Here is a 40,559-nt window from a genome sequence, read left to right on the forward strand (position 1 = left end):
TCTTCAGCGCGTGGAATTTTCCGTAATAGAAGTTCAAATCGCGAACCTGAATCATCTTAGCGGAAGTATTAATCATTTTGCTCTCACTTAGTCCGCGCCGCCGCAGCCGCGCTGCTTAATTAATGTTTACTCTTGGCGAAAACTACGCGTGCCAGGATGTTAAGTAACAGTACGCACAGCGTAATAATCAACACACCCGCCCAGGCCAGGCTTTGCCATTCGGCAAACGGACTCATAGCGAACTTAAAGATGGTCACCGGCAGGTTCGCCAGCGGCTGCATCATGTCGGTACTCCAGAACTGGTTCGACAGCGATGTAAACAGCAGCGGAGCGGTTTCCCCGGCAATACGGGCAATCGCCAGCAGCACACCGGTCAGGATGCCGGAGATTGACGCTTTAAGCGTAATCGCCGAAATCATCTTCCACTTTGGCGTACCCAGCGCGTAGGACGCTTCACGCAGGCTGTCAGGAACCAGCTTGAGCATGTTTTCCGTCGTACGGATAACGATAGGGATCTGCAACAGCGCCAGCGCAACAACGCCAGCCCAGCCGGAGAAGTGCTGCATCTGCGCCACCACGATGGTGTAGACGAACAGGCCCACCACAATCGACGGTGCTGAGAGCAGGATATCGTTAATAAAGCGGATAATTTCAGCCAGCCAGGACTTACGGCCGTACTCGGCCAGATAAATCCCCGCCATAATGCCCAACGGTGTGCCGAACGCGGTTGACCAGAAAATCAACAGGCCGCTGCCCGCCAGGGCGTTAGCCAGGCCGCCACCCGCCGTGTTTGGCGGAGGGGTGTTTTCGGTAAACAGCGACAGAGACATGCCGTCGATACCGCGAGTCACGGTCGCGTACAGAATCCATACCAGCCAGAACAGACCAAAAGCCATGGTCAGCAGCGACAGGGTGAGGGCGATGCGGTTCTTCGTCCGACGCCAGGACTGCATTTTACGGCGCGACGCTTCCAGTTCAGCGCGAGACTGCATTTCCATCGTGGTCATGAGCGCGCTCCTTCACTTTTCGCCAGACGCATAATCATCATCTTGGAACAGGCCAGTACGATGAAGGTAATCACAAACAGAATCAGCCCCAGCTCCATCAGCGCAGCGGTATGCACGCCGGACTCGGCTTCAGCAAATTCGTTAGCCAGTGCGGAGGTAATACTGTTGCCCGGCATAAACAGCGAGGCGCTGTCGAGCTGGTAGGTGTTACCGATAATAAAGGTCACCGCCATCGTTTCGCCCAGCGCACGCCCCAGACCCAGCATCACGCCGCCGATCACACCATTTTTGGTGAACGGCAGGACGACGCGCCAGATCACTTCCCAGGTGGTGCAACCGATGCCGTAGGCGGACTCTTTCATCATCACCGGCGTCTGCTCGAAGACGTCGCGCATCACCGAGGCGATATATGGAATGATCATGATCGCCAGGATGATACCCGCCGCCAGGATACCGATACCGAATGCCGGGCCGGAGAACAGCGCACCCACAATCGGGATGTTGGACAGAACATCACCGACCGGCTGCTGGAAATATTTCGCGAACAGCGGCGCGAAAATAAACAGGCCCCACATGCCGTAAACGATACTTGGGATTGCCGCCAGGAGTTCAATTGCCACGCCAAGAGGGCGGCGCAGCCAGTTTGGAGCCAGCTCGGTCAGGAACAGTGCAATACCAAAGCTCACCGGAACAGCAATGATCAGGGCAATAACAGAGGTGACGATGGTGCCGTAAATCGGAACCAGCGCACCGAATTGTTCGTTAGGCGCATCCCACTCTTTGGTCCACAGGAAGGAGAAACCAAATTTATGGATGCTGGGCCAGGAGGAAAATATCAGGGAAACAATAATGCCACCGAGGAGGAGCAGAACAATCAGCGCGGACAGTTTTACCAGCGCACCGAAAATAATGTCACCCTGTTTGCCGGGGGCTTTGAATGTCGGCTTGGTTGCAGCCATAGTCTTCTCGATTTTGATACTGCGGATAAGTATCGGGTCAGGCGAACCTGACCCCTGGGATAGTCAGCCGAAGCTTAGTACAGAGCTTTACCGGAGCTGTCTTTCACGTTCGCTTTCCATGCTGCACGGATCTGCGTTACCACAGACTCAGGCAGGGAAGCGTAGTCCAGGCCAGCGGTGGTTTTGCTGCCGTTTTTGTAAGCCCAGTCGAAGAACTTCAGTACGGCTGCGCCTTTCTCAGCGTTAGCCTGCTCTTTGTGCACCAGGATAAAGGTGGTAGAGGTGATTGGCCACGCGTTGTCGCCTTTCTGGAAGGTCAGATCCTGAGCGAACGATTTGCTCCAGTCTGCGCCTTTAGCGGCATCGCTAAAGCTCTTCTCGCCTGGCTCGATTGCTTTACCATCCGCATCCACCAGCTTGGTGTACGCCAGGCTGTTTTGCTTAGCGTAAGCGTATTCTACGTAACCGATTGAACCCGGCAGACGCTGTACGAATGCAGCTACACCGTCGTTGCCTTTACCGCCCAGACCAACCGGCCAGTTAACGGTGCTGCCTTTACCGATTTTGCTGTTCCAGTCGCTGTTCACTTTAGACAGGTAGCTGGTGAACACGAAAGAGGTACCGGAACCGTCAGCGCGGCGTACCACGTTGATGTCAGAGTCCGGCAGTTTCACGCCCGGGTTCAGCTTGGTGATCGCCGCGTCGTTCCACTTTTTGATGTTGCCCAGGTAGATGTCGCCGACGGTTTTACCGTCAAGGATCAGCTGACCAGATTTGATACCAGGAATATTAACCGCCAGTACCACGCCGCCAATAACTGTCGGAAACTGGAACAGGCCGTTAGTCTGTAAATCTTCTTCTTTCATTGGCGCATCAGACGCACCGAAATCTACGGTTTTAGCGATGATCTGCTTAACGCCGCCGGAGGAACCGATCCCCTGATAGTTAACCTGAGTACCTGTTGCTGTGTTGTACTCAGCAGCCCACTTGTTATAAACCGGAGCCGGGAAAGTACCGCCAGCGCCAGTCAGGTTGGTGGCTGCCATGGCAGAAACCGCGCTCAGGGACAGGGTTACGGCGACGAATTGAGCCAGGGTTTTGTGCATCAGTGTCATGTTCCCTCCACGGGATTAAAAGTCAGGCCAGTGCTGTGTTTATCTGATTAATGTTTGCTGCTGGAGGCAAAATAGGACAGTTTGGTGACAGTAAAATGTACGAAATATGACACTTTTATGACGACCCACCCTGGACTGACTGGCGATTCTTCCACCGGCGTTGTTGGATTGTTGCGCACTGTTCGCGGAGATATCACGCGTGCAGGTTTTTAATCATAGATGCGACGATCTCTCCCCCTTAACGGATTTAACATTAACTGCGATTCGTAAGAACATGCATGTTACATTCTTTTATTCGGTGGTACGGTTACCTTGTTGATAGTTACATACGTTACTAAATACAAGGAACTGTTATGAACGTTACCGCTGCCGTTATCAATCAAACCAACGCCCCCTATCAGCTGGAAGAATTGCAGCTGAGCCCCCTCCAGCCGGATGAAGTCAAAGTGAAGGTCGTCGCTTCCGGGATTTGCCACTCGGATGAAGCCGTGCGCGTAGGGGATGGCCCCTACACGTTTCCCGCCGTGTTAGGACACGAAGGCGCGGGTATTGTTGAAGAGGTCGGCAGCGCGGTAAAAGGCGTTAAGCCGGGTGACCACGTGGTGATGTCCTATGCCTGGTGCGGGCACTGTCCACAATGTCGGCACGGGCATCCCTCCCTTTGCCATGACTGGATACCCCTGAACGAAGGCGGTTTTCGCCCGGACGGCAGCGCCATCTTCAGTAAAAAAGACGGTACGCCGGTAGCCAACTTCTTTTCACAGTCCTCCTTCGCCACCCATACCCTGACCAAATTTCATAACCTGATCGTACTCGATAAAAAAATGGATCTGCGCCTGGCTGCACCGCTCGGCTGTGGGCTGTTAACCGGGGCGGGTACGGTATTTAACGGCCTGAAACCGGCCGCAGGTTCAACCATCGCCATTTTTGGTACGGGGGCCGTCGGTCTTGGCGCGATGATGGCGGCGAAAATTGCCGGCTGTAGAACCATTGTTGCCGTGGATATCCATGATTCACGCCTTGAACTGGCCCGGTCACTCGGCGCAACTCATACCATCAATAGCAAACAGCAGGATGCGCTGGCCGTTATCAAATCCCTGACTCAGAATGACGGGGTCAGTGCATCCGTTGATACCACCGGCCAGTCAGCGGTAATGAAAACGGCACTGGATGTCCTTGCTATCGGCGGCACGCTGGCTCCGGTGGCGGTTACACGCCATGATATTTCCTTCAACACCATGCGCGATCTGGTGGCCTCCAGCCGGCGTATGATCGGCGTACTGATGGGGGATGCCGTTCCACAAACCTCAATCCCGCAGCTGATTGACTATCACCAACGCGGCCTGTTCCCGATCGAGAAACTGGTGAAATTTTATGACTTCAGCGATATCAATCAGGCCAGCCAGGATTCCGCCAGCGGCGCGACCATCAAGCCGGTACTGATTCTCGATAAGTCATATCGCCCCTGAACAGACCGTTATCAGCCCATTAAAAAATCAAGGAACGAACGTCATGGATAAGCAAACCCAGCATAAAATGAGTGCAGTTTTTGCCGAACAGAAAAAACTTTTTTTGTCCGGAGCCACCCAAAGCAATGCGTTTAAAAAAGCACAGCTGCTCAAATTGAAAGAGGCCGTTAATCATTACCGTACCGACCTTCGCCAGGCAATGGCGGTGGATTTAGGTCGCAGTGAAGAGGGCGTGGATAGCGGAGAAATTAAGCCGCTGCTTAATGAGATTGATTTTGCCCTGACCCATCTTGATGAGTGGACGCAGGAACAGTGCGTGCCCACACCCAGCGAACTCAGCCATACGCGGAGCTATATCAGTCGCGAAGGCTATGGCGTCGCCTATATTATTTCACCGTTTAACTATCCGGTTTATCTGACCGGTGGGCCGCTGGTGGGAGCGATCGTTGGCGGTAATACGGCAATCATTAAACCGTCAGAATCCACGCCAGAAACGTCAAAAGTCATTGAAAAAATAGTTAATAACACCTTCGACCCGACCTATGCTCACGTGTTCCAGGGCGCGCGCGAAGAGAATGAGTACCTGCTGTCGTTGCCGTTCGATCTGATCTTTTTCACCGGCAGCCCTCAGGTGGGCAAAATCGTCATGGCCGCAGCGGCTAAAAATCTGACGCCGGTTCTGTTGGAGCTGGGCGGAAAATGCCCGGCGATTGTGCTGGCGGATGCCGACCTGGACCAGGCCGTGCAGGAACTGGTGGGAGCTAAAATGTTCAACAGCGGGCAAACCTGCGTGGCGCCGGATTATATTTATGCCGATAAGCGCATTAAAGAGAGCCTGGTCAACAAGCTGATCGCGGCGCTGAAAGCGAATTATCATCAGGCGGGCAGCAACGGTAGAATCATCACCGAACAGGCCTGGAGCAGGCTGGAAAATATTGTCGCCACCAGCAAAGGCAAGGTGTTGCGCTGTGGTGATGCAGATAAAACGCAGCGTTATTTCAGCCCGATCGTCATTGATGATGCGAATTTCGATGACAGCTCAATGCAGGGCGAACTGTTCGGGCCGATTTTCCCGGTACTGACCTTTGAGGACGAAAGTGAAATCGCGACAAATGTGAATACCCGGCACCCGAAACCGCTGGCGGCCTATGTATTTACTGTCGATCCTGAGCATGGCCGCGAGCTGATTGACACAATCCCTTCCGGGGACGCCAGCATCAATACGCTGATGATGCACGCATCAACGCCATGGCTGCCGTTCGGCGGCGTTGGTCCATCAGGGATGGGCAGCTACCACGGTAAATACTCCTATGAAGCCTTTACCCATCAGAAATCAATACGCGTCAGAAAGGTTGTGAAACCGGCATAAGCAACGGGAGAGCAGGATATTCTGCTCTCCCTATATCTCTCTGCCCCACGGCGCTAAACGAATGACTAAACAGGGTGTTTAACGTGAGCACTCAATTCCTTCCATGGCCTGGCAGATAACATCGTCAAACTGGTGTGACTGCTGAAGTTTTTCCGGCCACTGATAGTAGGGCAGATTCGCCTGTCGCGACTGTTCCTTACTTAACGCCTGAAGTCGGGTAAGCAAAGGCTCCAGCGCCTCTCCGCCGGGCAGCGTGGTGGTGCGAAAGACCGGATTGCCGTCAAGATAGCGTACGGCCTCCAGTTCCGGCGATAGCGTGACCGTGCCGTATTTCTCCCTTGCCAGGCGCTGCCAGAAAGGCCAGGCGGAGTAGCGCAGGGCATAAAGTTCAGCGCCTTTCAGCGGCGGCCGCGCCTGCAGTTTTTTCGACATGACGATTTCGCCGTTATACGCAGATTCGATCCAGCGTGTCATCCCCTCCAGCAGCCAGCCGACTTTAAACTGGGTGTAGCCGTACTGATAGAGGTGAAACAGCTCGTGGGCCGGGGTGGGATTAAGCGGTTGATTGAGCTTAGAACTGATGCGGATGGTCAGGGCACAGGGCAGCCAGTTACCGTCCTCTCCCTTCACCCGCGTGACTTCGTCGAAGGCCATACCGTTGCCGCGCGGCAGGTCAAACAGATAAACATGGATGGCTTTTGCCAGCCGGTAACGCGGCTGTTCCAGCGGTGGAGTTAATCGCAGCATCTTTTGATAGTACTGATTGGCGGCCTGCAGCTGGATCGCCACGTTTTTGACGTAGTCCGGCGTGCCGCTGCCGGTGGTGTCCTCCAGCGGTGGTGCATTGTCGCCGCTGCGGGTGTAGAAAATAACAAAAGGCTCGGCACGCAGGGTTTCCGTCAGCGGATGCTGCTGCAGGAAGGCGCTGTCTCGGCATTCCCCGGGCGCATCCATTGCAGGCTGCGGTGGACGCGCTGCCTGTACGCCGCCGGAGAGGCCTAACAACCCGCCCAGCCCCATCAGTATCGCCATCAACTTTTTCAGTAACATGTCCTGCTCCTGCAACCCGTCCGAATAATCCCGCTGCCGAAAGATAAAAAAAATCCAGCCGGCTGAGGGTCAGCAGGCTGGATTATATTTTAGCCGGGATCTGCGAACAGATACGGCGGAACAGAAATTATTCTACGGTGACGGATTTCGCCAGGTTACGCGGCTGATCAACATCGGTGCCCTTAATCAAGGCCACGTGATAGGAGAGCAGCTGTAGCGGTACGGTGTAGAAGATCGGTGCAATCACCTCTTCAACGTGCGGCAGCGGAATAATCCGCATTCCTTCGCTGCTGGCAAACCCGGCATCAACATCGGCAAACACGTACAGCAGGCCGCCGCGCGCACGAACTTCTTCAATGTTCGACTTCAGCTTTTCCAGCAGTTCGTTGTTTGGCGCCACCACGATCACCGGCATGTCGGCGTCAATCAGCGCCAGCGGGCCGTGCTTCAGCTCGCCCGCCGCATAGGCTTCCGCATGAATGTAGGAGATCTCTTTCAGCTTGAGTGCCCCTTCCATGGCGATCGGGTACTGATCGCCACGGCCAAGGAACAGCGCATGCTGTTTGTCGGAGAAATCTTCCGCCAGCTCGGCAATCAGCTCATCCTGCGACAACATCTGCTCAATGCGGCTCGGCAGCGCCTGCAGGGCATGCACGATATCGTGCTCAACCTGCGGGTCGATACCTTTCAGGCGGCCCACACGCGCCACCAGCATCAGCAGCACGGTCAGCTGGGTGGTGAACGCTTTGGTAGAGGCCACGCCAATTTCAGTACCGGCTTTGGTCATCAGCGCCAGATCCGACTCGCGAACCAGTGAAGAACCCGCCACGTTGCAGATGGCCAGCGATCCCAGGTAGCCCAGCTCTTTTGACAGACGCAGCGCCGCCAGCGTATCGGCAGTTTCACCGGACTGTGAAAGAGTGATCAACAGGCTGTTTTTACGCACTGCGGATTTGCGGTAGCGGAACTCAGAGGCGATCTCCACGTCGCACGGCACGTTAGCCAGCGATTCAAACCAGTAGCGTGACACCATACCGGAGTTGTAGGAGGTACCGCAGGCCACAATCTGGATATGCTCAACGTTAGCCAGCAGAGCATCGGCATTTGGCCCCAGCTCGGAGAGATCCACCTCGCCGTGACTGAAACGCCCGCTCAGGGTGTTTTTAATCGCGACGGGCTGTTCATAAATTTCTTTCTGCATATAGTGTCGATAAATCCCTTTATCACCGGCGTCATATTGCACGTTGGATTCAATTTCCGCACGTTTCACCGTATTGCCGTCGCGATCGAGGATGATCACGTCACGGCGGGTGATTTCAGCAATATCGCCTTCTTCCAGATAAACAAAGCGGCGAGTGACCGGCAACAGCGCCAGCTGATCGGAGGCGATGAAGTTCTCACCCACACCGCGACCAATCACCAGCGGACTACCGGAGCGTGCCGCTACCAGCGTAGACGGATCGCGGCTGTCCATAATGACCATGCCGTAGGCACCGCGCAGCTGAGGAATGGTGCGCAGCACCACCTCACGCAGCGATCCGCCCTGTTTTTGCTCCCAGTGAACCAGATGGGCAACCACTTCGGTGTCGGTTTCGGAAGCAAATGAGTAACCGCGCTCGATCAACAGCTCGCGCAGCGGTTCGTGATTCTCGATAATGCCGTTGTGAACAATGATGATATGGTCGGAAATATGCGGATGCGCATTGGCCTCCGACGGCTCTCCGTGAGTTGCCCAGCGGGTATGAGCAATACCGGTTCCCCCCACCAGCGGCGTTTCTTCCGCCGCTTCGGCCAGGTTAACGACCTTGCCCAAACGACGCAGACGGGTGACATGTCCCTGCTGGTCAACAACGGCCAGACCGGCGGAGTCATAACCGCGATACTCCAGACGACGCAGGCCTTCAAGCAGGATTTCTGCAATATCACGCTGCGCTACAGCACCAACAATTCCACACATAGTAAATTTTCCTGACTTAATGGCATTTCATATGCCACCAGCGTTGTCTTCTGACCTGATTTTCCGGTATTTTCCGGTTCCCCGAGCCTTGTAGAGAGTGGGGATTATTTTTATGTTTACTGCTGTTTATCGCGGACCGGGGAGAACCCCAGCCCGTTAAAATACTATTTTTTCTTTACCGGGCGCTGCCAGCTGGCATTCAGCTGCTGCTCTTTCCGATTGTAGACCAGCCCGGCGGCGGGCACGTCTTTCATAATAGTCGTTCCGGCAGCGATAGTGACGCCGTCAGCCACTTTTACCGGGGCGATGAGCTGAGTATCCGAGCCGACAAACACATCATCGCCGATGATGGTTTTCGACTTATTTACGCCGTCGTAATTGCAGGTGATTGTACCTGCTCCAATATTTACGTTTGTACCAATCTCGGCATCACCCAGATAGCTCAGATGACCCGCCTTGGAGCCTTTGCCGAGGCGTGCTTTTTTCATCTCAACAAAGTTACCGACATGGGCACCTTCTGCCAGCTCACTTCCCGGACGCAGGCGGGCGAATGGCCCGACGGTGCAGGCTTCGGCCAGCTGCGCATCTTCAATGACGGTGTACGGGCTGATAATACTGTCGTCGGCGATAACGCTGTTTTTAATCACGCAGCCGCTGCCGATTTTTACCCGGTTACCCAGGGTGACGTGGCCCTCAATAATCACATTGGTATCAATCACCACATCGCGACCGTGCTCCAGCGTACCGCGCAGATCGAAGCGTGCCGGGTCCAGTAGCATCACCCCGGCCAGCAGCAGCTTTTCCGCCTGCTCGGCCTGATAAACGCGTTCCAGCGTAGCCAGCTGCAGGCGATTGTTGACGCCGTCGGTTTCCGTGGTGCGGGCAGGGTGCACCGCTTCAATATGGCGGCCTTCCTGATGCGCCAGCGCAATGATATCGGTGATGTAGTATTCACCCTGGGCGTTGTTATTGGTGAGCTTGCTCAGCCAGCGCTTGAGGTCGGCACCATTGGCGATCAGGATACCGGTGTTGATTTCGTTGATCTGCAGCTGTTCCGGCGCGGCATCTTTTTGTTCGATAATGCCAACCACATTGCCACCTTCCCGGATGATGCGGCCGTAGCCCGTTGGATTATCCAGGATTACCGTCAGCAGGCCAATGCCGCCTTCGGGTTTAGCCGACTGCAGGCGGCGCAGGGTATCCACTGAGATCAGCGGCACGTCGCCGTACAGCATCAGAATATCTTCATCATCGGCAAAATGAGGTGCAGCCTGCTGCATCGCGTGCCCGGTTCCCAGCTGCTCGGCCTGGAGCACCCAATTCAGAGAGGTATCATCCAGCGTGCTTTTCAGCAGATCGCCACCGTGACCGTAAACCAGATTAATCTGCTGCGCGTTTAACACCTTAGCGGCATCAATAACGTGCTGAACCATCGGTTTTCCGGCCAGCAGGTGCAGCACTTTTGGCAGGTCGGAGTACATGCGGGTTCCTTTGCCAGCGGCAAGGATCACTACGCTCATCGGGCTGGTAGACATAGACATCCTGATTCTTGTTTTGATGAGGAAAGTAAAGCGGTTTAGCGCTAAGAATACTACATTTTTCTTGGCCCGAAATTAGCTTTCAGAACGGTGGAAATCTCAAACGGCAGGCAAAAAAAATGCCAGTCAGTTTCCTGACTGGCATTCTGCAGCTTAAACCTGAGTTACATCGCTTTCTTGGTCAACTCAATGACGCGCAGCTTAGCAATGGCTTTCGCCAGTTCTGCCGACGCGATAGCGAAGTCAACATCGCCGTGAGAGCTGTTCATATGCTCTTCAGCTTTGCGTTTCGCTTCCAGCGCGCGCGCTTCATCAAGGTCGGTACCACGGATCGCGGTGTCAGCCAGCACGGTAACCGCGCCAGGCTGCACTTCCAGCACGCCGCCGGAGAGGTAAATCACCTCTTCGTCACCGTGCTGCTTAACGATGCGAACCATACCAGGCTTAATGGCAGTCAGGAGCGGGGCGTGGTTTGGGCGAATACCCAGCTCACCTTCGCTACCTGATACCTGGATGCTTTGTACCAGACCGGAGAACATTTGCAGTTCTGCGCTGACAACGTCCAGGTGAAAAGTCATAGCCATAATTAACCTCCTGAGAAACTAACCCGTCATACTTCAGGCCGCATTGCTGCAGCCTGAATGACTCAGGGTAAAAATTACAGTTTCTTCGCTTTTTCCACGGCTTCTTCGATGGAACCAACCATGTAGAAAGCCTGCTCTGGCAGATGGTCGAACTCGCCTTCCATAATGCCTTTAAAGCCACGGATGGTATCTTTCAGCGACACGTATTTACCCGGAGAACCGGTGAATACTTCTGCCACGAAGAATGGCTGGGACAGGAAACGCTGCATCTTACGAGAGCGTGCTACCACCAGTTTGTCTTCTTCTGACAGTTCGTCCATACCCAGGATGGCGATGATGTCTTTCAGTTCCTGATAACGCTGCAGCAGTGACTGAACGCCACGCGCAGTGTCATAGTGTTCCTGACCAACAACCAGTGGGTCCAGCTGACGGCTGGTAGAATCCAGTGGGTCAACCGCCGGGTAGATACCCAGGGAAGCGATCTGACGGCTCAGTACCACAGTTGCGTCAAGGTGCGCAAAGGTGGTGGCTGGTGATGGGTCAGTCAAGTCATCCGCAGGAACGTAAACGGCCTGTACGGAGGTGATTGAACCGGTCTTGGTAGAGGTGATACGTTCCTGCAGAACGCCCATCTCTTCCGCCAGCGTTGGCTGATAACCTACCGCAGAAGGCATACGACCCAGCAGTGCTGATACTTCAGTACCGGCCAGGGTATAACGGTAGATGTTATCGATGAACAGCAGTACGTCACGACCTTCGTCACGGAACTTCTCAGCCATGGTCAGACCGGTCAGCGCAACGCGCAGACGGTTTCCTGGTGGCTCGTTCATCTGGCCATAAACCAGTGATACTTTGTCGATAACGTTAGAGTCGGTCATCTCGTGGTAGAAGTCGTTACCCTCACGAGTACGCTCACCCACACCGGCAAATACGGAGAAACCTGAGTGCTCAGCCGCGATGTTACGGATCAGCTCCATCATGTTTACGGTTTTACCTACACCCGCACCACCGAACAGACCCACTTTACCGCCCTTAGCAAACGGACACATCAGGTCGATAACTTTGATACCGGTTTCCAGCAGCTCCTGAGAGTTTGACTGGTCTTCGTATGAAGGTGCTGCGCGGTGAATCGCCCAACGCTCTTCTTCGCCGATATCGCCTTTCATATCGATTGGCTCACCCAGCACGTTCATGATACGGCCAAGTGTTGCAGTACCTACTGGTACTTCGATCGGGTGCTCAAGGTCAACGGTTTCCAGACCACGCTTCAGGCCGTCTGAAGAACCCATAGCGATGGTACGAACCACGCCACCACCCAGCTGCTGCTGAACTTCCAGCACCAGACGAGCATCACCATTTTTAACCTCAAGGGCGCTGTACACTTGTGGTACTGCGTCCTGAGGGAATTCGACGTCAACTACGGCGCCGATTACCTGGACAATCTTTCCAGTAGCCATCTTGAATCCTCTACCTAATTCGTTTATACCCCACCGGTTCGAAACGCAGCAGGGTATACCTGGTTAAACCGCGGAGGCCCCCGAGACGATCTCGGTAAGTTCCTGGGTGATGCTGGCCTGACGAGCCTTGTTGTATACCAACTGCAGCTCTTTGATCAGGTTTCCGCCGTTGTCGGTTGCGGCTTTCATCGCCACCATTCGCGCGGCCTGCTCGCTGGCCAGGTTTTCTACAACACCCTGGTAAACCTGAGATTCGACATAGCGACGCAGTAACGTGTCCAGCAGCGCTTTCGGATCGGGCTCATACAGATAGTCCCAGGTGCTCTTCTTCACAACGCCTTCCGAATCATCGGCTGCAGGTAACGGCAGCAGCTGTTCGATCTGTGGAGACTGAGACATGGTGTTGATAAATTTGTTGCTGACAATAAACAGCTTGTCCAGGCGGCCTTCATCGTATGCTTGCAGCATCACTTTGACCGGGCCAATCAGGTCGGAGAGGGCAGGTTTGTCGCCCATTCCGGTTACCTGAGCAACCACGTTGCCACCGACAGAACTGAAGAATGACAGGCCTTTGGAACCGATAATGGCGAGATCGCTCTCAACGCCTTTATCCGCCCAGCCTTTCATATCCGCCAGCAATCTTTTGAACAGGTTAATGTTCAAACCACCACAAAGCCCGCGGTCGGTAGATACGACCAGATAGCCAACGCGTTTAACGTCGCGCTCTTCCAGGTAAGGGTGCTTGTATTCCAGATTACCTAACGCAATGTGACCAATCACTTTGCGCATGGTTTCTGCATAAGGACGGCTGGCCGCCATGCGTTCTTGCGATTTACGCATTTTGGAGGCGGCGACCATTTCCATCGCTTTGGTGATCTTCTGCGTGTTTTGCACGCTGCCGATCTTACTACGTATCTCTTTTGCGCCGGCCATAAGCTTCTCCTCAAAGCCTTGCGGCTTGCCCCCTAAGGGACAAGCCGCCAGACATTACCAGGACTGGGTTGCTTTAAACGTCTCGAGGAGGCCTTTCAGCTTCTCTTCGATTTCGCCGTTATAGTTACCAGACTGGTTGATATCAGCCATCAGCTCAGCGTGATCGCGATCCGCGAAGGCCAGCAGTGCCGCTTCGAAGCTACCGATTTTCGCCAGTTCGACGTCATTCAGGAAGCCGCGCTCGGCAGCAAACAGCACCAGACCCTGCTGCGCTACAGACATCGGCGCATACTGTTTCTGTTTCAGCAGCTCGGTCACTTTCTGACCGTGGCTCAGCTGTTTGCGGGTTGCTTCATCCAGATCGGATGCGAACTGAGAGAACGCAGCCAGTTCACGATACTGTGCCAGAGCGGTACGAATACCACCGGACAGTTTCTTGATGATCTTGGTTTGCGCTGCACCACCAACACGGGATACCGAGATACCCGGGTTAACCGCTGGACGAATACCAGAGTTAAACAGGTTGGTTTCCAGGAAGATCTGACCATCGGTAATCGAGATTACGTTGGTTGGAACGAACGCAGAAACGTCACCCGCCTGGGTTTCGATGATTGGCAGTGCGGTCAGAGAACCGGTTTTACCTTTCACTTCACCGTTGGTGAAACGCTCAACGTAGTCGGCGCTCACGCGGGAAGCACGCTCCAGCAGACGGGAGTGGAGGTAGAACACGTCGCCTGGGAATGCTTCACGGCCCGGTGGACGGCGCAGCAGCAGGGAAACCTGACGGTAAGCAACGGCCTGTTTAGACAGGTCATCGTATACGATCAGCGCGTCTTCACCGCGGTCACGGAAGTATTCGCCCATCGCACAACCGGCGTATGGCGCCAGGTATTGCAGAGCAGCAGACTCAGATGCGGTTGCAACCACAACGATGGTGTTAGCCAGCGCGTTGTGTTCTTCCAGCTTACGCACCACGTTAGCGATGGTAGAAGCTTTCTGACCGATAGCAACGTAAACGCATTTGATGCCGGAATCGCGCTGGTTGATGATCGCATCGATCGCCATTGCGGTTTTACCGGTCTGACGGTCACCGATGATCAGCTCACGCTGGCCACGGCCGATTGGAATCATCGCATCGACAGATTTGTAACCGGTCTGTACAGGCTGGTCAACGGACTGACGATCGATAACGCCAGGTGCAATCACTTCGATCGGCGAGAAGCCGTCGTTGTCGATAGCGCCTTTACCGTCGATTGGTGCACCCAGGGTGTTCACCACGCGGCCCAGCAGGCCACGGCCTACCGGAACTTCCAGGATACGGCCAGTACACTTAACCTTCATGCCTTCGGCGAGGTCAGCGTATGGGCCCATCACTACTGCACCAACGGAGTCGCGCTCCAGGTTCAGTGCGATAGCGTAACGGCTACCCGGCAGGGCAATCATCTCACCCTGCATCACATCGGCCAGGCCGTTGACGCGGATGATACCGTCACTTACAGAAACAATAGTACCTTCGTTGTGAGCTTCGCTCACTACATTGAACTGAGCAATGCGCTGCTTGATCAGTTCGCTGATTTCGGTGGAATTCAGTTGCATATGCTCCAGTCCCCTTAAGACTGCAAGACGTCGGTAAGGCGCTCAAGACGGCCGCGTACGCTGCCATCAATGACCATATCACCCGCACGGATGATTACGCCTGCCATTACAGACTTATCAATTTTGCAATTCAGCTTAACTTTGCGTGACAGACGTTTTTCCATCGCTGCGCTGATTTTGGTCAGCTGCGCGTCACTCAATGTAGAAGAAGAGATAACTTCAACCTCGGCGGTCGCATCATGTGCGGCACGCAGTTGGATGAACTGATCCAGTACATCGGCAAGTGCTGGCAAACGTTTGTTTTCAGCCATAACCTTAATCAGGTTCTGGCCGGCTTCGTCGAGTTGGTCACCACAGATTGCGATGAACGCGCCAGACAACGCTTCCGGCGCCAGAGCGCCGGAAAGAAGTTCTGATACCTGTTCATTGCCAGCCACTTCGGCGGCAAACGCCAGCATCTGCTGCCAGCGATCGACACTTTGATGCTCAACCGCAAAGTCAAAAGCGGCTTTAGCGTAGGGGCGAGCTACGGTAGTAAATTCAGACATCAGCCCCTCCCTTACAGTTCAGCGACCAGTTTATCTACGATGTCGCTGTTAGCAGCTTCATCCACGGAACGTTCAATGATTTTCTCGGCGCCGGCAACAGCCAGCATCGCGACCTGCTTACGCAACTCTTCACGTGCACGTTTACGCTCGGCGTCGATTTCAGCCTGCGCCTGGGTGACGATCTTGTTACGTTCCTGTTCAGCCTCGGCTTTCGCTTCGTCCAGGATCTGCGCACGGCGTTTGTTCGCCTGCTCAATGATTACCTGAGCGTCATCTTTCGCTTTCTTCAGCTGATCGGTCGCATTAGCCTGCGCGAGATCCAAATCTTTTTTGGCACGTTCAGCGGAAGCAAGGCCTTCAGCAACTTCTTTCTGGCGCTTTTCGATAGCGGCCATCAGCGGCGGCCATACGTACTTCATGCAGAACAGGACAAACAGGATGAACGCGATGGCCTGGCCGAGGATTGTTGCATTAATGTTCACAGCACAATGCCTCTTATTAAGTTAACTTTTTCTGCCGCCTTTACAGCGGCAGAAGCCGTTTATCGCTGACCTGCGCCGGCGATAAACAATCGGTTATTTACGCGACAGCAAACATCACGTACAGACCCAGACCAACGGCGATCATTGGGATTGCATCCACCAGACCCATTACAACAAAGAACTGCGTACGCAGCAGAGGAATCAGATCCGGTTGGCGCGCGGCGCCTTCCAGGAATTTGCCTCCGAGGATGCCGATACCGATCGCAGCACCGATTGCCGCCAGGCCCATCATCACAGCGGCAGCCATGTACAGCAGATCCATATTCAGGTTTTCCATGACAGTCTCCAGTTTGTTTCAGTTAAAACGCAGTAGTGTTGAGAAAAAAATCAGTGTTCTTCAGATGCCATCGACAGATAGACAATCGTTAAGACCATGAAAATGAAAGCTTGCAGCGAAATGATCAGGATGTGGAAAATGGCCCAAGGCACATTCAGAACCCACTGTGACCACCACGGCAGCAGGCCGGCAATCAGGATAAAAATCAATTCACCCGCGTACATGTTTCCGAACAGTCGCAGACCCAGAGAAACAGGCTTGGACAGCAGGCTCACACCTTCCAGAATCAGGTTGATCGGAATAAAGACGGGGTGGTTGAAGGGTTGCAGAGTCAGCTCTTTAGTAAAGCCGCCAATGCCTTTCATCTTGATGCTGTAGAACAGAATCAAAATAAATACGCCAAGCGCCATCGACAGCGTAACGTTCACGTCTGCGGAAGGCACCACACGCAATGCTGGCAGCCCAAAGACATGTTCACCAATGTATGGCAACAGATCGATTGGCAGCAGATCCATGAAGTTCATCAGGAATACCCAGACGAAAATCGTCAGGGCCAGCGGAGCGATAAGTTTGCTTTTGCCGTGGTACATATCACGTACGTTGTCGTCAACGAAGCCAACAACTAACTCGATAGCGGCCTGTAACTTGCCTGGTACACCGCTGGTTGCTGACTTCGCGACTTTGCGAAACAGCACCAGGAACACCAGTCCCAGCACCACAGAGAAAAACATGGAGTCGATATTTAATAACCAGAACGTCGCCGGAGCGTCGTGCGGATTCACTAGCTCGAAGGTACGCAGGTCCAGCTGAAGGTTATTCAGATGGTGGCCTATGTATTCTTGCGGCGTAGAGATTTCTCCTGCAGCCATGATGCCCTTACCCTTTGTTGTTGATTACAGCCGGTGCGACGATTTGCACAATCAGCACCGATAACCAGGCCAGTCCCAGCGGTGTAAACACCGCCTTAAACACACCCAGCGCCACGATTAGCATGAGAATAGTAACGACCACTTTCAGCGCCTCGCCGAAGACGAACGTCCAGGCAAGCCGACCTGTTACTTCATGTCCCGCCTGGTGGCGCCAGGCAAAAATCATAAACAACATGTTTGGCAGCCAGGCTGCCAGTCCACCTAACAGAGCGGACACGCCCCAGGTCAAATCTTTAAGGGCAAACAGCGCACCGATTAAGACGAATGTCACCAGCTGTAACATCAGCACGGTTCGGGCAAATTTTACTCTGTAAAGGGACACTGACATGACGCTGAAACTCTCCTGCCCCGCTCGGGCTATGTCGCGTGTCGTATAAAACTGCCTTTACTCATTTGAGTCAAGCAGCAAAAAACGTGCAAATTATACGGGGCGCACCTGTGATTTCAATGGATAAGTAGAGAAAAGGTGAACAATTATTTAAAATTCTTTCCAGCGGCCTATTTTCCGAAACAAATGACTTCCACCTGATTCGTCCATTTTTCTGTAATACAGGAGCTATTTTGCTCACAAAGCGTGCGGAAGATCACAAATTAGTAATATCATTTCCATCATTGAAACAAGATTGATGCTAATAATTATTACTGAGACAGAAGTAAGTTATTTAATATCAACAACTTAAATTCAATCTATTAGCAAAACAGATTGTTATCTCGATTAAAACCGCTTATTGACATCGCCAGCAAATATTTAACAACTTCAAAGCCATTACTTACGAGAATTTATTAAGAAGATATATTTTCCCATGTGACTATTCTCTATCTAAAATGCCATGGATAAGGTGATCGTTGTGATAATAAATTGTGAACAGGGCGTTAAATGTAAACGAAGTTGTCAGTCCGTTTCCGCGCTCTGATTTAACGCTATAGCAACAGCTCCGTCCAGGCTGATTGGTCCGAAAAAAAATAAAAAAAGATGACCGGCTAAAACTCAGCGACGAGCGTATCCCTTCAAATGCACAAAAAAATCATACAAATTCAAGGGTTATTAACTGATAGTACCCTGAATATGCGTCTCTCAACAGGTTAAAAATGGCGAAAAAAAAACCGCCAGCATCAAAAGTGGCGGTTTTTTTCACTTAAAAAGTCAGCCCTTTGGCGAAATGACCACCAGATGGCGCTCGCCTTCCAGTTCAGGAACGGCAAGGGAGGCAATCTTTTCGACAACGAATCCCACCGGTAGCGCAGCGATTTCATCCTCGGGTAGCAGACCCTTCAGCGCATAGAAACGCCCCTCTGAGCCAGGCAGATGATGACACCAGCTGACCATATCGTTCAACGATGCGAATGCGCGACTAATCACGCCATCAAACGGGGGTTCAGCAGGAAAATCTTCAACACGGCTTTGTACCGGAGTAATATTCTCCAGTTTCAGTTCATGCTGCACCTGACGCAAAAAACGCACGCGTTTACCCAGGCTGTCCAACAGGGTGAAATGAGCCTGAGGACGCACAATAGCCAGCGGAACGCCGGGAAGCCCGGGGCCGGTTCCCACATCGATAAAACGTTCACCTTCCAGATGCGGTTCTACCACGATACTGTCGAGGATATGGCGCACCAGCATCTGTTCAGGATCGCGGACGGAGGTCAGGTTATAGGCCTTATTCCATTTGTGCAGCATGTCCACGTAGCCAATCAGCTGTTGTTTTTGCAGATCGGTCAGTGAAATGTTGGCGCTCTTAAGCAGGGCGGAAAGTTTGTTGATCACAGGCGATGGTCCAGAAAATTAAGATTTACGGCAGCAGAAATGCCGGGCAGGGGCGGATGGCATCCGCCCCTGTTGATGTCGTTACGCGCTTTTACGCAACAGTCCCTGCTTTTTAAGATAAATAAGCAGAATGGAAATCGCCGCAGGCGTGACGCCGGAAATTCGCGAAGCCTGACCGATCGATCCCGGTTTGTGATCGTTGAGCTTGGCGATCACTTCGTTGGACAGACCGCTGACCTGGCGATAATCCAGATCAACCGGCAGCAGTGTGTTTTCGTTACGCTGTTGTCTGTCGATCTCTTCCTGCTGACGTGCGATATAGCCTTCGTATTTAACCTGAATTTCAACCTGCTCGGCGGCCTGCTCATCGCTGAGCGCCGGGGCGAAAGTGCTCAGTGTCATCAACTGTTGATAAGTCATTTCCGGACGACGCAGAAGATCTTCTCCGCTGGCCTCTTTGGTCAGAGGCGCACTGATAACCGTATTGATCTCATCAACGGTCGCGGATTTCGGGTGAACCCAGATATCACGCAGGCGCTGACGTTCCAGCTCAATGCGTTCCAGTTTTTCATTGAAGCGCGCCCAGCGGGCGTCATCAACCAGTCCCAACTCGCGACCGGCAGCGGTCAAACGCAGATCGGCGTTGTCTTCACGCAGCATCAGGCGATATTCAGCCCGAGAGGTAAACATGCGGTACGGTTCTTTGGTACCCAGCGTGCAGAGATCGTCAACCAGCACACCAAGGTAAGCCTGATCGCGGCGCGGTGCCCAGCTCTCTTTATCCGCAGAGAAGCGACCGGCATTCAGACCAGCCAGCAGTCCCTGAGCGGCGGCTTCTTCATAACCGGTGGTGCCGTTAATCTGTCCGGCAAAGAACAGGCCCTGAATATATTTACTTTCCAGCGACGGTTTCAGATCGCGCGGGTCAAAGAAATCGTACTCGATGGCATAGCCAGGACGTACGATTTTGGCATTTTCCATCCCCTGCATGGAACGGACGATCTGCATCTGCACGTCGAACGGCAGGCTGGTGGAGATACCGTTTGGATAGATTTCATTACTGGTCAGGCCTTCCGGTTCCAGGAAGATCTGATGCGCGTTACGATCGGCAAAGCGCATCACTTTGTCTTCGATCGACGGACAGTAACGAGGACCGATCCCTTCGATGATCCCGGCATACATCGGGCTGCGATCGAGGTTGTTACGGATCACATCGTGGGTTTTCTCATTGGTGTAGGTGATGTAACACGGCACCTGCTGTGGATGCTGAGCCACATTGCCCATGAACGAGAAGACCGGCATCGGCGTATCACCGTGCTGGGTTGCCAGCACTGAAAAATCTATCGTGCGGGCATCAATACGCGGAGGTGTACCGGTTTTTAAACGGTTAACGCGCAGCGGCAGCTCACGCAGGCGGCGCGCCAGCGGAATGGATGGCGGATCGCCGGCACGGCCACCGCTGTAGTTATCCAGTCCGATATGGATTTTGCCATCGAGGAACGTTCCGACGGTCAGCACCACGGCTTTCGCACGGAACTTCAGGCCCATCTGGGTAACGGCACCGACGACGCGATCGTTTTCAACAATCAGATCCTCAACCGCCTGCTGGAAGATCATCAGGTTTGGCTGGTTCTCCAGCGCAGTGCGAACCGCCTGCCGATACAGCACGCGATCGGCCTGAGCTCGGGTTGCCCTGACGGCTGGCCCTTTGCTGGCGTTTAGTATCCTAAACTGAATGCCGGCCTGGTCAATGGCATGGGCCATCAGCCCACCCAGTGCATCCACTTCTTTAACCAGATGTCCTTTCCCGATACCCCCGATCGCCGGATTGCAGGACATCTGCCCGAGCGTATCGATGTTGTGGGTTAATAACAGGGTTTGTTGACCCATACGGGCAGCCGCCATTGCAGCTTCGGTTCCCGCATGACCACCACCGATGATGATGACGTCAAAGGGATCTGGATAAAACATGGTACTGCACCTCGCGGTTTGTGCGATTAAGGGATCGTTGCCTGGGGCGTGAATTCTACTCAACTTTAGACGACGGGGAAAGCGGCGGGATCTTCACGTATTAAAAAGAAGATCTTTTTTATTTAAAGATCTCTTTATTAGATCTTCTATTAGGATCGTCCTGGTCTGTGGATAAGCGCTTTTTGCTGATAACGATCAATCGATTAGGAAGGATCATTAGCTGTGAATGATCGGTGATCCCGATCCGTATAAGCTGGGATCAAAATACTATGTTATGCACAGCCCCAGGCAAGGTATAAAGTTGTTCTTGGGATAACAACCGGTTATTACCGTGATTTAAGCATGTTTATCCACAGATGAATGCTGATAAACCAGGCGAAAAAGCACATAATTTACAAAACTCACGGGCTGAAAAACGCCGATCGGACGGATCTCACCGTCGATCTCAGCCCGATCGAGGTGATATTTAGATCGACTCTTTCCAGGTTTCCACCCAAACACCGGCAGGATCTTCCGGAATCTCGTGCTCGAGGACGTCGATTTTCAGGCAATCGCCAATACGCTTAGCGCCCAGAGAGCTTAGCAACGTCTCAAACTGATCGATGGCACCACAAAACAGATCGTATTCACGGTTACCAATGCCTACTGCACCGTAACGCAGGTTACTCAGATCCAGCTGTTGTTCTTTTAATGCATCGAAAAACGGCTGGATATTTTCAGGCAGTTCACCAGCACCGTGGGTGGAGCTCACCACCAGCCAGATCCCTTCAGGCTTCACTTCATCCAGTTCCGGACCATACAGCGTCTCGGTGGTATAACCGGCCTCGTTCAGCTTCTCTGCCAGATGATCGGCAACGTATTCCGCGCTGCCTAGGGTGCTGCCACTGATTAAGGTAATGTCGGCCATGATGGGTCCCTGAGTCACAAAGGTGGGCATTGTACTCTGTGATCAGGCTGGGATCTACCTGTGGGTAAGTAGGGATATTATGCGGATACCACATTAAGCACTCAGGAAAACATCTGTGCATAAAATGATTCACAGGATCGTCCGGAAATTGCCGCGGGAAGGGAGGATAAGCGCCCGATCAGGGCTTAATTGCCCTCATGATTGGGTTCTGTAGCGAGATCAGCGTTTCCGTGGACTGAATTTCATCAATTGTCTGGATCTTGTTGATCAGTACCTGCTGTAACGCATCAATAGATCGGCACATCACCTTGATAAAAATACTGTAATGCCCGGTGGTGTAATAAGCTTCCACCACTTCATCAAGTGCTTCAAGACGGGCCAGTGCAGAAGGGTAATCCTTCGCGCTTTTGAGAATAATGCCAATAAAACAGCAGACATCGTAGCCCAGCTGCTTCGGATCGATTTCAACCCGCGTGCCTTTAATGATCCCCGCCTGCTTCATCTTTTCTACGCGCACGTGGATGGTTCCTGGGCTGACGTTGAACTGCTTTGCCAGCTCGGCGTAGGCGGTACGGGCGTTGTCCATCAGGGCGATCAGAATGCCGCGATCGAGATTATCGGGCTGCATGTTTTCGGGCATAGTGGCTCCATGGTTATTAGCGGGTGCCTGGAATAGCGTTACTGTGCGGGATCGTGAAGGCGATGGCAATCGATTGAAATAAACCGCAGGCAGTGGGATGCCTGCGGGGTAGGGGAGATCAGCGTTTACGCCACAGCGTCAGCTGCGCCAGCGTATGCTGGTATTTACGCGCCGTTTCGCGAATGACAAACGGAATGTCCTGTGCGGGTGCGATCTCTTCAAAATCCGCCGCCAGCAGTCGTTGCAGTGCCTGGTAAGTGGTCAGGGCTTCCCCGTTCTCACGGACTCCTCCAAGCCAGTTTTCCTTCGGCGTATACTCCTCCAGCCAGGTATAGGGTGAGGAGAGCATCAGTATGCCGCCGCTGCGGATCATGCCGCTGATATCCTGCAGGAAGCGTTTGGGCTGGCGTAACCGGTCGATCAGGTTAGAGGCCAGGACCAGATCGTAGTGTTCCGGCTGCGGCTTCAGATTGCAGGCATCGCCCTGTACGAACTGAATGCGGCTGGCCTGCTGAGTGTCCAGACCAAAATCTTTCAGCCTGACCTGGCGATACTCAACCAGATCGCCTTCTTCCTGGGTGACATAGCGGAAGTCTTCACCACCGGTCAGCTGCAGCGCGACGTCAATAAAACGCGCCGAGTAGTCCATGCCCACCACCTGCTCGAAATGACGCGCCAGTTCAAAGCTGGCGCGGCCGGTAGCACAGCCGAGATCCAGCGCGCGCTGCCGTTTATCCGTCAGCCCGCAGGCGATTTCCACCAGCGCACGTGCGTAGTTGGCCACGCCGAAATATTCCGGACCGTACTGGAAATCCAGATACTGCGATACCATCGTGTCGGTTTCGTACGGGTTTTGCGCCATGGTTTCCTGATGGCTGGAGACGACGTAGCGGAATCCCGCATGCTGGAAGAAGTGGCGGCGGAAGGCATAACGCGCAGATTTCAGCGCCTCGTTACCGGTGGAGATCCAGCTGCCGCCTTTGATCAGCGAATGTTTGCCGTCAAAGGTTGGCGTGGAGAAATCGTCGTACAGCGGATGCACGCGAAACCCTTCAAAGCCGTTAATCGGCGTGGTGGTCCACTGCCAGACGTTGCCGATCGGGTCGAAGAAATCCCCCTGGCTGAAGCGATCGACCGGGCAGGAAGAGGCCCAGTAGGCCAGATTGATATTGCCCGGCGCGGTGTCCCAGTCGGGCTGATCGCCGGCCACCTGTTCACGCAGCAGCATCCACTCGCTCTCTGCGGGAAGCTGGATGGACTTACCGGTTTCCTCTGCTTTCCAGCGACAGAAGGCAGCGGCCTCCAGCTGGTTCACTTCGGCGGGCCAGTCCCACGGCATCGGCACTTCTTCCGTCATCAACCGCAGACGCAGGTTATCCGGCTGCCCGGCGCTGCCGACCCAAAACGTCGGCATCGTGGCTTTGGAAAACGCCCTCCAGCCTTCGCCCTCTTCATCCCACCAGCGCGACTGCTGGTAGCCCCCTGCCGCGACGAAGGTGAAGAACTCGGCGTTGCTGACCAGCATTTTACTGGCGCGAAAGGGCTTCACTTCACTGACCTGCGTGCCGTATTCGTTATCCCAGCCGTAAGTTTGATCGGTTTTTCCCTGGGTCACCCGGCCACCGGCCACGGCGATAAGCGAATTTTCCGGCACCGCCAGACGATCGTGGCGTGCTTCGGTACAGGCGGGCCAGTGGGGCTGAGTCTTAACCCATTCGATCGGTAGCTGGCGCATTAATACGCTGGAGGTTTCCAGATGGATGCGCTCGTGTTCAATCCCCATCAGGATCACCCACGCCGGGCTGTCCCAGCCGATAGGCAGCGCCAGCGGCATAGTTTCGATAAATTGCTCTACTCGGCTACGGACCTTACCGCGATAGTCACGCAGTTCGCTGACCGACGGCCAGCTGTAGTGGCTGTTATCCAGATCGTCCCAACTCATTTCATCAACGCCGATCGCCATCATGGCTTCGATCCGGTCATCAACTCGGGCGTCAATCAGCCGACCGGCCATGAGTTTATTAATGTAGAAGGTGGCGGTATGGCCAAAATAGAAGATCAGCGGATGGCGCAGCGGGATCGCTTTGTTGTAATACGCCCGTTCATCGGCCAGGCAGTCAAACAGGCTCTCGTAGAGTTCCCAGGTTTGGCGGAAGTAGGCGAGCAGCTGCTGGCGTTTTTGTTCCGGGTCGCTGCCGTCAAGAAGTAGCGTGCGGGTTGGTGCGGGAAGCCCGCTCTGATGCTGTTGTTGTGCTGTCACGTAATGCTCCCATCTGCCGATTGGCTAAAGCCGATATATGACTATAGCAAATAAGGTTTGCCGTATTTTGCGCAAAGGGCGGAAGGAAGGGGGTTAGCGCTGCCAGCGGCGCAGCAGGCGGCTTTTTAGTCCGGTGTCAAAACGCCAGATATGGTTGAAGATACGCATGATGGACGGTTTTCCATGATCGGACATGGCAACGGCATGAAAACGCTGCTGCTGGCGATTTTGATGATCGCGAACGCGTTTGACCAGCTCTTCCGGCAGGCGCTGAGCGATAAAATCGGAGAGGATCACCGCATCGGCATCCTGCCACGGGCTGCTGCTGAGTTTTTTTAATACTTCATCCAGACAGGCGGCAAGATCGGTGCCGCCGCGAAAGCGCTGGCTGAGAAAACGGATCGCCTGGCTGATGCCGTCTCCGGCGGTCAGCTCATAGCCGATGACTTCATGTGCGAACAGCATAATGTAGCAGCGGCGGTTGTCCGCCAGCGCCACTTTCAGCAGCGCCAGACAGAAGGCTTTTGCACAGCGCTCGTTAAATCCACCCATCGATCCGGATGTATCAACGCAGACAATAAACGGCCCGCGCGGCTGTTCGTCATGATGCTGATGAACGACGGGCCGCTCGGTGATCTTATCGTGCCAGCTCTCGCCCTGCAGGCGATAGGTCAGCAGGCGCTTTTCCACCAGCCGCCGGTAAAACTCGAATTCCAGTTCGCTGATGCCGAGGGTAGCCAGCTCCGGCGGCAGCAGGCGCAGGATATCATCGCTTTGATGCAGCCCGTTGACCTCTTCCGGTACGCTTTCCGGTTCGCGCACCAGCTGGTGGAAGGCTTCCAGCGGTGCCTCTTCTGCCTGCACCGATTTGGCTTCGCGGCTGCGGCCCAGCTGTTCGGCCAGCTTCATCAGCTCGGGCTGACCCGCCAGAAAATCGCCGTACTGCACAATCAGCTGATAATCCTCACGCTGTAGCGTGCTGCGGGTGAGATCCCACAGCCTGCCTGCGGCGGCTTCATCATCGCTGGCCAGCACCGGGGCCAGCTGGCCGCTCATCGCCAGGCGATGCTGTAGCTCGGCCAGCAGCTTGTCGCGCTCCTGGTCCAGCAGCTGCTGGTTCAGCGACAGGGTTTGCAGGGTCAGGCTCAGCCGCCAGCGCTGGAGAAACAGCGTCTGCTGAGCCGGGCTCAGATGACCGATCTCCGTATGCTCCACCAGGTGACGGGCTTTCTCTGCAAAGGGCGAGTGGTTGGCATCCAGCCACTGCAACAAAGCGGGCAGCTGCGCGCTGAATTCGTGGGAGTTAAGCGTCTGGAAGTGCTGGAAGCGGCTGAACTCTTCGGCCACGTCGTCAGGAACCGGGGTCGATTTGAGCTGTTGCAGCACGCTCGCTTTCCAGTTGGGCAAATCGCGAGTCAGGGCATTTTTCAGCCCCGGGAATTTTTTGAAAAAAGCGGCCAGCTTTGGCGAGGCCAGCATGGCGATGGCCACTTCTTCGATCAGCTCGTTTTCGCTGATGGTCAGCAACATACTCAGCGTATCGAGTGAGATCACTGCCGCGCCTGCTTCAGCTGTTCGGCCACCTGCTGCAGGCTGTCCTCAACGCGGGCCAGCCAGTCATCGCTGATAAACAGGCAGCGGTGGTGCTGGCTGAACAGCGTGCGCTGGGCACGAAGTTGGGTATCCAGCTCATCCAGCGCCTGAATAATCTCTTCCGGCAGCGCCTGCTGGAGTTTACCGGGTAGCATCAGCCGCGTGCTTTGCAGACTGATATCACGCAGCGTCAGACACTCCTGAGCATCCACGTGCAGATCCAACATCTGCGCAAAGCCGATGCCATTCAGCTTTCCGCGTACCTCTCCCCCTTTTTGCAGCCAGTGATGCAGCGCCTCGCGGGCCAGAGTAACGTGCGTAACCTGCATATCATGCAGCGTCAGCGGTTTTTGCAGCATCAGGGTCAGTTCATCGGCCGACAGCGCCGCGGGCAGTTCGAAGTGCGGCTTGCGGCTGAACATGCCGCCGTGTTTCTCTAGGCGAATGGCCTGCTCCACGCTCTGCTGCTGCTGAAGCGCCAGGCGGCGGGTGTTAATCTGCTGGAGTTTGATCAGGATCGGCTGCTGCTGCCACGCCTGCTGGGTCAGCAGATTATCAATTTCGCGATCCAGCAGTTTCATCGAATTCACGTCATGCCACAGGCAGTCTTTCAGCAGGATCAGATCGATCGGCGCGATAGAATTGCGCCCGCTGTAAAAGGCGCTGGCTTGCAGCAGATGAATGGCTTTTTTCCAGCGGCGGTCGGAGATATATGGCGCTTCTGGCTGATTTTCTAACTGCTGGCGCAGCTGGAATATCAGCTCGAAGACATCATCCGGCAGGTTCACTTTGGTAATGCCCTGCTGCCAGGCCAGATATTCCTCGTCGCTGATGCACAGTGATTCCGCCACCGGATTCTGATTTTCATCCTGCTGGTGGGTCAGCAGGCTGCGGAAATTCTGCTTCTCGTGGACGTTATCCAGCCACAGGCGGATCAGCATGCGGTCATACAGCGCTTCCAGCCCGCTGTCCGCCTCCGGCAGTTCGTTAGAGGCTGTCACCAGCAGCCGCATCGGGATTTTTTCTTCGTTGTCGCCGTTGCGGAAACGGCGTTCGTTAATGGCGGTCAACAGAGTATTGAGGATTGCCGGGCCGGCTTTCCAGATCTCATCCAGGAAGACGATTTCCGCATCGGGCAAGTAGCCTTTGGTCAGACGCTGATAGCGGCCTTCATCCTTCAGAGCCTGAATGGACAACGGGCCAAACACCTCTTCCGGCGTTGAGAAGCGGGTCATCAGATACTCAAAGGCGCGGGAGTGCTGAAAAGCAAACTTCAGGCGTCGGGCGATCAGGCTCTTGGCGATGCCCGGTGGCCCCAGTAAAAAAACGCTTTCGCCACATAGCGCGGCAAGAAGGCAGAGCCGAATCGCGTGATGGCGTTCGTAAAGTCCTTTCTCTAATGCATTGCTCAGGCGGGAAATACGCTCCGCCAGTAGGTGAGACTGGGCCATAATCAAACATCCATCCTTTTTCTACGGTCAGGCCAGCATCGTGGCTGGCGAGCGCAAACACTACTGACTATGATGCTTGAAAGAGTTGATAGCAGTCAGCTTTTTTATTATCAAAGGGTGACACTGGCCATTGAAGTTAGTTCCGATTGGGCGATATCCCGTCAATAAACAATAGGCATTCGTGATGAATCATGCATACTGTGCGCTTTTTGATAGCCAGGTAAACTGTGCGCAATCCCGCGCTGGCCGGCTGCAACAAAAGATTAACCTATGAGCTCTGACAAAAAGCAGTCCCTTGGTGCCGTTACTCTTGCCGCAATCGGCGTGGTCTACGGTGATATCGGTACCAGCCCGCTGTATACCCTGCGCGAATGTCTGTCGGGACAGTTCGGCTTTGGCGTAGAGCGCGATGCGGTATTTGGTTTCCTCTCCCTGATCTTCTGGCTGTTGATTCTGACGGTATCCCTCAAGTACATCACCTACGTCATGCGCGCGGATAACGCCGGTGAGGGCGGTATTCTGACGCTGATGTCGCTGGCCGGGCGCAATACCGGTGGGCGGGCAACTGCGATCCTGCTGATTATGGGCCTGATTGGCGGCAGCTTCTTCTATGGCGAAGTGGTGATAACCCCTGCCGTATCGGTACTGTCGGCGATAGAAGGGCTGGAGATTGCCGCACCGTCGCTCGACAGCTATATCGTCCCGCTGGCCATCGCGGTACTGACCCTGCTGTTTGTGATTCAGAAACACGGTACGGGCATTGTGGGTAAGCTGTTTGCGCCAGTGATGCTGGTGTGGTTTATCGTACTGGCGGTGCTGGGTGCGCGCAGCATTCTCAATAACCCGGATGTACTGCAGGCGATGAATCCTTACTGGGCGGTTCACTTCTTCATTGAATATAAAACCGTGTCCTTCTTTGCGCTGGGTGCCGTGGTGCTGGCGATTACCGGGGTGGAAGCGCTGTATGCGGATATGGGCCACTTTGGCAAATTCCCTATCCGACTGGCGTGGTTTATCGTGGTGCTGCCGTCGCTGGTGCTGAACTATTTCGGCCAGGGCGCGCTGCTGTTGGCACATCCTGAAGCCATCAAAAACCCGTTCTTCCTGCTGGCACCTGACTGGGCGCTGATCCCGCTGCTGCTGCTGGCGACTCTGGCTACGGTGATCGCCTCTCAGGCGGTGATTTCCGGGGTATTCTCACTCACGCGTCAGGCCGTGCGTTTAGGCTATCTGCCGCCGATGCGTATTGTTTACACCTCAGAGCAGGAATCCGGCCAGATCTATATTCCGGTGATCAACTGGCTGCTGTTTGTTGCCGTAGTCATCGTGATTATCGGCTTCAAGCACTCCAGCAACCTCGCTGCGGCCTACGGTATTGCGGTGACGGGCACCATGGTGCTGACGGCCATTTTGTGTACAACCGTGGCGATCAAGAACTGGCACTGGAATCGCTATCTGGCGCTGCTAATCCTCGTGGCCATGCTGTGTATTGATGTGTCACTGTTCTCGGCCAACCTGGTGAAGGTTTTCTCCGGCGGCTGGCTGCCGCTGGCGCTGGCGCTGGTGATGTTTGTAATTATGACCACCTGGAAAAGCGAACGCTTCCGCCTGCTGCGCCGTATGCATGAGCACGGCAATTCGCTGGAGGCGATGATCGCCTCGCTGGAGAAATCGCCGCCGGTCAGGGTGCCGGGAACCGCAGTGTATATGTCGCGCGCGCTGAACGTGATCCCCTTTGCCATGCTGCATAATCTTAAGCATAACAAGGTACTGCATGAACGCGTGGTGCTGCTGACGCTGCGTACCGAAGATGCGCCGTACGTGCATAATGTGAAACGCGTGACCATTGAGCAGCTTTCCCCGACCTTCTGGCGCGTGGTGGCCAGCTACGGCTGGCGCGAAACGCCAAACGTCGAGGAGATCTTCCACCGCTGCGGTCTGGAAGGGCTGAGCTGCCGGATGATGGAAACTTCGTTCTTTATGTCCCACGAATCGCTGATTATCGGTAAACGGCCGTGGTATCTGCGGCTGCGCGGCAAGCTGTTCCTGATGCTGCAAAAGAACGCCCTGCGCGCGCCGGATCAGTTTGAAATCCCGCCTAACCGGGTGATTGAGCTGGGTACGCAGGTCGAAATATGATGAACGGGCGCGGTCTGAACATGACCGCGCCCTACAGCCACACCGTCACGACTAATCCACCCTCATCCCGATTCTTCAGCGTGACCCCCATACCGTGCAGCCGGGCAATATGATGAACGATCGATAATCCCAGGCCGCTGCCGGACTGCTGCTGACCGGGAGGGCGATAGAAACGCTCCCCGATGCGCGGCAGCAGCTCCGCCGGAATACCCGGCCCGTTATCGCTTATCGTCAGGCTGTTCTCCGTTAGCGCCAGTGCCACCTGGCTACCCTCTGGCGCATAGCGGATAGCGTTATCCAGCAGATTGCGCACCAGCAGAGCCATCAGCAGCGGGTTTGCCAGCCGTCTGAGCGGTTCTTCCGGTGCATCCAGACTGAGATCGATTCCTTTTTCCCGCGCCTGTTCATAGTGCTCGACCACGGCCTGCTGCAATAGATACTGCATTTCCAGCGACTGTTTTTGCAGATCCTGGCCATTATCCAGCCGCGAGAGGATCAGCAGCTGATCCACCAGCCGTGTAGCGCGATCGATACCGATATCCAGATTACTCAGTGCGTGGTGAAGCGCAGCGGTATCGTCGTGGGCCAGCTGTGCCACTTCGGTCTGGACCTTTAGCGCCGCCAGCGGGCTGCGCAGCTCGTGGGCGGCATCGGAGGTAAAGCGCCGCTCGCGCAGCAGCATCGCACCGATGCGGGCAAACAGCTGGTTAAGCTCGTCCAGCAGGGGACGAACTTCCTGTGGGACGCGCTCAGCTTCGAGCGGTGCGGCATCATCCGCCGCCCGCTGGCGGAGCTGTTGCGCGATGTACTTGAGGGGTTTAAGTTCGTGGCTGACCAGCCAAAGCATCAGTAGCAGCATCACTGGCAGCGCCAGCAGCCAGGGGCTGAGGCTGGCGTGTACCAGATCGCGGGTCATATCATCGCGGTATTCCCACTCCTGGCCAACCGCTACGATATAGCGACCGTCCGTCGTGGTCAGCCACACCAGCCGCCACATATCGTCATCGTCGTTTAACCTGCCGTCGGTGAACCCGTCGCGCTGGTAGCTGAAGGGGAAATCTTTGCCGTTATCCCCGTCATTAAGCAGCATTTTTCCTTCGCGGCTGAAGACGGCGAAGGCCAGCGCATCATCTTCCTGATCGCCACGATGATGGCGCAGCAGTTTTTTGGTTTTTGGCAGGGTGAGGGGATCGGTGCTTAACCGCTCGGGATTTATCGCCGCCAGACGTTTGGCAAACAGCATCTGTTGCGTATCGAACAGCTGATTGATGTTGTGCCGCGTTTGCCACCAGCCGCCGATTGCGGCCGCTCCCCAGCACACAATACTCAGCAGCAGAAAGCCGACCGTCAGGCGCAGGCGCAGGCTTCTTTTTTTCATAGCGCCCCCAGCGTGTAGCCAACGCCGTGAACGGTACGGATAAATTCACTGCCGAGCTTTTTGCGCAGGTGATGGATATGCACCTCTACCGCATTACTTGAGACATCTTCATCCCAGCCGTAGAGCTTTTCTTCCAGCCGGGCGCGGGTTAATACCCGGCCAGGGTTGAGCAGAAACAGCTCCAGCAGTGCCAGCTCGCGCGCTTTCAGTTCCAGCGGCTTGCCGTCCAGGGTGACGCTGTGGGAAGCCGGTTCCATCATCACCCTGCCGTGCTGCAATATAGGCTGTAGCTGGCCGTGGCGTCGACGGATCAGCGCCTGCAACCGTGCCGCCACTTCGGTGAGGGCAAAAGGCTTGCACAGATAGTCGTCGGCCCCCTGCTGCAGGCCATCGACCCGCTGCTCAAGGGCATCGCGGGCGGTCAGGATCAGCACCGGCTCGTCGCGGCCCTGCTGGCGCCACTGGCGCAGGATCTCCAGGCCATCGATCCCCGGCAGGCTGAGGTCCAGCACCACGGCATCGTAGGGTGCTGCGCTGAGGGCGAGCAGGCCATCATTTCCCTCAGTAAACCAGTCAACGCTAAACCCCAGCTTGCCCAGTCCGGCTTTTATCCCGTCGCCAATCAGGCGATCGTCTTCAATCAGTAAAATTCTCATCGGCTTATCCTTTGCTGTTAGCGATTTATACGGAATGAGGATGCCGCTTGTACAGGGACGATCGGCGAAATTGCCTGAATTTACGCAATAAACAGAAATAAACTCATCAGCTGATGTTCCTTAAGATCCTGTTAAGAAGCGTTTGCTTTAATCACCCTCAGAGTACATCCGGCAGTGGAACGCTGCCTCCGTTCAGGAAGAAAGGTGATAAAGATGAACATGAAAAAAACAGCTGCATTACTGGCGATTACCGCTCTGATTTCTACCCCGGTTCTGGCCGTACAGGGAGGCGGCTTTGTTGATCCGAGTGCACCGACGTCCGTCGTGCAGAAAGGGGGCTTTAGTGGGCCAAATGGTACGATGGTGACCGTAAAACAGGCCCAGGATATGAAAGACGACGCCTGGGTAACGATGCGCGGTAATATCGAGAAGCGTATCGGTGATGAAGACTATCTGTTTCGCGATGCCACCGGCACTATGACGGTAGAGATTGACCACAAGCGCTGGGAAGGCCAGACCGTCGGCCCGAAAGATAATGTCGAACTTCAGGGCAAGTTGGATAAAGACTTTAACTCCCTTGAGCTGGATGTGAAGCAGATCAGAAAACTCAGTCAGTAAGGCTGACTCATTCCCGGCAGCGCGAGCGATAAACTGTTCTTCCAGCATCGGCGGATAATGCTGTTTGCTGGAGGATTATCTCGCGCTGTTCCGCAAGGCAATCATTCATATCAAAATCCCCCCAACTTTCTTTCTGAAGCCTCTTTGACGCCGTCAATTCATCTTCGTGCAACGACAGCGAAACGTTTCGATGGCGATCACATTTTCACGATCTGGCGATTGTTTTCCCCTGGCCGTTGCTTAAACTGCAGTCAGCGAAACGTTTCGCTCTGGAGTGAAAGATGAAAAAAGGCACCTTACTGAATTCTGATATTTCGTCCGTGGTTTCCCGCCTGGGACATACTGATAGCCTGACCATCGGCGATGCTGGCCTGCCTGTCCCGCATGGCCCGCAGCGCATCGATCTTGCGCTGACTCACGGTATTCCCAGTTTTTTGCAGGTAACCAAAACGGTAACTGAAGAAATGCAGGTTGAGAGCGCCATCCTTGCGGAGGAGATTTTGCAGCACAATCCGCAGCTCCACAGTGAACTGATCGCCCTGCTTGAATCCTTGCAACAACACCAGGGTAATACCATTAGTATCAGCTATATCAGTCACGAACAGTTCAAACAACAAACACAACGTAGTAAGGCTGTTATTCGCAGCGGGGAGTGTTCTCCGTATGCGAATATCATCCTTAACGCTGGCGTGACCTTCTGAGGCCGTTATGCAACCTTTACTGCAACTGAAAGGCATTGAGAAATCCTTCCCCGGCGTGAAAGCGCTGTCGGGGGCTGCACTTGCCGTTTATCCTGGCCGCGTCATGGCGCTGGTGGGGGAGAACGGTGCAGGTAAATCCACCATGATGAAAGTCCTGACCGGGATCTACGCTCGCGATGCCGGTAGCTTTGAGTGGTTGGGTAAAGAAACAACGTTCAACGGGCCGAAGGCGTCGCAGGAAGCGGGTATCGGCATTATCCACCAGGAACTTAACCTGATCCCGCAGCTCAGTATTGCGGAGAATATTTTCCTCGGTCGCGAGTTCGTTAACCGCTTTGGCCGTATTCAGTGGAAAGCGATGCACGAGAAGGCGGACGCGTTGCTGAAACGCCTGAATCTGCGTTTCAGCAGCCACAAACTGGTGGGCGATCTGTCGATCGGCGACCAGCAGATGGTTGAGATTGCCAAAGTGCTGAGCTTTGAATCTAAAGTCATCATTATGGATGAGCCAACGGATGCACTGACCGATACGGAAACTGCCTCGCTGTTTCGCGTGATCAACGAGCTGAAGGCGCAGGGCTGCGGCATTGTGTATATCTCCCACCGCATGAAAGAGATTTTTGAGATTTGCGACGACGTGACTATTTTCCGCGATGGTCAGTTTATTGCCGAGCGAGAGGTCAACTCGTTAAGCGAAGAGTCGCTGATCGAAATGATGGTCGGCCGCAAGCTCGAAGAGCAGTATCCGCGCCTGGACAAAGCACCGGGTGATATTCGCCTGAAGGTGGAAAACCTGAGCGGTTCCGGCGTTGATGATGTCAGCTTTACTCTGCGTAAAGGAGAGATCCTTGGCGTGGCGGGCTTGATGGGCGCTGGCCGTACCGAATTAATGAAAGTGCTGTACGGCGCGCTGCCGCGTTCAGCCGGAACCGTAACTCTGGACGGCAAAGCGGTAGTAGCGCGTTCGCCAGAAGAAGGGCTGCTCAACGGTATCGTCTATATCTCTGAGGACCGCAAGCGCGATGGTCTGGTGCTGGGGATGTCGGTAAAAGAGAACATGTCGCTGACCGCCCTGAAGTATTTCAGCCATACCGGCGGTCGTCTGAAGCACGGTGAAGAGCAGCTGGCCGTCGGGGACTTTATCAAGCTGTTTAACGTGAAAACCCCTTCGATGAATCAGCCTATCGGCCTGCTTTCCGGCGGGAATCAGCAGAAGGTGGCTATCGCCCGTGGCCTGATGACCCGGCCTAAGGTGCTGATCCTGGATGAACCGACTCGCGGCGTGGACGTTGGCGCGAAGAAAGAGATTTATCAGCTAATTAACCAGTTTAAAGAAGAGGGGCTGAGCATCATCCTCGTCTCTTCTGAAATGCCGGAAGTGCTGGGCATGAGCGACCGCGTGCTGGTGATGCACGAAGGTCGCCTGAGCGGTGACTTCCCGATTGAACACGCCTCGCAGGAAATTCTGATGGCGGCGGCAGTAGGCAAACAATACAGCGCGGAGCTGGCATAACTATGAGTACGCAAACAATCCCTTCACGCCGCCTGATCAGTAAGGCATGGCTGCTTGAACAGAAATCGCTGATTGCACTGCTGGTGCTGATCGCCATTGTCTCCAGCATGAGCCCGAACTTTTTCACCGTGGCGAACCTGTTCAATATTCTGCAACAGACCTCGGTTAACGCCATTATGGCCGTAGGGATGACGCTGGTTATCCTGACCTCGGGCATCGATCTTTCCGTCGGTTCGCTGCTGGCGCTGACCGGCGCGGTGGCGGCATCGATCGTTGGCCTGGAAGTGAATGCACTGGTGGCGGTTGCCGCTTCGCTGGCGCTGGGTGCCCTGATCGGCGGTATTACCGGTACGATTGTCGCGAAAGGCAAGGTTCAGGCGTTTATCGCCACGCTGGTAATGATGCTGCTGCTGCGCGGGGTGACCATGGTGTACACCAACGGCAGCCCGGTGAATACCGGCTTTAGCGACAATGCGGATCTGTTCGGCTGGTTCGGTATTGGCCGCCCGCTGGGTATTCCAACGCCGGTCTGGCTGATGGCAATTGTCTTCTTTGCCGCATGGTACATGCTGCATCACACCCGTCTGGGTCGTTATATCTATGCGCTGGGTGGTAACGAAGCGGCGACCCGTCTTTCAGGCATCAGCGTGAATCGGGTAAAAATCACCGTTTATGCACTGTGCGGCATGCTGGCCGCGCTGGCCGGAACCATTGAAGTCGCGCGCCTTTCTTCCGCACAGCCAACGGCGGGAACCGGCTATGAGCTGGATGCGATTGCGGCCGTTGTACTCGGCGGGACCAGCCTCGCTGGTGGCAAAGGACGTATTATGGGAACGCTGATCGGTGCGCTGATCCTTGGTTTCCTCAACAACGGGCTGAACCTGCTCGGTGTCTCTTCTTACTACCAAATGATCGTCAAAGCTGTAGTGATTTTACTGGCGGTGCTGGTAGACAACAAAAGCAGTAAATAACTGATTACCCTACAGGATTAAGAACATGAAAAAACTGACTGCACTGGCTTTACTGTTAGGCGCTACCCTGAGCACCAATGCGCTGGCAAAAGACACTATCGCGCTGGTGGTATCCACGCTGAACAATCCCTTCTTTGTCTCGCTGAAAGATGGGGCGCAGAAAGAAGCCGATAAGCTGGGCTATAACCTGGTGGTGCTGGATTCACAGAATAACCCGGCGAAAGAGCTGGCGAACGTGCAGGACCTGACCGTTCGCGGCACTAAGGTTATGCTGATTAACCCAACCGATTCCGATGCGGTGGGCAATGCGGTGAAAATGGCTAACCAGGCGAACATCCCGGTGATCACGCTTGACCGCGTCGCGACGCAGGGCAAGGTTGTCAGCCATATCGCTTCTGACAACCGCGCAGGTGGTAAGCAGGCCGGCGAATATATCGCTCAGAAGCTGGGTGATGGCGCAAAAATTATCGAACTGCAGGGAATTGCCGGTACGTCAGCCGCGCGTGAGCGTGGTGAAGGCTTCAAACAGGCCGCCGATGCCCATAAATTTAATATCCTCGCCAGCCAGCCGGCCGATTTCGACCGCACCAAGGGCCTGAACGTGATGCAGAACCTGCTGACCGCACATCCTGATGTGCAGGCGGTGTTTGCCCAGAATGATGAAATGGCGCTGGGTGCACTACGCGCATTGCAAACTGCCGGTAAATCTGGTGTGGTGGTTGTGGGCTTTGACGGCACGCCTGATGGGGTGAAGGCTGTTGAAGGCGGCAAACTGGCCGCGACCGTTGCTCAGCTGCCGGAGCAGATCGGCTCTATCGGTGTAGAAACCGCTGATAAAGTGCTGAAAGGTCAGAAAGTCGACGCTGTAAATCCGGTAGACCTGAAGCTGGTCACCAAATAAATCAAAGAAAAGCATGGCACGCGCCACCCTCGGGTGGCGCACTTATCTGGACGATTCCCCATATGAAAAATACCGGCAAACTGGCTGTTCTTGGCAGCATCAACGCAGATCACATTCTTAATCTGGCGCAGTTCCCGCGCCCGGGTGAAACGGTGATCGGGAAGCAGTATCAGGTCGCGTTTGGTGGAAAAGGGGCGAACCAGGCCGTAGCTGCCGGACGTAGCGGCGCGGATATTTCCTTTATTGCCTGCGTGGGGCATGACGATATTGGTGAACGTATCCGCAGGCAGCTGGCGGACGATCGTATTGATGTGGCACCGGTTATTGCCGTTGAGGGTGAGTCTACCGGCGTGGCGCTGATTTTTGTCAATGGTGAAGGAGAAAACACCATCGGTATTTATGCCGGTGCGAATGCGGCGTTGACGCCGGAGCGTGTGACTCAGCATCAGCAGGTGATTGCCGACGCTGACGCATTATTGATGCAGCTTGAGTCGCCGCTGGACAGCGTGCTGGCCGCTGCGCGCATTGCCCATCAGAATCAGACCCGGGTTATTTTGAATCCGGCCCCGGCAACGGCGCTTTCCGATGAACTGCTGTCGCTGGTGGATATGATTACCCCAAATGAAACAGAAGCGCAGATCCTGACCGGCGTGTCCGTAAACACCGATGAGGATGCGGCGAAGGCTGCGGCAGTGCTGCATGCTAAAGGGATTGAATCGGTACTGATCACCCTCGGAAGCCGCGGCGTGTGGCTGAGCGAGCAGGGCAACGGCCAGCGTATTCCTGGATTCCGCGTAGAGGCGGTGGATACGATTGCTGCCGGCGATACGTTTAATGGTGCGCTGATTACCGCACTGCTGGAGAAAAAGCCGATGGACGAGTCGGTGCGCTTTGCTCATGCTGCCGCGGCTATTGCCGTCACGCGCCACGGTGCTCAGCCCTCCGTACCCTGGCGTGAAGAAATCGACAGCTTCTTGCAATCGCAGGGGTAAACGTGGCCACTATGAAAGATGTCGCCCGGCTTGCGGGCGTCTCAACCTCTACCGTATCCCACGTCATTAACAACAATCGGTTCGTCAGCGAGACGATCCGAGAGAAGGTCACTTCGGCAATCAGCGAGCTGAACTACGCGCCGTCAGCGCTTGCTCGCAGCCTGAAGCTGAATCAGACCCGCACTATCGGCATGCTATTGACCGCCAGCAGCAACCCGTTTTACGCGGAAGTGGTTCGTGGCGTTGAACGCAGCTGTTATGAGCGCGGTTACAGCCTGATCTTGTGTAATACCGAAGGGGATAAGGACCGTATGGATCGGAGCCTGGAAACGCTGCTGCAAAAGCGCGTTGATGGTTTGCTGATCATGTGCACCGAAAGCCATCTGCCTTCAGCAGAGATCCTTGGCCGCTATCCTTCTATTCCTTCGGTGATGATGGACTGGGCACCGTTTGAAGGCGGCAGCGACATCATTCAGGACAACTCGTTGCTGGGCGGAGAAATGGCGACTCAGCATCTGATTTCCCGCGGCTATACCCGCATTGCCTGTATTGCCGGCCCTCAGGACAAAACGCCAGCGCGCCTGCGCCTTGAAGGCTATCAGCGTGCGATGGCCACGGCGGAGTTACCGATCCTGCCCGGATATATTGTTGACGGTGATTTTGAGTTTGAAGGTGGCTTCAACGCCATGCAGCAGCTGTTAACCCTGGACCCGCGACCTCAGGCGGTATTTACCAGTAATGATGCTATGGCCGTTGGCGTTTATCAGGCGCTCTTCCAGGCCGGGATGACAATTCCGCAGGATATGGCAGTAATGGGATACGATGATATTGAGCTGGCGCGCTATATGACCCCGCCTCTTAGCACTATCCATCAGCCGAAAGACGAGCTGGGTGAGCTGGCGATTGATACTCTGCTGCACCGGCTGAGTAGCCCCGATGCCAGCCAGCAGCTGCTGGTACTGACACCGGAACTTATGGCGCGCGCCTCGGTGGGGGAACGCTAAGCCTTCTTCTTTTTATCGCGGTCGCTGATCAGGTTGCGGCCGTCTCCTGGTTTCAACAGCAGGAACACCAGCGCGGAAATCACGGTAATGACGCCCATCGTCAGGAAGGTGGCGTGGAAGTGCTGGAAGGTTGTGCCATCGAAGTTTTCATAAAAGCGCAGGACCGCTGCGCTAACCGCTACACCAAAACCAATCGCCAGCTGCTGCGTTACCGCCAGCATGCTATTGCCGCTGCTGGCATTGGCATCGGTTAAATCCGCAAGGGTGATGGTGTTCATCGCCGTAAACTGGGTAGACATCGCCATCCCGAGAATAAACAGCGGGATTAACATTGCCAGCACGCTCCAGCTCGCTGATTGCAGGGAAAACGACGCAATCAACACGCCGATAATCACACTGATACCGACCAGCGTTTTACGATAACCAAACCAGCGCAGAACTCTTGTGACCAGCGATTTTGCCAGAATCGATCCCAGCGCCGTCGGGGCCATCATGCATCCGGCGATCAGTGCGGTATAGCCAAAGCCAACCTGTAACATCAGCGGCATAAGAAAAGGAATACAGCCGGTTCCCAGACGAGAGGCGATATTACCAATGATGCCGACGGAGAACGTGCGGGTTTTAAACATCGGCAATGGCAGCAGCGGAGAAGGGTGGCGGCGGGCGTGCACTATATATAGAAGAAGAAGGAGAATACCCCCGACCAGTACGCTCAATGCGATAAGGCTGGAGACGACCCGTTCACCAAACAGCTCGATGCCGCTTGAGATCCCAACCAGTCCAAGACCGAACAGCAGAAAGCCCAGCAGGTCGAACCGTCGTTTTGGGGTGGTGAAGTCCGGCATGTATTTGCGCGCATAGATAATGCCGAGAATTCCAATCGGGATATTGATGAGAAATATCCAGTGCCAGGTTGCCCATGTGACCAATACACCGCCCAACAGAGGGCCCAGTACCGGGCCAATCAGCCCTGGCATGGTGACAAAGTTGAGTACCGGCAGCAGTTCGCTGCGCGGATAGGCCCGCAGCAGGGCCAGCCGCGCCACCGGCATCATCATCGCGCCGCCGACGCCCTGGATAACGCGAGAGATCACCAGCATGCCCAGCGAGTTTGATAGCGCACAGGCCAGGGAACCAAAAGAGAACAGGAAGACGGCAACGATAAACACTTTACGTGTGCCGAAGCGATCGGCCAGCCAGCCGCTGACGGGAATCAGCATGGCGACGGTTAAGGTGTAGCTGATGACGGCCGACTGCATGGCCAGCGGTGAGCGGTTCAGGCTGTGGGCGATAGCGGGCAGAGCGGTGTTGAGAATGGTGGCATCAAGCGCCTGCATAAAGAACGCCATGGCGGCGATCCACGGAAGTCCGGCCATACTGCGCGCGGATTTTATCATTGGTCGTCCTTTTTTAATTGGAAGCCAGCAGAAATCTGCCTGCGGTGCAGCAAGAATAGCATCCCGTATCTCAATTTTGTGATGGGCGTCTGCTGTTTTCTGGCTATATCTGGGTGATTATTAATCGATTGCTGTATTCTTTTTATTCATCTGGTTAAAAATAAGACGCTCGGTAATTTATTTGCAATAAAAACTTGTCAGCCGCCAGAAAATCCCTATACTGCGCCTCCACTGACACGGAACAACGGCTTACAGGCCAGCGTGTTAGAGGTTCAGGAAGTTGTCTGAACCGCCGGAAAAAACTTCTCAAAAAGAAGTTGACTCCGAAGGAGGAAAGCGTAATATACGCCACCTCGCAGCAGATTGCCCCGG

The 40,559-nt window shown here is 54.7% G+C and carries 36 protein-coding genes (1 of these 36 cut by a window edge); 10 read left to right on the top strand and 26 right to left on the bottom strand.

Annotated features, from left to right (window positions below; genetic code table 11):
* From pstB to pstS, 4 genes are all read right to left on the bottom strand, one after another.
* Positions 1-76, bottom strand: partial view of a phosphate ABC transporter ATP-binding protein PstB gene (pstB, locus tag JOE09_RS23275; RefSeq protein ID WP_105595299.1) — the 5' portion only. It extends 692 nt beyond the left edge of the window; 76 of the gene's 768 nt are visible here — the first part of the coding sequence; it begins with the start codon at positions 74-76; its stop codon lies off the left edge, out of view.
* Positions 77-119: 43 nt separating this feature from the next.
* Positions 120-1,007, bottom strand: a complete 888-nt coding sequence (gene pstA, locus JOE09_RS23280; protein ID WP_105595298.1) for a phosphate ABC transporter permease PstA — start codon at positions 1,005-1,007, stop codon at positions 120-122.
* Positions 1,004-1,966, bottom strand: coding sequence for a phosphate ABC transporter permease PstC (gene pstC / locus JOE09_RS23285; RefSeq protein ID WP_105595297.1), 963 nt, complete (start codon positions 1,964-1,966; stop codon positions 1,004-1,006). Before pstC ends, pstA begins: the two co-directional genes overlap by 4 nt.
* 74 nt (positions 1,967-2,040) lie before the next feature.
* The gene (pstS, locus tag JOE09_RS23290) at positions 2,041-3,081 is read right to left on the bottom strand and encodes a phosphate ABC transporter substrate-binding protein PstS (RefSeq protein ID WP_105595296.1); all 1,041 of its coding nucleotides are present in this window, start codon (positions 3,079-3,081) and stop codon (positions 2,041-2,043) included.
* A 353-nt stretch (positions 3,082-3,434) separates the two neighbouring features.
* Here pstS and JOE09_RS23295 point away from each other — a divergent pair, with 353 nt between their 5' ends.
* Positions 3,435-4,550, top strand: coding sequence for an NAD(P)-dependent alcohol dehydrogenase (locus tag JOE09_RS23295; protein WP_205067524.1), 1,116 nt, complete (start codon positions 3,435-3,437; stop codon positions 4,548-4,550).
* 10 nt (positions 4,551-4,560) lie between these two features.
* Entirely contained in the window at positions 4,561-5,919 is a 1,359-nt protein-coding gene (gene mdlD, locus JOE09_RS23300; RefSeq protein WP_338049385.1) for an NAD(P)-dependent benzaldehyde dehydrogenase MdlD, read from the top strand.
* A 78-nt stretch (positions 5,920-5,997) separates the two neighbouring features.
* On the opposite strand, the gene JOE09_RS23305 is transcribed toward mdlD, so the two are convergent.
* The 19 genes from JOE09_RS23305 to ravA all read right to left on the bottom strand — a co-directional run bounded on the left by JOE09_RS23305 (position 5,998) and on the right by ravA (position 27,917).
* The gene (locus JOE09_RS23305; RefSeq protein ID WP_205067525.1) at positions 5,998-6,969 is read right to left on the bottom strand and encodes a peptidase; all 972 of its coding nucleotides are present in this window, start codon (positions 6,967-6,969) and stop codon (positions 5,998-6,000) included.
* A 127-nt stretch (positions 6,970-7,096) separates the two neighbouring features.
* Positions 7,097-8,926 (bottom strand): glutamine--fructose-6-phosphate transaminase (isomerizing), encoded by a 1,830-nt coding sequence (gene glmS, locus JOE09_RS23310; protein ID WP_205067526.1) that lies wholly within the window; start codon positions 8,924-8,926, stop codon positions 7,097-7,099.
* Between the two features lie 164 nt (positions 8,927-9,090).
* Positions 9,091-10,461, bottom strand: a complete 1,371-nt coding sequence (gene glmU, locus JOE09_RS23315; protein WP_205067527.1) for a bifunctional UDP-N-acetylglucosamine diphosphorylase/glucosamine-1-phosphate N-acetyltransferase GlmU — start codon at positions 10,459-10,461, stop codon at positions 9,091-9,093.
* Positions 10,462-10,628: 167 nt separating this feature from the next.
* The gene (locus tag JOE09_RS23320) at positions 10,629-11,048 is read right to left on the bottom strand and encodes a F0F1 ATP synthase subunit epsilon (protein WP_105595290.1); all 420 of its coding nucleotides are present in this window, start codon (positions 11,046-11,048) and stop codon (positions 10,629-10,631) included.
* A gap of 74 nt (positions 11,049-11,122) precedes the next feature.
* Positions 11,123-12,505: a F0F1 ATP synthase subunit beta gene (gene atpD / locus JOE09_RS23325; RefSeq protein WP_105595289.1), complete on the bottom strand. Its 1,383-nt coding sequence runs from the start codon at positions 12,503-12,505 to the stop codon at positions 11,123-11,125.
* A gap of 63 nt (positions 12,506-12,568) precedes the next feature.
* Entirely contained in the window at positions 12,569-13,438 is an 870-nt protein-coding gene (gene atpG, locus JOE09_RS23330; protein ID WP_105595288.1) for a F0F1 ATP synthase subunit gamma, read from the bottom strand.
* Between the two features lie 54 nt (positions 13,439-13,492).
* The gene (gene atpA / locus JOE09_RS23335) at positions 13,493-15,034 is read right to left on the bottom strand and encodes a F0F1 ATP synthase subunit alpha (RefSeq protein ID WP_062744104.1); all 1,542 of its coding nucleotides are present in this window, start codon (positions 15,032-15,034) and stop codon (positions 13,493-13,495) included.
* A gap of 14 nt (positions 15,035-15,048) precedes the next feature.
* Positions 15,049-15,582 carry a F0F1 ATP synthase subunit delta gene (atpH, locus tag JOE09_RS23340; RefSeq protein WP_200545836.1) on the bottom strand — a complete coding sequence of 178 codons (534 nt, stop codon included), beginning with the start codon at positions 15,580-15,582 and terminating at the stop codon, positions 15,049-15,051.
* A gap of 11 nt (positions 15,583-15,593) precedes the next feature.
* Positions 15,594-16,064, bottom strand: coding sequence for a F0F1 ATP synthase subunit B (gene atpF, locus JOE09_RS23345; protein WP_123334652.1), 471 nt, complete (start codon positions 16,062-16,064; stop codon positions 15,594-15,596).
* Between the two features lie 97 nt (positions 16,065-16,161).
* Positions 16,162-16,401, bottom strand: a complete 240-nt coding sequence (gene atpE / locus JOE09_RS23350; RefSeq protein WP_003849523.1) for a F0F1 ATP synthase subunit C — start codon at positions 16,399-16,401, stop codon at positions 16,162-16,164.
* A gap of 50 nt (positions 16,402-16,451) precedes the next feature.
* Complete coding sequence (atpB, locus tag JOE09_RS23355; protein WP_205067528.1) at positions 16,452-17,270, bottom strand: F0F1 ATP synthase subunit A; 819 nt, start codon at positions 17,268-17,270, stop codon at positions 16,452-16,454.
* Positions 17,271-17,277: 7 nt separating this feature from the next.
* Positions 17,278-17,658, bottom strand: a complete 381-nt coding sequence (gene atpI / locus JOE09_RS23360; protein ID WP_123334656.1) for a F0F1 ATP synthase subunit I — start codon at positions 17,656-17,658, stop codon at positions 17,278-17,280.
* Positions 17,659-18,474: 816 nt separating this feature from the next.
* On the bottom strand, positions 18,475-19,095 hold the full coding sequence (rsmG, locus tag JOE09_RS23365) for a 16S rRNA (guanine(527)-N(7))-methyltransferase RsmG (protein WP_105595282.1): 621 nt from the start codon (positions 19,093-19,095) through the stop codon (positions 18,475-18,477).
* Positions 19,096-19,176: 81 nt separating this feature from the next.
* A complete protein-coding gene (mnmG, locus tag JOE09_RS23370; RefSeq protein WP_205067529.1) occupies positions 19,177-21,066 on the bottom strand; it encodes a tRNA uridine-5-carboxymethylaminomethyl(34) synthesis enzyme MnmG in 1,890 nt (629 codons plus the stop codon).
* A gap of 466 nt (positions 21,067-21,532) precedes the next feature.
* On the bottom strand, positions 21,533-21,973 hold the full coding sequence (gene mioC, locus JOE09_RS23375; RefSeq protein ID WP_200560618.1) for an FMN-binding protein MioC: 441 nt from the start codon (positions 21,971-21,973) through the stop codon (positions 21,533-21,535).
* A 178-nt stretch (positions 21,974-22,151) separates the two neighbouring features.
* On the bottom strand, positions 22,152-22,613 hold the full coding sequence (gene asnC / locus JOE09_RS23380) for a transcriptional regulator AsnC (protein ID WP_105595279.1): 462 nt from the start codon (positions 22,611-22,613) through the stop codon (positions 22,152-22,154).
* 118 nt (positions 22,614-22,731) lie between these two features.
* Entirely contained in the window at positions 22,732-24,894 is a 2,163-nt protein-coding gene (gene ovoA, locus JOE09_RS23385) for a 5-histidylcysteine sulfoxide synthase (protein WP_205067543.1), read from the bottom strand.
* Positions 24,895-24,966: 72 nt separating this feature from the next.
* Positions 24,967-26,427: an ATPase RavA stimulator ViaA gene (gene viaA, locus JOE09_RS23390; RefSeq protein ID WP_205067530.1), complete on the bottom strand. Its 1,461-nt coding sequence runs from the start codon at positions 26,425-26,427 to the stop codon at positions 24,967-24,969.
* Positions 26,424-27,917 carry an ATPase RavA gene (ravA, locus tag JOE09_RS23395; RefSeq protein WP_200545831.1) on the bottom strand — a complete coding sequence of 498 codons (1,494 nt, stop codon included), beginning with the start codon at positions 27,915-27,917 and terminating at the stop codon, positions 26,424-26,426. The genes viaA and ravA overlap by 4 nt, the downstream gene beginning before the upstream one ends.
* Before the next feature lie 270 nt (positions 27,918-28,187).
* Between ravA and kup the strand changes: the two genes are divergently transcribed.
* Positions 28,188-30,056 carry a low affinity potassium transporter Kup gene (gene kup / locus JOE09_RS23400; RefSeq protein WP_205067531.1) on the top strand — a complete coding sequence of 623 codons (1,869 nt, stop codon included), beginning with the start codon at positions 28,188-28,190 and terminating at the stop codon, positions 30,054-30,056.
* A gap of 31 nt (positions 30,057-30,087) precedes the next feature.
* On the opposite strand, the gene qseC is transcribed toward kup, so the two are convergent.
* Entirely contained in the window at positions 30,088-31,434 is a 1,347-nt protein-coding gene (gene qseC / locus JOE09_RS23405; protein ID WP_205067532.1) for a quorum sensing histidine kinase QseC, read from the bottom strand.
* Positions 31,431-32,090: a quorum sensing response regulator transcription factor QseB gene (qseB, locus tag JOE09_RS23410; protein ID WP_205067533.1), complete on the bottom strand. Its 660-nt coding sequence runs from the start codon at positions 32,088-32,090 to the stop codon at positions 31,431-31,433. Before qseB ends, qseC begins: the two co-directional genes overlap by 4 nt.
* Positions 32,091-32,309: 219 nt before the next feature.
* On the opposite strand from qseB, the gene JOE09_RS23415 reads away from it, so the two are divergent.
* The 7 genes from JOE09_RS23415 (at position 32,310) to rbsR (ending at position 38,790) form a co-directional block, all read left to right on the top strand.
* Complete coding sequence (locus JOE09_RS23415) at positions 32,310-32,708, top strand: YgiW/YdeI family stress tolerance OB fold protein (protein WP_205067534.1); 399 nt, start codon at positions 32,310-32,312, stop codon at positions 32,706-32,708.
* 281 nt (positions 32,709-32,989) lie between these two features.
* Positions 32,990-33,409 carry a D-ribose pyranase gene (gene rbsD, locus JOE09_RS23420; protein ID WP_105595272.1) on the top strand — a complete coding sequence of 140 codons (420 nt, stop codon included), beginning with the start codon at positions 32,990-32,992 and terminating at the stop codon, positions 33,407-33,409.
* A 7-nt stretch (positions 33,410-33,416) separates the two neighbouring features.
* Positions 33,417-34,922: a ribose ABC transporter ATP-binding protein RbsA gene (gene rbsA / locus JOE09_RS23425; protein WP_200560611.1), complete on the top strand. Its 1,506-nt coding sequence runs from the start codon at positions 33,417-33,419 to the stop codon at positions 34,920-34,922.
* Between the two features lie 2 nt (positions 34,923-34,924).
* On the top strand, positions 34,925-35,893 hold the full coding sequence (gene rbsC / locus JOE09_RS23430; RefSeq protein ID WP_105595270.1) for a ribose ABC transporter permease: 969 nt from the start codon (positions 34,925-34,927) through the stop codon (positions 35,891-35,893).
* A 25-nt stretch (positions 35,894-35,918) separates the two neighbouring features.
* Entirely contained in the window at positions 35,919-36,794 is an 876-nt protein-coding gene (rbsB, locus tag JOE09_RS23435) for a ribose ABC transporter substrate-binding protein RbsB (RefSeq protein ID WP_205067535.1), read from the top strand.
* 62 nt (positions 36,795-36,856) lie between these two features.
* Positions 36,857-37,786, top strand: coding sequence for a ribokinase (rbsK, locus tag JOE09_RS23440; protein WP_205067536.1), 930 nt, complete (start codon positions 36,857-36,859; stop codon positions 37,784-37,786).
* Positions 37,787-37,788: 2 nt separating this feature from the next.
* Positions 37,789-38,790 carry a ribose operon transcriptional repressor RbsR gene (gene rbsR, locus JOE09_RS23445; protein WP_205067537.1) on the top strand — a complete coding sequence of 334 codons (1,002 nt, stop codon included), beginning with the start codon at positions 37,789-37,791 and terminating at the stop codon, positions 38,788-38,790.
* Here the strand turns inward: rbsR and mdtD are convergent.
* Positions 38,787-40,187: a multidrug transporter subunit MdtD gene (gene mdtD, locus JOE09_RS23450; RefSeq protein WP_205067538.1), complete on the bottom strand. Its 1,401-nt coding sequence runs from the start codon at positions 40,185-40,187 to the stop codon at positions 38,787-38,789. The genes rbsR and mdtD overlap by 4 nt on opposite strands.
* Positions 40,188-40,559: the final 372 nt, after the last annotated feature.

This window comes from Pantoea coffeiphila (assembly GCF_016909495.1).
Lineage (GTDB): Bacteria > Pseudomonadota > Gammaproteobacteria > Enterobacterales > Enterobacteriaceae > Erwinia > Erwinia coffeiphila.

What these genes read in the sequence shown, in the direction of transcription:
- qseC (WP_205067532.1), bottom strand. Translation starts at nt 31,434, where the DNA reads ATGAAAAAAAGAAGCCTGCGCCTGCGCCTGACGGTCGGCTTTCTGCTG.
- JOE09_RS23320 (WP_105595290.1), bottom strand. Translation starts at nt 11,048, where the DNA reads ATGGCTATGACTTTTCACCTGGACGTTGTCAGCGCAGAACTGCAAATG.
- ravA (WP_200545831.1), bottom strand. Translation starts at nt 27,917, where the DNA reads ATGGCCCAGTCTCACCTACTGGCGGAGCGTATTTCCCGCCTGAGCAAT.
- kup (WP_205067531.1), top strand. Translation starts at nt 28,188, where the DNA reads ATGAGCTCTGACAAAAAGCAGTCCCTTGGTGCCGTTACTCTTGCCGCA.
- pstS (WP_105595296.1), bottom strand. Translation starts at nt 3,081, where the DNA reads ATGACACTGATGCACAAAACCCTGGCTCAATTCGTCGCCGTAACCCTG.
- asnC (WP_105595279.1), bottom strand. Translation starts at nt 22,613, where the DNA reads ATGCCCGAAAACATGCAGCCCGATAATCTCGATCGCGGCATTCTGATC.
- glmS (WP_205067526.1), bottom strand. Translation starts at nt 8,926, where the DNA reads ATGTGTGGAATTGTTGGTGCTGTAGCGCAGCGTGATATTGCAGAAATC.
- atpD (WP_105595289.1), bottom strand. Translation starts at nt 12,505, where the DNA reads ATGGCTACTGGAAAGATTGTCCAGGTAATCGGCGCCGTAGTTGACGTC.
- atpH (WP_200545836.1), bottom strand. Translation starts at nt 15,582, where the DNA reads ATGTCTGAATTTACTACCGTAGCTCGCCCCTACGCTAAAGCCGCTTTT.
- JOE09_RS23415 (WP_205067534.1), top strand. Translation starts at nt 32,310, where the DNA reads ATGAAAAAAACAGCTGCATTACTGGCGATTACCGCTCTGATTTCTACC.
- rbsK (WP_205067536.1), top strand. Translation starts at nt 36,857, where the DNA reads ATGAAAAATACCGGCAAACTGGCTGTTCTTGGCAGCATCAACGCAGAT.
- rbsD (WP_105595272.1), top strand. Translation starts at nt 32,990, where the DNA reads ATGAAAAAAGGCACCTTACTGAATTCTGATATTTCGTCCGTGGTTTCC.
- rbsB (WP_205067535.1), top strand. Translation starts at nt 35,919, where the DNA reads ATGAAAAAACTGACTGCACTGGCTTTACTGTTAGGCGCTACCCTGAGC.
- JOE09_RS23305 (WP_205067525.1), bottom strand. Translation starts at nt 6,969, where the DNA reads ATGTTACTGAAAAAGTTGATGGCGATACTGATGGGGCTGGGCGGGTTG.
- rbsC (WP_105595270.1), top strand. Translation starts at nt 34,925, where the DNA reads ATGAGTACGCAAACAATCCCTTCACGCCGCCTGATCAGTAAGGCATGG.
- atpE (WP_003849523.1), bottom strand. Translation starts at nt 16,401, where the DNA reads ATGGAAAACCTGAATATGGATCTGCTGTACATGGCTGCCGCTGTGATG.
- mnmG (WP_205067529.1), bottom strand. Translation starts at nt 21,066, where the DNA reads ATGTTTTATCCAGATCCCTTTGACGTCATCATCATCGGTGGTGGTCAT.
- JOE09_RS23295 (WP_205067524.1), top strand. Translation starts at nt 3,435, where the DNA reads ATGAACGTTACCGCTGCCGTTATCAATCAAACCAACGCCCCCTATCAG.
- mdtD (WP_205067538.1), bottom strand. Translation starts at nt 40,187, where the DNA reads ATGATAAAATCCGCGCGCAGTATGGCCGGACTTCCGTGGATCGCCGCC.
- rbsA (WP_200560611.1), top strand. Translation starts at nt 33,417, where the DNA reads ATGCAACCTTTACTGCAACTGAAAGGCATTGAGAAATCCTTCCCCGGC.
- atpI (WP_123334656.1), bottom strand. Translation starts at nt 17,658, where the DNA reads ATGTCAGTGTCCCTTTACAGAGTAAAATTTGCCCGAACCGTGCTGATG.
- pstA (WP_105595298.1), bottom strand. Translation starts at nt 1,007, where the DNA reads ATGACCACGATGGAAATGCAGTCTCGCGCTGAACTGGAAGCGTCGCGC.
- mioC (WP_200560618.1), bottom strand. Translation starts at nt 21,973, where the DNA reads ATGGCCGACATTACCTTAATCAGTGGCAGCACCCTAGGCAGCGCGGAA.
- atpG (WP_105595288.1), bottom strand. Translation starts at nt 13,438, where the DNA reads ATGGCCGGCGCAAAAGAGATACGTAGTAAGATCGGCAGCGTGCAAAAC.
- atpB (WP_205067528.1), bottom strand. Translation starts at nt 17,270, where the DNA reads ATGGCTGCAGGAGAAATCTCTACGCCGCAAGAATACATAGGCCACCAT.
- qseB (WP_205067533.1), bottom strand. Translation starts at nt 32,090, where the DNA reads ATGAGAATTTTACTGATTGAAGACGATCGCCTGATTGGCGACGGGATA.
- glmU (WP_205067527.1), bottom strand. Translation starts at nt 10,461, where the DNA reads ATGTCTACCAGCCCGATGAGCGTAGTGATCCTTGCCGCTGGCAAAGGA.
- pstC (WP_105595297.1), bottom strand. Translation starts at nt 1,966, where the DNA reads ATGGCTGCAACCAAGCCGACATTCAAAGCCCCCGGCAAACAGGGTGAC.
- atpA (WP_062744104.1), bottom strand. Translation starts at nt 15,034, where the DNA reads ATGCAACTGAATTCCACCGAAATCAGCGAACTGATCAAGCAGCGCATT.